The organism is Alkalibacterium kapii (genome assembly GCF_007988865.1).
GTDB lineage: Bacteria > Bacillota > Bacilli > Lactobacillales > Carnobacteriaceae_A > Alkalibacterium > Alkalibacterium kapii.
The window spans coordinates 57672-102124 of sequence record NZ_BJUY01000006.1 but is presented as its reverse complement, the minus strand read 5'-3'; the positions used below and the strand labels follow the sequence as shown (position 1 = coordinate 102124).

Genomic DNA, 44453 nt, shown 5'->3' with positions numbered 1-44453 from the left:
TTATGAAATAAAGGTGTTCCCAAACGCATATTGCGACACCTTTTAGAGGAATTCTAAAATAAACGTGTTCCCAACCGCGTATTGCGACACCTTTTTGGGAAATTCTAAAATAAACGTGTTCCCAAACACGTATTGGAACAACTTTCTGAGGAAATCTAATAAAAACTTGTTCCTAAACGTATATAGCGACACCTTTTTGAAAGGGAACCACCTTAAGTAGTCACAAATTAATGATAAAAAACTGAAACGGCTAAGCATTCTTAAGAAGTCACCTATCATCAGAAAAAGACGGTTGCAGTGAACTTTACATATACCCTTTGTCATGTTATTCGTAATTAGTCGATATCACATGATATACTGATAATTATAAAACAAAACAGTTCTTACCTTGAAATGGAGGAAATCACATGACTGAAAATACGACCACACAACTGATACAAGAGGTTGTTGATTACTTGATCGAAACAGATACGAATGAATTAGCAAGCTGGGGAGAAAAAAGAACGGAATGGTTAAAACAAGGAGGAGAACAGCTCAAAGGTATTGATAAAATCATCTCAGGAGATCTGCGGATAAAAAGAGATAACGGAGAGATTGCTACTTATCCCGCGTTTCGCGTGCAGCATAACAATGCCTGCGGGTACTACAAGGGTGGCATCCGCTTCAGCACAGGTGTGAACAAAGCAGAAGTGGAAACACTGGCGATGCTGATGACGCTGAAGAACGCCTTACACGACTTACCTTATGGCGGAGGTAAAGGTGGCGTGCATATCGATGTCAGAAAACACTCTGACCGTGAGTTAAAAGAGGTCAGTCAAGCATTTGTCAGGCTCGTCCAAAACGACATCGGTCCGTATCGTGATATCCCTGCACCGGATGTCGGCTCAGGTGCAAAGTTGATGGACTGGATGACTCAGGAGTATAAAAACCTCCATCCAAATCAGCCGTATATCAATACCTTTACAGGTAAAAGCTTGGAGAATGGCGGAACGAAAGGACGGTCTGAATCGACGGGCATCGGAACGTTTTTAAGTTATTATTATCTGGTGGATACCGTACTGGACGATACCTTAACAGTGGATGCCAACTATAGAGATGAAAGAGAAATGATCAAGTCGATTGGAGAAAAAGCAGAAGTGAAGGTCGCTATTCAAGGATTCGGTAATTTAAGCCGTGCTGCTGCAATTGAAGCGGAAAAAGCTGACAGAAAACACACAGTAATCGCTGTATCTGACAGCCGTGCAACGATTTATAATGAAGAAGGACTCGATGTAGAGGGATTAGCTGCATTCAAGGAAGAAACAGATCGGTTACCCAATGCAGACGAACTAAAGGAAATGAATAGTGGAGGTGACATTTTAGAACCGGAAGCCGTCTTGACGTTAGCTTGTGATGTGTTGATTCTAGGAGCGATCGAAGACCAGGTAACAGAAAAAAACCAAAAAGACATCAAAGCAGACATTCTTGTAGAAGGAGCAAACGGGCCTGTCACAAAAGAAGCGGATGAGTATCTGACCGCTCAAGGAAAAGTGATCATTCCAGATATTCTAGCAAATGCCGGGGGCGTAACGGTATCTTATTTTGAATGGATCCAGGGATTTACAAATGAGATAAAAGGAAAAGACGAGATTTTAAAAGATATGAGCAATCGCATGAAAAGTGTAAGCCAACGCATCTACAGGCAGCATTTTTCATCAGAACACAAAGAAAGTCTTCGCTTTTTATGTTTCAAACTGGCAGTTATCCGATTAGTGGACACAATGAAACGATCAGGTGACATCATCTAAAAAAGCGAATCATCTGTAGATTCTAACGCTAGTAAATGTTCTTTCATTAAGAGACCACCGCGAAAGCCTTTGGAAGCTGACGATTTCGGCACGACTCTATGACAAGGATAAACGATGAGCAAAGGATTAGCGCTCAAAGCAGATCCTACAGCCCGAGCGGCTTTGTCGGAATAACCAATAGAAACCGCCAGCTCACCATAAGTCGTCCGTTCACCGTATGGAATAGTTTTCAAGCTGTTCCATACTTTTTTCTGAAAATCTGTTCCGTTTAAAAAAAGAGTATCGAAAGTGAAAGTCTGTCTTTCCTTATTTAAATAAGAAATAAATTCTTTTCTAAAAGGCTCCAGCACCTGGTCGTCCTTAATGAGCTCGGCTTCTTTAAAGTAAAACGAGACCCAATCAGTCATTTCCTCCAGAGAAGCTGGACTGGAACCCACAAAGCAGAGGGCATTGTTTGTGCAAACAATATAAAAGGACCAGTGATCCTGTTTCACTAATGTATAGTATAAAATCTGACTCATTGTTTCCCGCTCCTTGATTGCACGTGTATGAAAAAAGCTTCTCGTTGATTTGAGAAGCTTTTAATCATTTAAACGTGTTGTTTTTGTTTCTCCAAGGCTTTTCTGACTTGTTCCATCACGAATGCTTCATCACCAGGGTTATCCAAGTTGACTTTATCGATATCGATCACTAGAGTCGGGCTCTTGTCGTATTCAGCAAACCAGCCGTCGTAGCGGCTATGCAGACTCTTATAATATTCAAGCAGCTCGGGATTTCCTTCGATCTGCTCAAACGGACGTCCACGTTTCTTGATACGCTCCAAGTGAGTATCCAAAGAACCTCTGAGATAAATCAGTAGATCGGGACCTTTTTTAGGCATTCCGTCAATTTCTTCCATCATATTCTCCAATAAGTCAGTATACAAAGTCATTTCTGCTTCGCTCATATTTCCCTGCTCGTAATTAATGCGTGTAAACAAAGCATCTTCATAAATCGAACGGTCCAGAACGTTATGTCTATGTACCAAGGCCTCTTTAATACTTCTAAAGCGCGTATTCAAGAAGAATATTTGTAAAGAAAACGCCCAGCGTTTTGGATCATCATAAAATTTTTCTAATATTGCGTTATCGTCGACATGTTCATAAAAAGCTTTACTGTTTAATTTATTTGATATCAGAGTAGTGTACGTACTTTTTCCGGCACCTATCATTCCTGCTAAAACAATCACAGACATTTTATCTCCTTCCAAATCACAAAAATTTGTATCTCTATTATCATACCATAACTGATTGAAAATAATAATCAAAAAAGTAAAGTTCACAAAAATATGATAGGATGGGGAGAGCAACAAGTTAGAGGAGAATGTCAGTATGCAGTGTAAAATTTGTCAGCATCAAACAAAAAAACTAGAGCATCCAAGTAACGGACACATCTTTCATGAATGCTTGAATTGTCATTTTATTGCCAAGGATCCAACGTTTTATTTGACTTCAGAAAAAGAACTCAAGCAATATGAACAGCATGAAAATTCAATTGACGATCCCAGATATGTTGCATTTTTCGAGAAGTTCCTGAATGCAGCAGTCCTTCCATTTGTCAATGAAGGAAAAAAAGCCTTTGATTACGGAAGTGGTCCCAGTCCAGTGTTAGCTCAGCTTTTGGAACGGGATTACGGTTATAACGTCGCCATCTATGATCTGTTTTATGCTCCAGAGCGCGTCTATCCTGGCCATACCTTTGATCTGATCACAACAACAGAAGTGGTAGAACATATTCCAGAACCATTGGATCTTTTTGCTGAACTTAAATCGCTGATGGATGAAAAAAGTATCCTGGCTGTGATGACACTCTTCCATCCAGAAGATGAGGGAAAATTTTGGGGCTGGCACTATATAAGAGACTTTACACATATCTCTTTTTTCACTCCCAGAACAATGGAAATCGTAGCGGAAAAAGTGGGCTTTGAAATGGTTTACTGTGATGATTATCGCTATACAACTTTTAAATTGAAATGATGCGGCTGATTAATTATAAATCTAAAGTGACAATGAAAAAAATTACTTTAGATTTCCTTGTTCTGTATTACTCTTCTTGTCAAGTGACAATTGTAAGTAATAAAAAAGCTCCACTTTGTGCAAAGATAGCCTCTTGATAGCCCAATTTGAGTAAATACTCTCTAAAGAAAATCAATAAATGTAAATAGGCCCAATATAAATATAAAAAAGAGTACATATCGTTTGAACCTGAGAACATTAATTTTACTATAGAGATAGTTTCCTAATAAAATAGCTGCAAAAACAGCGGGAAGCGACGATAGAAAATAAATACCTAATTCCCTTGTCCAGAAGCCACTTAGAAAATGGCTGAACACAATGAATAGACTTGAGAACAAAAAATGAGTCTGTAGTGTGTCTTTAAATTTGTTTGGAGACCAATTGCTTAGTGTAGCATAAAGAACGATTGGGATGCCATTCATATTATAGGCACTGCCAAGCATTCCTGAAAAGAAGCCAAAAGGGATTCCTAAAGATGTGTTCTGAAATTTTTTTGCAATTGACTTTTGATGACTTTTTGGGCCGATGAAAGAGTAAATCGAATAAAGAATAAGAAGTGTACCGAGGATAAGGCTGATCCATCTTCTTTCTACGGAGCGGACCAGAAGCAGGCCAAATGGTATTCCAGACAAAGTTGCCAGAGATAACTTGATAAGGATAATTTTATCGAAATGTTTATACCCTGAAAAAATCGAAAATAATGCGACCAAGCACCCGATGAGACCCACTAGCGAAACAGCAGTGGAAAAAGGAATCGGCAGTAACGCTAGAAGCGGCATGCTCACAACTGAATCGCCGAATCCTAAAGTAGAACGCATAAGTGATCCTAGAAATACTGCCACGATAATAAGTAAAAGAGTTGAATAGTCCATAATATTTCTCCTCGATAAAATACTTGATATAAATCAATCGCTGTCCATATATTCTATGGTATGATGAGTTTAACACAGAAATGATGAGTGTCTGAAAAGCAAGAATATCTTTTGAGAAAGGATAGATCATATGACTAACAAAAACCATGAACATAAAAGCTGTGTTTCTCTGGTACCCATATTCAATCATCTTGATGCGGAACAGATGAATGAGATAATGGAAACGGCAAGCTCGCAGTCATTTAAAAAAGGTGAGCTAGTTTATCATGCCGGAGAGACGTCAGATGTTTTAACTATTGTCAATAAAGGCAGTCTGCGTCTTTATCGATTATCCGAGTCTGGTAAAGAACAGCTAGTTCGTGTTTTAAGACCCGGGGAGTTTACAGGGGAACTGGCTTTATTTAATGAAAAAGTCCATGAAAACTATGCTGAAGCGATGGAGCCGACCTCTGTCTGCCAGATAACGCGTTCGGATCTCCAGGCTTTACTCATTAAATATCCGTCGATCTCACTTAAAATCCTGCAGGAACTATCCACACGTGTCGATCAAAGTGAAACACAAGCAACGCGTTTCACAACGGAGTCGACTGAACAGCGGCTGGCCTCTTATCTCGTTGATCTGCTTGGACCGGACAGTCAGACAAATATCGTTACCCTTCCTTTGGCAAAAAAGGATTTGGCTTCTTATATCGGAACGACCCCGGAAACTGTGAGCCGGAAATTAAAAGAACTGGAAGAAATGAACCTGATAAAACGCATCAGTTCATCTAAAATAAAAATACTTGATGAAGATAATCTGCTATTTTTATGAGTTTGTAAATGAATGAAAGCGAACAAAACGATCGAAGATCACAACGTTGGACTAAAAATCTGACAGGGTGGTCTTTTTTATTTTGAAAATTGATGCTGATCAATTTCAATATCCGCCAAGTGACATATACTATGACTGTAAGAGATAGGGAAAAGAAATAGCAACTACGGTCCAACAGAAAAAGATACACAAGAAATAGAATAGGAAAACTTGATCGCGGTCAATTCTATTTAATCGAACGTGTCGTATACTAGGATTGTAGGAGAAAGAGACAAGGCAAACGCCAATTATAAAAGGAGAGAGTATAAATGAAGAAAGCAATATTAAGATTAGAAACACTGTCATGTCCAAGCTGTTTACAGAAAATCGAGAACGCATTGAAAGGTCTTGACGGGGTTGACAAAGACACTGTTAAGGTACTCTTCAATTCAAGTAAAGCGAAGACAGCCTTTGATTCTGAGAAGATCTCAATAGAAGAGATTGAAAAAGCGATTGAAGATTTAGGTTATCCAGTAATTAAATCAACGGTTAAAGCAGCGTAATCAAAGATCAGATAAGAGAAAGAAGGAAAGAGAATGACTGAATTCAACACAGTTGTAAAGGAACATTTTCCAAAACTGGAGATTTACACCTTGCCTTTAACGCGGGCCCACGGAAAAAATCATCCGGAAGTCTACAGAGTACACGAATTGTTCAAAACTATGAATGCAAAAGTTAAAGATAATACGGTGGATAAGGTTGATTTAGATAAAGAATTTACTGAACTGCGGCAAGTGACGAACCACTATGCATTGCCAAGTGATGCATGCGAAACCTATGAAGCTGTCTACAGTATGTTATCTGAGTCAGATAGAGCGTATTACAATTAAGCAGGTACAATCAATCGAATAAAGAGTTGTTATCCCGGAGAGTATCGATTGCTTTCCGGGATCATTCTTTTTTTAAAAAGAAAATAAGCAAGACTTGACGGCTATCAAGTTAAAGGCTGGCAGAACCGGGTATACTTAATTTAACATCAAGGGAAGAGAAAAACAGGAGGAATAATCATGCAAAAAGTTATATTGAGTCAAAAGAAGCTGATCACGCTTTTAAGTGGTCTACTTATCATAACAGGTTTTTTCAGCCGCTTTGTTCTGGAAAACATGGCAGTCTTTGAAATCTCACTGATCATTGCATCAATTATTGGGATTGCGCCCATTGCAATACAAGCCTACCAGGCACTCAAGGTGAAGGTAGTCAGTATTGACGTCTTGGTTACGATTGCAGTCGCTGGGGCATTTCTAATACAGAACTTTGAAGAGTCAGCCATTGTGACTTTTCTGTTCCTTTTCGGTCATTTCTTGGAACAGCGAACTCTGAATCAGACCCGTTCAGCTATTAAAGAATTGACAGAGATGGCACCAGAGAGCGCCCTTGTTCAGACAGACAGCGGTGAATTTGAAGAAGTCGACGTGGATGAAGTAGACGAAGGGGATGTCCTACTAGTTAAAACAGGGGCAAAAGTTCCCGTAGACGGTACGGTTCTTAAAGGAGAAGGCTATATCAACGAAGCCAGTATCACAGGTGAATCCGTTCCAGTGACAAAGACTGAAGAATCAGAAGTTTACGCGGGAACAATATTAGAGAACGGTACCATTCAGATTCGTGCGGACCGTGTCGGAGAAGAAACGACTTTCGGAAAAATCATCGAACTGGTGGAAGAGGCACAAGATTCCAAGTCCGAAGCAGAACGCTTTATCGACAAGTTTTCAAAATACTACACACCTGCCGTTTTAGTTCTGTCGCTTGTTGTCTGGCTGATCAGTCAGAACATTGAACTGGCTATTACTATTTTAGTTCTGGGCTGTCCCGGTGCACTAGTTATAGGTGTTCCAGTGTCTAACGTTTCTGGCATAGGCAATGGTGCCCGTCATGGGGTACTTTTAAAAGGAAGTGAAGTGATCCATGACTTCAGCCGTGTGGATACGATCGTTTTTGATAAAACAGGAACTCTGACTGTCGGAAATCCAAGTTTAGCCAGGAAAGAAATGTATGGAGAGTATGCAGAAGAAGCCTTGAATTATCTGGCTAGCGTTGAAAAAGAATCGGATCATCCTCTGGCAAAAGCTGTGCTTGAAGAAATAAAGGCACCTAAACTTTATCCAGTATCTGAAACAGAAGTGGTCAAGGGAGGCGGAATCGTTGCGCAAGTTGACGGACATCGCGTCGTTGTAGGAAACGTCGCTTTAATGGATAAAGAAGGCATTGAATTAAGTACAAAAGCTAAACAGGATATCAAACAAGCGGAAAAAAACGGGAACTCTTTAGTGCTGACTGCTGTTGATGGTGTTCTTTATGTGTTGATGGGTATTAGGGACCAGGTCAGACAAGGTGTGAAACAAGACCTGTTGAAGTTGAAAGAATTAGGCGTGAAGAACCTTGTCGTTCTTTCTGGAGACAACCAGGGCACCGTTGACGTAGTCGCAGAAGAGCTTGGGTTAACTGAAGCACATGGACACATGCTGCCGGAAGATAAGTCGGCTTATATTGAAAAGCTTCAAACAGAAGGACAGATTGTGGCTTTCGTTGGTGATGGAGTGAACGACAGCCCATCCTTGGCATTGGCCGATATTGGAGTCGCTATGGGTAGCGGGACAGACGTCGCTATTGAAACATCAGATGTCGTTCTCATGAACTCTGATTTCAGTCGACTACCGCATGCTTTAGGATTAGTCAAAGCAACCGTCAGCAATATGGTTCAGAATATCGTGATTGCTGTTGGGGTCGTCCTTGTTCTCTTAGCGAGTGTCTTCTTCAGTGACTGGATGAACATGTCCATTGGTATGCTGGTCCATGAAGGAAGTATACTAGTCGTGATATTCAACGGTATGCGTCTGCTAAAGTATCGCCTGCATAGAACGGACACGCGCGAGCAAGCAGTAAGAGTCGAAACAACTTAAGATCAATAAGGAAAGCATCCTGCCTATCAGGATGCTTTTACTACTTCCAAACTAAACCCGGCACATGTATAACTTCTGTAATAGGTGTTTGACGTGACATGTCGAATTCAGGAGCAGCTGCCCGAGTGAGTCTGCACTTTTGAGAGCGAGATGTCGAACTCGTGAACAGTTACCTCAGTGAGTAAGCAGTTTTTGAATCGAGATGTCGAACTCGTGAGTAGGTACCTCAGTGAGTGTGCAGTTTTTAGAGTGGAATGTCGAACTCAGAAGCAGTTACCTCGGCGAGTATGCAGTTTTGAGAGTGAAATGTCGAACTCGTGAACAGGTACCTCAGTGAGTAAGCAGTTTTTAGGACGAAATGTCGAACTCAGGAGCAGGTACCTTGATGAGTATGCATTTTTGGTAGCGAAATGTCGAACTCACGTGCAGTTACCCCAGTGAGTAAGCAGTTTTTAGGACGAAATGTCGAACTCAGGAGCAGCTGCCCGAGTGAGTCTGCACTTTTGAGAGCGAGATGTCGAACTCAAAAAACCGGGACCATATGAGTGAGTATTTTAAATAAAACTAAAAAAAAGTATAAAATAACTATAAGTATGGGCTAGGGTAAGGAAGAAAGATGGCCATTTTTCTTTTCTGCTCGTTTTTTCTATAATAATGATACTTCTGCAATCGATTGCTTGACCGGCAGAGAATAAGATGCTATTATGTAGATGAGTTCACAAAAAGATTGAAAATTAAGTTTGTCACTTTAAAATTAAATATGAAAGCTTTGAATAAAGAATGATTTATTCATTGTGATCTGAACAGGCGGTGAACCTCTCACGTAGGGGAACATGCAGCCGGGCTGCACTTTGTTGCGGCAGCAGAGTATGTTTGTAAAGGGCATATCTGTGGGACAGTTAATTCTGTCCTACGGGTATGCCCTTTTTTATAGTGATAAACCAAAAAGGGGGAATAAAATAACGATTAAATCACTTTCAAAAAATAATAGTAAAAACAAAAATAAGAAAGAAGGGGTTAAAATGTTACACTATTTAATGGAGAACAAGCAAGGACAATTCTTGTCCATTGGCGTTATTTTAACAGCAATCGGCTTTGCCTTGACCGCAGTCGATAATCCTTACAGCACAGGATTGTTTTATGCAGCGATTTTCTTTTTAGGTTTTTTTGCAGCGAAGGATGCTATTACAGAAACGATCAAAGACAAATCACCAAATGTCGATCTACTCATGATTTTAGCAGCTGCGGGCGCTGTAATTATAAATTATGAATCCGAGGGGGCGGCGCTGCTTTTGATTTTTGCTACTGCTGAAGTGCTGGAAGACTATGCCAACAGCAAATCAACATCAGCCATTTCTGAACTGATGGCTCAAGTTCCAGAGACCGCTCAAGTCCTGAAAAAGAATGGTGAAGTCGTTACAGTCCCGACTGAGGAACTAGAAATAGGTGATATAGTAGTTGTGGCAAAAGGGGCGCAAATACCCATAGACGGGATCATTGACCGAAAGGCTGTCGTTAATGAAGCGGCACTGACCGGAGAAGCTGTTCCTGTCGAAAAAGAAAAAAATGATGAAGTTTTTGCCGGCACGATAAATGAAAATGATGCCTTTCATCTTGAAGTGAATAAAACAAATGATGAAACGGTTTTTTCAAATATCATTCGAATGGTCGAAGAAGCCCAAAGTAAACCTTCTCGTATCTCAAAATTCATTGATCGAATCGAAAGTAAATACGTTATTTCTGTGTTGATCATCGTTCCTATCTTTATTTTCGTACTATACGGCGTGATAGGTATTTCATTTCAAGAATCTTTTTATCGTGGTATGGTCTTTCTAACTGTAGCCAGTCCTTGTGCGCTTGTGGCTTCAGCAACACCGGCAACGCTGAGCGCAATTAGTAACGGTGCTAAAAATGGCATCCTATTTAAAGGCGGCGCGGCAATGGAAGCCTTGAGCACGATGGATACCTTGTATACAGATAAAACCGGGACATTGACGCACGGCGAATTTATAGTGAACGACTACAACATTCCAGAAGAAAGTTTAAAAGAAGTAGTTTATATGGAGCAGCAGTCCAGTCATCCTATTGCAAAAGCAATCGTTAATGCTTTCAAAGAGACCGATTTAACGACGGTTGATCAGGATGAACCTGTCAATGAAATAGCAGGCGCAGGCGTCAAAAAAGGCAAGCTTTTTATTGGAAAGCCTGAAGCCTTTAAAAATTACGATAAATACGACGAGTATAAAAAATACTTCCAGGAAGGGAACACGATCATTCTGGTAGCTAAAGAGGATGAAGTCGTGGGGTACTTTTCGCTCAGCGACCAGATCCGTACGCAATCTGCTGAAGCGGTAGCTAGCTTTCAAAAGGAAGGTATCTCAGTCACTCTTTTAACCGGAGACAATGAAGAAGTAACAACACACGTGGCAGAAACAGTTGGTGTTGATCATTATGAAGCGTCGATGCTGCCGGAAAACAAAATCGATTATGTTTTAAAGAGTCAGGATAAAGACGAGATCGTTGGGATGATCGGTGACGGAATCAATGATGCACCGGCTTTAGCAAATGCGGATATTGGCATTGCCATGGGTAGCGGGTCGTCCGTTGCGATGGAATCTTCAGATGTCGTCGTTGTTAAAAACGATCTGCTGAAACTCTTTTACAGCTATAAACTAAGTAAAAAGCTGAATAGAATCATTTTCCAAAACGTCGTGTTCTCAATCAGTGTGATCATTATACTGATCGTTTTGAACCTCTTTGGTGTACTCGGCTTGCCGCTGGCCGTTCTTTTCCACGAAGGTTCGACCATACTCGTCATATTGAATGGTCTGCGTCTGATTGGTTCCACACCCGCCAAGAAAGACCTTACTGAACAATATGACTCCGTAAGAGTTTAAAAAACAGCAGTGAAAGTACAGTAAAAATAAACAGAGAAAAACCCTGAGACATGTGCATCTCAGGGTTTTTTGATTAACTCCTCTGCTAGTTATTTATTCAGTATCCGCATAGCGTTCAATACGGCAAGCACAGTGACGCCAACGTCAGCAAATACGGCTTCCCATAGTGTTGCGATACCAAAGGCTCCGAGTATCAGAAAAACAGCCTTTATTCCAAGAGCTAAGATGATATTTTGCCAGACGATTCCTCGTGTGTTTTTAGCGACTTTTAAGGCACTGGCGATTTTAGGTATTTTATCATCCATAATGACGACATCGGCGGCTTCAATAGCTGCATCAGAACCGAGTCCCCCCATCGCGATGCCAATATCTGAGCGGGCGAGAACCGGCGTGTCATTGATCCCATCACCAACGAAAGCCACTCGTTCATTTTTCTCTTTCCTTGAAAGGATATCTTCCAGAGCATCTACTTTTTCGTGAGGCAGTAATTCAGTATAAACCTCAGTGATGCCGAGTTTTTCTGCAACATCTTCACCGATCTTTTTGGAATCACCTGTCAGCATAATGATATGCTCGATTCCTGATTTTTTAAGTTTTTTAATTCCTTCAGCGGAGTCCTCTTTGATTGTGTCAGAAATCAGTAAATGCCCCATGTATGTTTCATTTACTGCCACATAAACGAGCGTGCCACTGTCTTGTGCCTTAGTATAATCGATAGAGAATCTTTCCATCAATCGAGCATTTCCAGCTAAAACTCTTTCTCCAGAGATTTCAGCTTCGATTCCGTGACCTGGGATTTCATTAACAGCAGTGATCCTGTCTTTTTGAATCGTTTGATCGTACCGTTCTCTGATCGAATCAGCAATGGGATGGGTGGAATAGGCTTCTGCATAAGCAGCAGACTCAAGGAGCTGTGCTTCTTGAAATCCATTGGCTGGTTTTATTTCATTCAATTCAAACTTTCCCTTTGTCAGTGTTCCGGTTTTATCCACAACAATGTATTTGAGATCGTTCAACGCTTCAAGGAAATTACTTCCTTTTACAAGGATCCCTTTTCTGGAAGCCGAACCGATCCCGCCAAAGAATCCAACAGGAATAGAGATAACAAGCGCACAAGGACAGGAAATAACAAGGAAAATACTTGCTCTGTAAATCCATTCATTGAAAGTAGCGCCCGGTAAAAGTAAAGGCGGAATGACTGCAAGCATGACGGCAGCGATGACTACGATCGGAGTATAATAGCGCGCAAACTTTGTTATAAATTGTTCTGTAGGTGCTTTTCGTCCACTGGCATTTTGTACCAAGTCTAGAATTTTCTTTACAGTAGAGTCGGCAAAAGGTTTTTCTACAACAAGTTTCAGTAGAGCATTTTTATTGATATAACCGCTCAACACGGTATCGCCTGGTTTCACGCTTCTTGGAACAGATTCACCGGTCAAAACAGACGTATCCATCGATGAAGTTCCTTCAATGACTTCTCCATCCAAAGGAACTTTTTCGCCGGGACGGATCAGAATGGTATCACCAGCCTGTACTGTTTCAGGGGCCACTTTGTCTACCGTGTCACCTTTGACTAAATTGGCATAATCCGGTCGAATATCCATTAAGTCAGAAATCGAACGACGGGATTTTGTAACGGCAATATCCTGAAAGACTTCACCGATCTGATAGAAAACCATAACTGCGACAGCTTCAGGGTACTGTTGTATGTAAAAAGCACTGAATGTCGCAATCGTCATCAGGAAATTTTCATCAAACAACTGTCCGTGCAGGATGTTTTTGATCGCACGCCAGACCACATCATATCCTGCGGCTAGATAGGCGGCAATGAATAAAACGAGTGACAGACCTTCGTTTAAAGGGATAAACATACCTGAAAGCAGTAAAATTAGACTGAAAAACAAACGCACGAGTGTTGTTTTTGTTTTTGATTCAAGTCCTTTAAAGCGTGAAGAGCGGTCTGTGGATTTGGCTGTTTCAAGCGCATCTTCTTTAACAGCTGTATGGACAGTTGCATCATTATCCAGACTGACTTGTCTGCCACTGGCTTTCTCTAAAAGAGTGATATCCGGTTCCAGAGTCTGGACCTTATCTTTCACGTTTTTTAACACATCATGTTCATCTGCTGCAGTTACCCGAAAACTTAGGGTCGTGGTCATAAAGTTGACTTTACTGTCTGTGACACCAGGAACCAGAGCGACACCCCGTTCGACTTTATCGGCACAGTTGGCGCAGTCGAGACCTTCGAGCAGCCATTCATGCTGCGGATGACTAGTTGACATAAATACACCTTCTTATTAAATTTGATTGATCATTATTGATATACTGGTATTTCTTTCATTGTTTGAAAAGCATCAAGAACGTCCAAGACTGATGGGTTTAAAAGTGAATAGTAAACTGTTTTTCCTTCTTTTCGAGACGTGACGAGTCCATGTTTCTTTAAGAAACGCAAATGGTGTGACGCCAAAGCATTGCTTGATTCAAGAACCGCAGAAAGGTCGCAGACGCACATTTCATCACAAGCTTTCAATGCATAAAGGATTTTTATTCTTGAAGGATCATTGATGCATTTACTCAAGGTTAAAATATCAGAAAAGTCAGCACCATCAAGCGAAGCTTTTACGTCATCTACTTTTTCTTTATGTAAGATTGTACAGCTACACATCTCTTTAGTCATTATTATCTCCTATCATTCAAACGATCATTTGAATGTATCTTAGCAATTTCCTGGTTATTTGTCAAAGTTAAATTGAATCAATGGCTAGTTGATCTAAAAGGAGTATAAAAATTAAAATTAACACTCTATATAGTTTACGGACAGGAGCATAACAGATACAATGGAAATGAAACCACTAACTTGAATGATTTAAAAAAATAATGATACGTGCAAGCGAATAAATCATTAAAGGATTATTTAATGGAGGGAAATTCATGTTGAATATTGCTTATATCGGTGATGGGAAAAGTACGAACCGTTACCACATCCCTTTTTCAACGCAAGTCGAAGGGATAAACATCAAAATGATTCAAGCCCGTTCGGGTCACAATGAAGAATGGGAAAGAGTTCCTGGAGTTGATTACGTAAAAGATAAAACGGCTATTTATAATGATTCAGAAATAGACTTGGTCGTGATCTGCACGCCGCCAGAAAGCCATTATGAACTTGCAAAAGAGACACTTTTAAACAATAAACACGTTCTGGTCGAGAAACCTTTCGCGGAAACATCGGAGGAAGCGAAAGAGCTTTTTGATTTGGCTGAGGAAAAAGGGCTATTTATCCAGTGCTATCAGAACCGCCGTTTCGACTCAGATTTTTTAACAGTTCAGAAAGTGATCGAAAGTGGCGTAATAGGAGACATACTGGAAGTTGAAATGCATTTTGATTACTTCAGACCTGAAGTACCTGAAAACGCAGAAATGTTTGATAAATTAAACAGCTTTATGTACACACATGCCTGCCATACAGTGGATCAAGTGCTATCATACTTTGGCAATCCAGTGGACATCCACTATGATGTTCGCCAGCTTTTAGGCGACGGACGCATGAATGATTACTTTGATTTGGACTTCAATTATACGAACAATTTGAAAGTAAGCGTCAAATCAAGCTATTTCCGCTTGAAGGGCCGTCCAAGCTTTGCAATCTATGGAAAAAAAGGGGCGTTCATCAAAGAAACGAAAGACCGTCAGGAAGAACACTTGAAGCTGTTTTACATGCCGGTAAATAATGATTTTGGTGTCGATCTGCCAGAGCATTACGGGACGCTTTATTATATGGATGACAAAGGACACTACCATGAAGAGAAAGTCGTATCCGAAGTAGGCGACTACAGCCGGATTTACAAAGGGGTTTATGAATCGATTGTCAACGGCAAGGAAAAAATCGTGAAGGATGAAGAAACGATCCGTCAAATCGAAATCCTTGAAGAAGGTATCAGCGAAATGAAAAATTATTAAAAAAGTTTAGCACTTGCCTCGGGAGAAGTTCAATGAAAAAAATGATAATGAATGATAGAAGTCAAAAAGGAGGGAAATGATGTCTGAAAATGCGAATCTTTTTCATATCTTATCGTGGGTATGCTTATTTGCCGGATGGATGGGTTTAACTATCCTAGCTTTTCCATTGGGTATTTACTTAGCAGGTCAAGCAACAAAAGGCGGCGTCGATGCCACTTTGGCCCGTAAGTTAAATAACTGGTCACTGATCGCAGTAATCGTGTTATTCGTGCTTGGTGTCATAGGGTTCTTTACTTTATTTTCTGCCAGCTGGTAAGTTAATAAACGAATACATTTTTAGGAATAGTGGTGTTCTCACAAGCCTCTATTCCTTTTTATGATAGATCTAACAATGATACTGGAGGGAATTACTTGGATAAATTGATATTTCACGACATGACCTTGTACTGGTTAGATGGCGGCGTTGTTTCATTCGATGGGGGAGCCATTTTTGGCGTGGTACCGAAACCTTTATGGTATAAAAAATACCCTGCCAATGAAAAGAATCAAATTACGCATGCAACGGAGCCCATTCTTATTCAGTATCAGGGGAAAAATTATCTGATCGATACAGGCATCGGTAAAGGCAAGCTCACAGAAAAGCAGAAACGTAATTTTGGCGTCAAGGAAGAGTCTCATATAGATGAAAACTTAAATACGCTGGGACTAACTAAAAGTGATATCGATGGTGTCCTCATGACGCATATGCATTTTGATCATGCCTCAGGACTGACGCATGAAGAAGACGGCGTGTTTGTCTCTTCCTATCCTAAAGCGGTGATATATATGACTGAAACAGAGTGGGATGAAGTGAGGCATCCGAATATCCGATCAAAAAGCTCTTACTGGAAAAAGAACTGGGAAGCCATTCAAGGACAAGTCGAAACATTCAAAAAAGAGCGGGAAATCATTCCGGGGATCACGATGTATCATACCGGCGGCCACAGTAAGGGTCATGCGGTAGTGAAACTGGACCAGAACGGAGAAACGCTCATGCATATGGCTGATATTATGGCGTCGACTGCCCATCAGAATCCTTTATGGGTCATGGCGTATGATGATTACCCGATGGATTCTGTCTATGCCAAAGAGAAGTGGATGAAACATGCCTATAAAAATCATTATACATTCATTTTTTATCATGATGCCTACTACCGAATGGTGCAGTGGGATGAAAATGGGAAAGACATCGTCGATTTTATGAGACGATCCAAAAAGTCGAGCGGTTAGACGTGTTGTATTTTATCGACAATCTTTGAAAATCTGTTTTTTTAATAAAGAAATTATATAGTCATAATTTTTTTAAAAACAGAAAAACAACAGAAAAAATAAGCAGAAGCAACAATAAAATATTAACAAATGAGTGGAGTTGTGCTATACTGTTGAATGTTCCGGCTAGGTGGTGGAATGGTAGACACGCCAGACTCAGAATCTGGTGAGCGCAACGCTCGTGAGGGTTCAACTCCCTTCCTGGCCATATTTCAAAATCAAACGCATCGTTTTACAGAACCTTTTTATATGATAATAAAGAAGAAAAGCCCCGTCTACAGTCATTGCAGACGAGGTTTTTTTGTATGCATACTTAAGAAAAAGTAGATGCAGGAATTCAAATCTAATTATTCGGGTTTAAGATTCAGAAGCTTTTACACAGGCTTCAAGCGTTTTTTCAATACTGGCGTAGACGTCATCTTCTTCATAACCTAAGGGGTCCATTGAGATTTTAGGATCAATAGACAGATCACGACTATTCATATCCGCATTCATCACCATATGCATGCCATGCTCTTTGCCAGCTGCAGCTGATTTTTCATCGATTGCCTTGTAGCTAGGCAGCACGGTCTCCAGATCAACGACAGGCACCTGTGTTTTATCTTTTTGCCCTAACGCGTCGACCATCATATCAGCAAATTCTTTATGGGATAAATTGATCCCACCAAGTGGATAAGTCCCGCGATGCTCGCCTTTCTCCAAAGCGCCCACTGCAGCTTGAGCAACTTGTTTAACAGTTACGGCAGCAGTACTACCACCTAGGACAGGATAAACGTCTTTTCCTTTGATTTGATCTGTAAACATTTTCCAAAGTGGCGTACGGCCAGGCATGGTTCCAAATATATAAGGAAGACGGAGACTGCTTACACGCATTTTCCCTTCCCCTTCAGCAAAACCGATCTGCTCCTGCAGTAAACGTGTGGCAGGATAAGGTTCGCTCTTCAAGTCAACGTCAGTAAATCTTTCAGCAAATTCAGCAAAATAAGAACCGAAAATCACAAAGCTCTCGACACCTGCTTTTGCGGACAAACGAGCGAGTCGCTGAGTCGGCAGGACATTGGCTTCATAGAAAAATGAGAACGCCGGTGCGTCAGGAACAATGCGTTCATCCGCGCCGATCGCGTAAATAACACCATCGACATCGCTTAAGATATCAAGCACTTCTTCGTCACTCAATTCGTTGACATTCGCCAGCATGTTTTCAACATTAGTATCTGCGAATAAATTTTCATCTGGCATAGGAGGCAGAGAAAGCGCCTTGACCTTGTAGCCTTTACTTAACAGTTCTTTAGTCGTGTAATAACCTAAAAAACCAGTTCCACCTAAAACTAAAATTTTTTTCACATTAAAACCACCCTTCTGTCGCTTATTATAATACAAAAAAAAATAGTGTAAGTATTATCATAAATTACAAATACTAATAGGTTTGTTTTGTTTAAGAGCTTCCTGATAAAACATAATACATACCCTTTTCTTCGGGTAAAATAATACAAAACACCAAAGGGATCAAAATGCGTGCCCTTTCGGAGAGTGAGGCAGTGCAAAAGGTCAGGCAAAAGTAAAATGCATGCCTTTTTCAGGGGTAAAGACAATTAAAAGGTAACGCAAACTCAAAATGCGCGCCCTTTCGGAGAGTGAGGCAGTGCAAAAGGTAACGCAAAAGTAAAATACATGCCCTTTCTAAGGTAAAGCCGACTAAAAGGTAACATAAAAGCAAAATGCGTGCCCTTTCTAAGGATAAAGACGATCAAAAGGTCACATGAAAGTTAAAACAAAATCGAAAATTAAAGAGCAATTAAAATATTAAGAAAATAAAATTAGCATTCCAAAACAAGTAAGCGGTTTCCGTTGGTGTTAAAAGGTTATTAAATAAATTTATAAGTAGATAAAAAACACTAATTGGTATAAAACTAAGACTCTTGCTATGATTTAGTTGTTGGTAGAAAACGTTTACAAATAACAGGAGGTTTTGAGAAAATGGCAGAGAAATTAAGCAAGCTTAATTTTGACAAACTTGTAGAAGGTTACAAGGACAACTTCAAAATGTATCAGGTTTTGGATGAAAAGGGAAAAGTTGTCGATGAAAAAACAATGAAGGAATTTAGTGATGATGAATTAGTCGCTTTAATGGAAGACATCGTCTGGGGCAGAGCCTTGGATGAACGTACGATTATTTTAAACAGACAAGGGGCACTAGCGAACTACGCGACTGCCGGAGGACAAGAAGCAAGTCAGTTTGGTACATTAAAAGGACTAGAAGAAGGCGACTTCCTAGTACCGGGATATAGAGATATCGGCGTATCTATCAAGCACGGATTACCAATGCATCAAGCCTTTATGTGGTATAGAGGTCATGTAGGGGGTAATAAATATGACAAAGACTTCCCAATGATGGTTCCTCAAGTGGTCGTTGCAGGTGGAATCACCCATGCGATGGGAGTGGCCTTTGCCAAGAAACGCAAGAATGAAAAGAATGTCGTTTTAGCGTTTACCGGTGATTCTGCTACATCTGAAGGTGATTTCTACGAAGGTATCAACTTTGCAGGGGCATTTGGCGTGCCACTTATCGTCGTTGTTCAAAACAATGGTTATGGCATTTCAGTACCCGTTCATGAGCAGACTGCCGCAGAAACACTGGCACAAAAAGGTGTGGCAGCAGGAATTGCTTCCATTCAAGTTGATGGTATGGATCCAGTCGCAACCTATGCAGCAGCTCGAAAAGCAAGAGAATATGCTTTGAAAGAAAATAAACCTGTTTTGATTGAAACACTGACTTACCGTTTTGGACCGCATACGATGTCAGATGATCCTAAGAAATACCGTACAGATGAAGAATTAAATGAGTGGAAGAAAAAAGATCCAATCGTTCGCTTGAGAACTTATTTAGTAGAAAAAGGTTTATGGGAAGAAAGTCGAGAAGAAGAAATCAAAAAAGAGGTAACAAAAGAAGCACGACAAGCAATTGAAAAAATGAATCAGGAACCTGAAATGAAAATTGTTGACTTGCTTGAAAATATGTATGAAGTCAAACCTCAGAATATTAAAGAACAAATCGAAAAATACAAAGCAAAGGAGCAGGGATAAACATGGCTAATTTAACATTTGCAGGAGCTATTACGGATGCATTAAAAAATGCATTGAACAAATTTGATAACACAATGATTTTTGGACAAGATGTTGGGCCAAATGGCGGTGTATTTAGAATAACAGATGGTCTACAAGATGAATTCGGAAAAAGTCGTGTCTTTGATACGCCTTTAGCTGAATCTGGTATTTTAGGCATGACTTTAGGACTTGGACATGAAGGATTCCGAGCATTGCCTGAATTACAGTTCAGCGCATTCAGTACAGAAGCCATCAGTCCGATAATGGGACAAATTTCCAGATACCGATACCGTTATGGCGGAACAAGAAACTTACCTATTACTATCCGTACACCTTTTGGCGGCGGCGTAGGAACGCCTGAATTGCATTCGGACAGTATGGAGGGATTGTTTGGAGGCATACCGGGACTAAGAGTTGTTGTTCCCACAAATCCTTATGATGCTAAAGGGCTGTTATTGTCAGCAATTGAATCGAACGACCCTGTCATCTTTTTAGAACATCTAAAACTGTATCGTTCCGTTAAAGGTGAAGTGCCTGAAGAATATTACACAGTTCCGCTTGATAAAGCAGCTGTCGTTAGAGAAGGAACAGACGTCACCATTGTCACTTCCGGTTTCATGGTACATGAATCAATGAAAGCTGCCGATAAGCTTGAAAAAGAAGGCATCAGTGCAGAAGTGATTGATTTGAGAACCATTGCTCCTATCGATATGGAAACCATTAGAAAATCAGTCGGAAAAACACATCGTGCAGTAGTCGTTCAGGAATCTCAAAGAGTTGCTGGTGTCGGTGGTAATCTGATGTCAGAAATCGGCGAGCGCTGCTTTATGGAATTGGATGCACCGGTTTCTCGCGTGACTGCTCCAGATACTGTTTATCCATTTGTACAGATCGAGAACGAATGGATACCTGGTCCGGAAGCTATTGTTGAAAAAGTAAACGAAACTATCAAGTTCTAGGAGGTAATCAAATGTATGATGTAATTCTACCAGATGCTGGTGAAGGAACGGTTGAAAGTGAGATCGTCGCCTGGTTTTTTGAAGTTGGCGATGAAATTAAAGAAGATGATGTTTTACTGGAAATGCAAAGTGACAAAGCTGTTGTCGAATTGCCTAGTCCTAAAAGCGGTATTTTAAAAAAGAAACACTATGACGTAGGTGAACTCGCACAAGTTGGCGAACCAGTAGCCACGATCGAACTGGAAGGTTCAGACGGGGGTAGTACTGAAGAAAAAGAAGAGACTGCAGAAGTGTTGGTTGCTGAAGAAAAAACAGCTGAAGAAGAAACAGACGCTACTGTCGCATCTACTAAAAGCGCAGGAACAGGAAGTAAGAATAAAGAAGTTTCAGACGACTGGCGTACACTTGCCGTCCCACGTGTCCGTATTTACGCTCGAAATAATAATGTCGACTTAACACAGGTAGAAGGCACAGGAAATCACGGCAAAGTAACGATCGAGGATATCGACCGCTTTATGGAAAGTCCAGAAGCTCAAAAAACAGAAGCAGTTAAAGAAGAAAAAACAATGTCTCAAGACGAAGAGCGTTCTAATGTTTCCATGCCTAAATCTGACGTTAAACCGTATCAGCCTTCTGAATCTGAAGGAGCAAAAGCCGACCGAGTGGAGAAAATCACACCGATGAGACGTGCGATTTCACAAGCTATGGTCAATAGTAAAATGACTTCTCCGCATGTCACTGTGTTCGATAAAGTAGAAGTTTCAGCTCTTGTTGATCATCGTAATGAAATGAAGGTGATTGCAGGTAATAATGATATCCGCTTAACGTATACAGCTTATTTCGTCAAAGCATTAGTCGCTGTGTTAAAGCGTTTCCCTGAGTTGAATGCTTCAATGAATTTGGATAAAGGGGAAATTTACTATCACCAGTATTATAACGTTGGTGTCGCTGCAAATACCCCGCAAGGACTAGTTGTGCCAGTGATCAAAGATGCTGAACGACTAAGCTTATTTGAAATAGCAAGTAAAGTAGATGAGCTGGCAGCAAAAGCAAATGAAGGAAAATTGACACAAGATGAAATGAGTAACGGTTCGATGACGGTCACAAATGTAGGCGGTGCAGCTACTGGCGGAGTATGGTCTACACCTATTATAAACCAGCCTGAAGTGGCGATCGTCGGCATGGGTAGAATAGAAAATGAATTTTTACCGGATGAGGAAGGAAATCCTGTACTCAAACCTGTACTGAAAATTTCATTTGCCTTTGACCATAGAGTGGTCGACGGGGTTTATGCCCAGGAAGCAATTAACTTGTTGAAAGAATACTTGAATAATCCAAACTTGCTATTATCGGAAGGATGATGAAACACAATGGTTGTTGGAAGCTTTGTCGAAGAAGTTGACACAGTAGTGATTGGATCTGGCCCTGGCGGCTATGTCGCAGCGATCCACGCAGCGCAAAAAGGGCAAGACGTTGTTGTCGTAGAAAAAGACGAAATCGGCGGCGTCTGCCTTAATGTCGGGTGTATTCCTTCTAAAGCCCTTATATCTGTCGGAAAAGACACATATAAGTCTCAAAATGAGACCGCTTTTGGTTTGAAATATGAAGGTTCAACACTGGATTTTGAAAAAACACAACAGTGGAAAAACAAGGAAGTGGTGAACAAGCTCACTTCAGGAATTGAAGCGCTCCTTAAAAAATATAAAGTTAAAATAGTCAAAGGAACGGCCAATTTCAGTTCGAAAAACAGAATCTCTGTTGTAAATGGAGATGACTATTATGGCTATGAGTTTCAAAATGTCATTATTGCAACTGGAAGCAGACCCATTGAAATTCCAGGATTTGAATTCAATGAAGATATATTGGATTCAACGGGTTTACTGAATATAAAAGAACTCCCTGAATCTTTAGTGGTTGTAGGTGGTGGATATATTGGCATGGAACTGGCCTTCGCTTTTTCTGACTTAGGCAGCAAAGTGACCGTCATTGAAAGTCTGGACAGAGTCATGAATGGGTTCGAAAAGGATTTAATAAAACCAGTATTAAACGCTGCGAAAAAGAAAAATATAGAAATCATCACGGAAGCTAAAGCCACTTCTTATAAAAAAGATAAAGACAAGCTTGTTTTATCTTATGAAAAAGATGGCAAAACAAGTGAACTTGAAACAGAGAAAATTGCAGTAATGGTTGGAAGAAGACCAAATACAGAAGAACTGTCCTTGTCAATGGCAGGGGTAAAAACAACGACCACTGGCCATATCGAAATAAATGAGTTTGGCCAGACGACGACAGATCATATCTATGCTATTGGAGATGTAGTCCCAGGGCCTGCTTTAGCCCATAAAGCAAGTTATGAAGCGAAAATGGTCGTGGATAAAATAAGCGGCAATGAAGGAGCAGCCATTGATTATCTGGCCATTCCAGCCGTTTGCTACACGTCTCCTGAAGTCGCAACTGTCGGTTTAACTTTTGATCAGGCAAAAGAGCAAGGAATAAAAGCAGAAAAAGCAACGTATAACTTCAGAAACAACGGCAGAGCTCTGTCGATGGGCAAAACGGATGGTTTTATAAGAATGATCATGGATTCAGATTCAAAACGTATTGTAGGAGCTCAATTAGTAGGTGCTAATGTTGATGAGTTGGTCAATAACATTGCACTGGCCATTGAAAATCTGCTAACGGTTGAAGATGTTTCATTAACGATCCACAGTCATCCCTCATTATCAGAAGGTATTTTAGATGTAAGTGAAATATTACTAGGTGAACCAACTCATCAATAGACTCAAACGGAAAAATAAACCAACAATAGATAAAGGTTGTTGGTTTATCTTTCTTTAAAATAATTTAAGAGGGTGAATACATTGGAAAAAGATATGACTGCAAAAAAATTTATTATGAACGTTTTAAATGGTATCGCTTTAGGTACAGTTATTGCACTAATTTCAGGCGCATTGCTTGGAGAAATCGTTAAAGCATTGAGCGACAGTGCTCCCTGGCTAGCTTATCTCGGCACAGCATTATCTATGTCTAATTCTATGATAGGACTACTGAGTGGTATCTTGATAGGACAAAGTTTTAAATTTACGCCAATTCAATCGATGTCCATAGGATTAGCTACTTTGTTCGGTTCTGGTGCAGTTAAAATGATCGATGGAGCGATCGTGCTGGCAGGAACCGGAGATATCATCAATATGGGTGTCACAGCTTCTGCAGGAGTACTGATTGTGATGCTGTTAGGTAAAAGCTTGAAAGCCTATTCCATCATTGTTATCCCACCTGTTGTGTTGGCTGTAGCCGGTGGAATCGGGTACTTCACACTTCCATATATCGCAAAAATCACCGAAGTCATTGGTATAGGTATTGAACAGTTATTAACATTACAGCCAATTGTCTTGGCAGTATTACTTGGAATGATTTTCTCTCTACTTATTGTTTCACCAATTACATCCGTGGGTATAGCCGTTGCTATTTCTTTGGCTGGAGTAGGTTCAGGAGCAGCCAACTTAGGAATAACAGCGACAGGTTTTGGACTGGCGATCATGGGATGGTCTGTCAATGATATTGGTACAAACCTTGCACACTTTATTGGTTCGCCTAAAATACAGATGCCGAACGTCGTTAAAAAGCCATTGATAATGGTTCCCATCTTAGCGAGCGCTGCGTTGACTGCATTACTGGCTGTAATATTCAACATTCAAGGAACACCAATGAGTGCAGGATTTGGATTCAGTGGACTAGTAGGACCAATCAATCACTTGAATCTAACTGAAAGTGGCTGGACTGTTACAAATATTCTAATTACGATTCTAGTTTTTGTCGTCGCACCGATTACTTTTGGATTTATATCAAAATATGTCTTTATGAAAGTATGGCCGATCGTATCTCCTGAGGATTATCGACTGGATATTAAATAAACAGAAATTATATAAGAAAGCAGGGATGAAATATGGGATTGGTTACAAACCTTCAGTCAATTCGTCAATCAGTTGATTCCAAGAAATTAAAGATCGCTGTGGTGAAAGCAGCTAACGAAGATGTTTTGAAATCGATTAAAAGAGGAATAGAAGAAGATATTATAGAACCTGTACTTATCGATGATGAAGGCAAACTAACAGGATTATTGAAACAACTATCCATTGATTTGGAAAAAGTGGAAATTATCGACCAGGCAGATGATAAAAAGGCAGCTGAAAAAGGGGTAGAACTTGCCCGAGATAAAAAAGTGGATGCTTTGATGAAGGGGTTTATTGGAACGGGAGACATTTTACGTCCGGTTGTCAATAAAGAAACAGGAATTCGCTCAAGTACTCTATTATCGCACGTCGCTGTTATCTTTGTACCAAAATTAAACCGTTTTGTCGCTATCACAGATGGTGGAATGGTTGTCGAGCCAAATAAAGAGCAACTTAAAACAATCATCGAACATGGTGTAGAAGTGATGAAGAGTATTGATGTAAAAGAACCAAAGGCAGCTATTCTTTCAGCTTCGGAAAATGTCATGTCAAAAAATAATGCCTCGGTATGGGCAAGTGAATTGACAGAAGAGATGAGAAGTGACGATTACGTAGTAGAAGGACCCATTTCTCTGGATTTGTCCTTGATACCAGATATTGCCGAAGAAAAGAATTATAGAGGGAAAATTCAAGGTGACGCAGATATAATTGTTACCCCAGATATAGTATCTGGAAACTCACTGTCAAAATCACTCACACTATTTGGTGGCGCTGAAATGGCAGGACTGATCATAGGAGCGACTGTGCCGATCATATTAACGTCCCGTGCGTCATCAAGTGACGAAAAATATGCGTCAATTTTGTTAGCACAACATGTCATGAATCAAAAAGAAAATGGATAAGTGAGGGAATCATATGGGGAAAATAATCGTTATCAATCCGGGCGCAACGTCAACAAAGTTTGGTTACTTTGTTGACGCTCAAGAAGAATGGACAAAAGAAATCAAATATAATGGTGATGAAATAAAAAAATACAATGTACTTTTTGATCAGTTTGAATTCCGTTTAAATGATATCCTGTCAGTGTTAGAGGAAAAAAACATAGAAAAATTAGATGCAGTGGTCTCACGCGGAGGATTGGTTGGGCCTGTGAAATCAGGAGCATATATTATTGACCAGGCACTTCTTGACAAACTGGAATTCGATCCCGTGCTTGAACATGCCTCTAACTTAGGTGCTAAAATCGCCTACAACGTATTGAAAAAATATGGAACCGAGAAAGCACAAGCTTATATTTATGACCCCGTAACAGTTGACGAGATGATCGATATTGCACGGATTACAGGCTTAAAAGAAGTGCAAAGAAAAAGTATAGGCCATCATTTAAATATGCGTGCCGTCGCAATTAAAGTCGCTGAAGATCATGATACCACCTATGAACGAAGCAATATTGTGGTTGCCCATCTTGGAGGCGGAAGTACGGCAAGTGCCCATAGAAAAGGGAAAATAGTCGACTTCGTATCCGATGACGAGATCATGTTTTCCGCTGAACGTTCTGGCGGCCTACCTTTAAAAGAGCTTCTTCCTTTAATGAAAGAAACATCAGTTAAAGATATGTCAAGAAGATTGAGAAGCGAAGCGGGCTTACAATCCTTACTGGGTACAAAAGATTTAATGGAAATAGAAGAACGTATTGAAGCCGGCGATCATTATGCTGAACAAGTTATTTCTGCCTTGTCTTTACAAATAGCTAAAACAATCGCAACACTGTCGACTACTTTAAAAGGAGACGTTGATTATATCTGCTTGACAGGTGGGATGGCACACAGTGACCGCGTCTTCAATCAAGTAAAATCTTATATAAATTATGTTGCACCAGTTAAGCGGTATCCTGGTGAATTCGAATTGATCGCTTTAGCTAAAGGCGGAGAACGAGTAATAAACAATAAGGAAACAGCAAATAACTTTCAAAGTTAATTTTTCTTTATCGCTTCGATAAACTGATGATAGGTATCCGTAACAATCATATCTTTACGTCTGGCAATGCCGATAGGATAGTAATTGCTTCTGTCCTCAAGCGGGACCCAGGATAAGTTGGGTGTATCATCATATTCTTTAAATTCTGAAGGCAGAAGAACAACAGCATTGAAATTTTCCAGGCTGTGTAAAAGGACTTTCCAGTCATCTTCTATAAAAACGATCTGATCATTAAAGCCGAATTTAAAACTTTGTTCTTCGGTTAAATTACCAAGCATATAATCATTGCTCAATGAAATAAATGTTTCATTTTTCAAATCTTTGAACGAAACAGAGTCTCGGTCAGAAAGATGATTTGAAGACGGCATAACGACTGAAACGTTATACCCTTCAATATTGGTATTTTTTAAAGGAAGCAATTCAATGGAAGGCTCGACTAAAGGAAACGAAAGGATACCGAAATCGATTTCACCATCAGCAAGCATTTTCTGCAATTTATGTGAGCCATTTTGAATGAGCCGGACTTCGACATTCTGATTATTTGCGATAAATTGTGAAATCTGCTTCATAAATTGCATGGCAGAGAGTACAGTCAACCCAATGCGAATTGATTCTTTGGTGTGTTGTTTTTGACTGTGCATATGATTTACGAGATAATCGAAATTACGAACGATTTCAATGCCATTTTCGTAAAGGAACATGCCAGAATCTGTTAATTGTAAACCGTTTGGAGACTGATCGAATAGTTTGATATCGAATTCCTTTTCAAGTTTCTGCATGGAAAGAGTGAGTGTGGGTTGTGTAACAAAAAGACTTTCTGCTGCTCTTGAATAACTCTTAGCTTCAACAATAGCGATGAAATATTTAAGTTGGCGCATTTCCATGTAAATCTACTCCTTACTTGATTTTTGCAGCCTATGGTACATTTTTATATATGGAAAGAAAATAAAGAAGTGTTCTCTCTGTTACATTATACAGAGTATTTAAACTAAAGTATGTGAATGAAAGATGACAATATGTTTTAAAGAGTAACGATTGTTTATATTGTCGTAATTTGAAATCAGTTCGTACGAGTCTCTACAGAAATAATGTATGATCATAGAAAGGCAAGGTGTATAATGACTAAAATTATTGCTTATCACGTTCGAGATGAAGAATTAGACATAATACAGAAGTGGGAAAAGGAACATGGTGTAGAAGTTAAGACCGTCGAAAATCAATTGTCCGCAGATAATATTCATTTAGCTGAAGGATTTGATGGTCTAACAACGAGTCAAAACAAACCTCTTCCTGATGGAGTCTATGAGACATTGCGCTCACTCGGTATCAGACAAATTGCCCAAAGAAGTGCGGGTTATGACGTCTATGATCTAGAGGAAGCGACTAAAAACAATATTATAGTGAGTAATGTCGCGGTATACTCACCCGAATCGATTGCTGAATTTACTTTGACTCAAGCATTGATGCTAGTTAGAAAAGTAAGACGGATCGAAGAAAGAAAAGAAGAAAGAGATTTCAGCTGGCAGCCAGAAATCCAAGGACGTTTACTTGGAGAAATGACAGTAGGTATTATCGGCACGGGACATATTGGCCGTACGGCAGCGAAACTCTTTAATGCGATGGGTGCTGAAGTATTGGGGTATGATATATACCCTAACGATGAAGCTAAAGAATTTCTGGAATACAAAGAAAGCATTGAAGAGGTTATCAAGCAGGCTGATGTCGTGAGTCTGCACATGCCTGCAACAGATGATAACCATCACCAGTTTAACTACGACATGTTTAAACAATTCAAGCCTACAGCTTATTTAATAAATAATGCTCGCGGCTCGATTGTAGATACTGAAGGATTGATCAAAGCATTGGACGATGGATTACTTGCTGGTGCTGCTTTGGATACCTATGAAAATGAAAGCTCCTATGTTCCTCGGGATAATCGGGAAACAGGAATCAATGATGAGGTATTCAATGCTGTTTTAGACCATGATAAAATAATGTATACCCCGCATATTGCTTATTATACGAATGTTTCTGTTAGAAATATTATGACGATAGGATTGGACTCGACACTGGAAGTCATCCAAACCGGAGATACTAAGAACCGGGTAAATGATATTTAAATAAGCTGAAGGTAAAAGATATAAATAAAAAACTCCGATGTTTTTGGAGTTTTTTATTTTATCTTATTTTGAATACCTTTGATTATATTAAAGGCATAAGGAAAAAACGCATAAAACTATGCGTTTTTTATTTTGAGATTTAAATTTGAATGTCTTTAAAAGAAAAAGAATAAATATCAGTATATAAAACTCATTGCGTGCCCTTTCTCAAGGTGAAAATGGATAAAGGGCACAAAAGATCTTCGATAAAGCAATACTAAATCTTAAAAGGTAACAATCGCACGGCGATTGTTTTCCACTTTGATTACAATAAGCACTTATTTTGATATACTAAAGCTACTAGAAAGACATAGGAGGAAGACGATGCGGATATTACATACAGCAGACTGGCACATTGGAAAAATCGTCAATGAATTTTCGATGTTTGAGGATCAGGAAATAGTTTTAAACGCTTTAGTTGATAAAGTGAAAGAACTAGATGTTGATATTCTGATTATGGCAGGAGACTTATACGACCGGGCAATTCCTCCAAAAGAAGCCGTAAGTTTGGCAAACAATATCTTCAATCGGCTGATCAAAGAAGCGGGGGTTTCAGTATTAACGATTGCAGGAAATCATGATAGTAATGAAAGGCTGGAATACGGTTCTGAACTTCTTGCGGGCAGTCAACTTTATATTGAAGGAACCGTAAAAAAAGACGTACGAAAAGTAACGATCGATAACGTAAACTTTTACCTGCTTCCATTTGCCGACCACATAACGATCAGACAAATCCTTGAAGACGAAACTATCAAAGACTTACAGGATGCGACACGTGCACAAATCGAATCAATAAAAGCGGAAATGGATCCCGATGAGGTCAACATTCTGATTGCTCACGGTTATATCGTGAATGGGGTCAAGGAATCAGTGGAGGCATCTGATTCAGAACGACCATTAAGTATAGGTACGGCGGAATATGTAGATGTGAATCTGTTCGATGATTTTGACTATGTGGCTTTAGGCCATCTCCACAAAGCACAAAAAGTGAAATCCCAACGTGTACGCTATAGCGGTTCGCCGTTGAAGTACTCAAAATCAGAAACCCGGCACAAGAAACAACATGTGCTTTTAGATATAAATAAAGACACTTTCAAGGTTGAAATGATTGAGGTCAAGCCGGAAAGAGACATGAGAGTTTTGAAGGGGACTTTTGAGGACTTGATGCAGGGGGAATCCAGAGACTACATCTTTTTTGAGCTGGAAGACAAAAATTATGTCATGGATGCGATGAATCAACTGCGCCGACGCTATCCTTATGCAATGGGACTTGAATACACTGCACAAAAAACACGTCAGGAATGGATTCAAAACACAAAACAGGAAGCACTTGGGAAAAGAAGTTTACTGGATCTGTTTGGCGATTTCTATTTTGAATATAAGCAGGAACCACTGGATGACAATCAATCTGAAGCGATCCAGAAAACCTGGAATCAAGCACTGAAAGGAGAGAAGTAAATGCGTCCGCTAAAATTAATCATGAATGCCTTTGGTCCATATAAGGATACAGTGACCATCGACTTTACTGAATTCAATCAGTCTTCTCTCTTTCTGATCAGTGGGCCTACGGGTGCAGGAAAAACAACGATTTTTGATGCGATCGCTTATGCACTGTTTGACTCGGCAAGTGGCGATACACGCGGAAAAGATTCGTTCAAATCCGACCACGCCACAGATTTAGACTTGTGTTACGTAGAGCTGGAGTTTGAACTGGGTAAAAACACCTATAAAGTTCGACGCGAGCCCGAACAGACAGGTCCGGGAACACGTACAAAGACCAAACAAGTCAAATCCAGTGTAGAATTTCACCAGGGAAAGAGCGTCACGACAAAAATTGCAGAAGCGAACCAGAAAATACAAGAGTTGATCGGTTTAACCTATGATCAGTTTCGCCAAATCGTCATGCTTCCTCAAGGTGCCTTCAAAAAAATGCTGGAGTCCAACAGCCGCCAGAAAGAAGAGATTTTCCGGAATATATTCGAAACAGATATCTATGAACGTTTCCAGGAAGAATTGAAGAAGAAAGCAAAAGACCTTTCGGATCAACGAAAAGGATACGAATTGGCGCTGCAGGAAACTTTCAAACGCATCGATTCAGAAGAAAATGATGCCTTGGAAAAAGCCATTGAACAGTTTGATGTAAAAACGGTTCTAAATGAACTTGAACAGCTTTTAAATAACGAGAATGAAAAACTGAAAACAGCTAAAGCAAAAGTGATGCAGCTTCAAGAAGAAAAAATCAGGCAGACGAAATTGCTTGAAATGCTTGAGAAAAAAGAGAAGCTCAGCGAAGAAAAAGCAAGGCTTGACGAAAAAGAAAAGACAGTAGCTCAGTATAAAACGCAACTGGATCAGCACAAAAAAGCTGAAGCGTTAGCTCAGGCGCAGAGTAATGTAAAAGAAACGCATGAAGAAAAAGAAACGAATCAAATACGGGTTTTAGAACTGACTGAAAAAATCAAGCAGATAAAAATCGATCTGGCAAATGTAGAGGAACGCTATCAGACTGCTTCAAAAGACTATGCCAAGCTTGATGAAGTGAGAAAGGAAATCCAACGTCTCAAGGACGAACTGAAGCATTACGAAACCATTAAAGAAAAAAAGGTACGTCTGTCTGCATTGGAAAAAGAGGAAAAAGAAATGCAGACTCAAACTGAGTCGCTGACTGAACATCAAAAAGAATTAAAGGGAAACCTTGAAAAAGTGAAAGAAAAATTAACCCAGATTACCAAAATACGCGAAGAACTGACGGACGATTATAAAGCATTGGGCATAAAAAAAGAAGAGCAGTCTCAACTGAACCAGCGCTTCGGTGCACTCAAAGAAATCTGTCAGTGGCGCGAACAGGGTGTGAAATTAAAGAAAGATTTCCAGCAAGCTAAACGCAGACTAAAAGAAATAAGAGAAAACTGGCAGTCAGCGCAATCGGCTTACTTTAGTCAACTTTCCGTAGTTCTGGCCGGAGAACTTGAAGAAGGCGAGCCCTGTCCGGTGTGTGGTTCCGTTGATCATCCTGAAAAAGCGCATGCTCAGCCAGAAGATGTGACTAAAGAACAGGTCGCTGAGCTGAAAAAGGAGAAGGAAGCTGCAGAGTCACTGTTCAACCGATTGGTGACCCAGTCAGAACATCTCGCTGATCAGGTAAATAAACGCAGCGAAGCCTTGGGTCTCGCACCCACCGATGCAGAAGCTGAAAAAGAAGCCATCAAGGAACAGACTGAAGCCTTAGCTCAAACAATCACTGCTTTGCAGACGGAAAATGAGAAGAAAGAAAAAGATGTCAAACAGGAAGCGATGTATACTGAGCAGTTGAGTGACTTGGAAAAACAGGAGCGGGAAATGGCAGAAGCCTTGTCCAAAAATAAGGCAACAATAGAAAATACAAGAACGCGCATGGAAGAAATTATTCGTGAAATTACTGAACTTGAAGAGAAATTGACTTTCGAATCCAAAGAACAGGTTTCAGACCTCATTAAGACAAAAGAAAAAAGAATCAGAGAAGTAGAGAAACTAGAAAAGAACATTCGCGAAGAACAAAATGTACTGAAAAACACTTTAGCTGCTTTTGAAACAGAATGGAACTTGACTGGAAAACGCATCAAAGAACTGAATGAAAAAGAAGAGAAATTGACCGGGATTTTCCAAGAACAATTGAAAGCAAGTGAACTTGGTGAAAAGTATCAAGAGTTATTACTAGAAGAAGAACGCGTTAAAAAAATGCAGGAAGCGATTCAGGTATACGGAGAAGCGCGTGCAGTTCATAACAGCGCATCAAAAGAAGTCACTGATTTTCTCGAAAAAGCTCAAGATATTCAAACTAAAGAAGAACATGAAAATCATTTATCTGAAATTGCAGCAGGGATACCTGAGTGGGAACAAACACGCGATGCCTATCTCAAAATAGCCAGTCAGAATCAGGCGGCAAAAGAGACCATTAAAAAGTACCAAGAACAAAGTGAACACATCGAAGCAGACTATCAGTTATACGGCGAACTGTCCCGCATGGCAAATGGCGCGAAAGAAACCGATTATGTTTCGTTTGAACGGTATGTTTTAGGGATTTATTTTGAAGAGATTCTGGAAGCCGCCAATATCCGTCTAGCACTGATGACCAACAACCGTTATGAAATGCACAAAAAAAATGAAAAAGCTAAAGGAGCCGGGCCTCAGGGACTGGATATCGATGTCTTTGATCACCATACCGGAAAATCCCGGGGTGTCAGTACTTTGTCTGGTGGCGAAACGTTCAAAGCTTCACTGGCTTTAGCGCTGGGACTCAGCGATGTGATCCAAAGTCAAAATGGCGGTGTCAGCGTCGATACCCTCTTTGTGGACGAAGGATTCGGTACACTGGATTCTGACTCTTTGGATAACGCCATTCAAACCCTCCTTGACCTTCACGAGCGTGGACGTCTGGTGGGCATCATCTCACACGTAGAGGAACTTAAAACACGTATCCAGTCACACATCATTGTTGAAAAGAACGCATCAGGAAGCCAGGCTTACGTACAGGCTTAAATAAAATAAATAATTTAAAATAAAAGGAGACATCATTATGACAGAAAAGGAAAAACGCATTGTGCAATCTGATAAAGCCCCTGCAGCTATTGGACCGTATTCTCAGGCGGTTAAATTTGGAAACACTGTTCATCTTTCAGGCCAGCTTCCAATCGATGCAGAAGCTGGAAAGATCACAGAAACCACTGCAGCAGGACAGACCAGACAGTCACTAAAAAACGTTGAATACATCTTAGCTGAAGAAGGACTCGACCTATCAGACGTATTGAAAGTAACGGTTTTGTTAAGTGACATCAATAATTTCAAAGAGATGAACGATGTCTATTCAGAATTCTTCAAAGAACCTTACCCCGCACGCATCGCCTATGAAGTCGCTGCATTACCAGCGGGCGCACTCGTTGAAATAGCTGTCATTGCAGGAGAAGCAGAGGCATAAAAAAATTATATAAAACCAAGAACGATTCTCTTCAAACAGCGGTAAAAACTGTGAGAAGAGGATCGTTTTATTTTGTATATAACACTATTACGAAAGATTATTATAATAAGCCTTATTATCAATGGCTGAACAATGATATTCTTTGCGAGGTTTTCTTTTTACTAATAGGTACGACATAACACCAAATTTTAATTCTCATTTAATAAATTTGATATACAACGTAGCTATTCAAAAAAACAATAGAATTTCAATTTGTTTAAAGATAAGCTGTGTCGTTTAGCCATTAGTTCAAGAATTTCCAATTATAAAAATGCGGATTAAAAATATTTTCAAAAATTAGCCCTTGACGAAAATATTTTCAAAGTTTACAATGAACATGAAAATACTTTTGGAGGAGATAAAATGAGTAAATATTTTGAAAAGGCACAGCAGTTTGGTAAATCGTTTATGCTACCAATTGCGATACTACCAGCTGCAGGTTTGTTACTGGGAATCGGAGGGGCCCTTTCTAATCCCAATACTGTAAACGCTTATCCAATACTTGATATTGCCTGGTTACAAGCTGTCTTTACGATAATGGCTGGTGCAGGATCCATTGTTTTTGCCAACTTGCCGATAATTTTTGCAATCGGTGTAGCAGTGGGGTTGGCTAAATCAGACAGAGGCACGGCTGGACTGGCAGCTTTGATCGGTTATTTTGTCATGCATGCGACGATTCAGTCGATTTTAACCATTACCGGTGAACTTGCGGCAGATAATCTAGCTGCAGTGGGACAAGGAATGACAGTTGGTATTCAGTCACTCGAAATGGGCGTGTTTGGCGGAATTATCATCGGTATCGTCGCCGCGTGGCTGCTTAATCGGTACAACAAGATCGAGTTACCTCAGTTTCTTGGGTTTTTTGGAGGCTCACGTTTTATACCGATCGTTACGTCAATAGCAGCTATTGTTGTAGGAGCAATTATGTACTTTGTCTGGCCATTCTTCCAAGGATTTATCTCTAATCTCGGAGAACTAGTCAATGCAACGGGTTATATTGGAACATTTATATATGGCTTTATTTTACGTATGCTTGGACCTTTGGGATTACATCATATTTTCTATTTACCTTTCTGGCAGACGGCTCTAGGCGGAACAATGGAAATTGCCGGAGATGTCGTTCAAGGAACGCAAAATATATTCTTTGCTCAACTAGCTGAACCTGCAACTCAAGAGTTCTTTATTGGAACATCACGTTTCATGTCTGGCCGATTTATAACTATGATGTTCGGTCTGATTGGTGCGGCACTAGCAATATACCGTACAGCAAAACCTGAAAATAAAAAGATCGTCGGAGGCTTAATGCTTTCTGCCGCTTTAACATCATTCTTGACGGGTATCACTGAACCGATTGAATTTTCCTTCTTATTTATAGCGCCTGCTTTGTATGTTGTTCATGCAGTATTTGACGGATTAGCATTTATGCTGGCTCATATTTTTGAAATTACTATCGGTCAAACTTTCTCAGGTGGATTTATTGATTTCATGTTGTTTGGTGTTTTGCAAGGAAATGAACGTACCAACTGGATCATTGTCGTTTTGATTGGGATTGCCTGGTTCTTCCTTTACTACTTCACTTTTACTTTTTTAATTAAAAAATTCAATTTCAAAACACCCGGAAGAGAAGAGAAAATGGAAGCTGTCGCTGCAAATCAAGGTTCAGAACGCGCTAAATCAATAATAGCTGCGTTAGGCGGGACTGGAAATCTTGTAGATGTAGACAATTGTGCAACACGTTTAAGAGTAACAGTAAGCGATTCGGAACAAGTGAATGAATCTGAACTTAAAAAGACGGGTAGTAAAGGCCTTGTCAAAAAAGGGAATGGCGTCCAAGTTATATACGGACCACAAGTATCTGTCATTAAAAATGAAATTGAAGAAGTGTTAGGAGAATAGAAATGTTAAATAAAATAAAATCAGGACTTGTCGTATCGTGTCAAGCTCTTGAGGACGAACCGCTGCACAGCTCCTTCATAATGGGACGAATGGCAGCAGCAGCAGATCAGGCTGGGGCATCGGGGATTAGAGCTAATTCCAAGGAAGATATTTTAGCTATTAAACAAACCACTGATTTACCTGTGATAGGTATTGTGAAAAGAGATTACGATGATTCAGAAGTATTCATTACAGCAACAATGAAAGAAATAGATGAACTAGCTGAATCTGGCTGCGATATGATTGCACTGGATGCTACAGATCGTATGCGTCCACATGGGGTATCACTGGAAGCATTTGTTCAGCAAATCAGAGAGGAGTATCCATCGATACCACTAATGGCAGATGCATCCACTGTTGAAGAAGTGCTATCAGCTGAAAAAATTGGATTTGACTGTGTATCAACAACGCTTATGGGCTACACTGAAGAATCCGCAGGTTATAACATAGCAGATAATGATTTCGAGCGTTTAAAAGAAATCGTGGCAAAAGTATCTGTGCCGGTGATTGCTGAAGGAAAAATAGATACACCCGAAAAAGCGAAACGATGCTTTGAAATTGGTGTCCACTCAGTTGTCGTTGGTAGTGCCATTACACGACCACAACTTATAGCTAAAAAATTTATTGATTCCATTAAACGAGTGAACAACTAATTTCTGACAACTGATATAAAGTAAGAGTATTTTCCTTGTAGTGTCTAACTGCTGTGGAAGGTACTCTTTTTATAGATAAGTAAAAATAAAATATCTATCTAGAAAAAAATAAATAGGTAATGTTATAATGAACATTAAATTGAGAAAGATGACTGAGGAGAAAAGAGAGTATAAACGTTTTACTTTGACACTCAATTATGGCAGGAGAGATGAAATGAATGATTTTGTTTTTGTAAATAGATTGATGCAAAGTGAAGAATTGCTGTCTACCACAGAAAAAAAAATAGCAGATTTTATTAAAAATCATAAAACTGATATCGATAAAATGGGGATAAGTGATATTTCCGAGAAAACTGAGTCGTCCAACGCATCAGTTTCGCGATTAATTAATAAATTAGGTTATAGCAGCTTTGGAGAGTTCAAGGCAATGATATCCCGTGAAGATATCACTGATACTATAAATAATGAAAGTACTGTTACAGATATAATAGCCAACTACTATAGTCAGTTAACAAAATCCGCTTCGGAACTGCTTGATTTAAAAGATGTTTCAGCAGTCGTTAAAGGGATAAAAAAAGCCAGACAAGTATTAATTTGTGGTATCGGAAATTCTGGTCTTACAGCACTTGAGTTCAAGTATCGATTGACACGAATGGGAATCACCGCAGATGCCTTAACAGATCCACATATGATGTTGATGCGAACGTCTCTGCTCCATGAAGATGATGTTCTTATAGTCCTTTCAAATTCAGGGAAAACACCGGCTATTTTGAAGACAAGTGAATTAGCCAATAGTTTAAATATTTCAGTTTATGCTATAACGAATCATAACTATACACCATTGATACAATACGCCGATGTTGTATTGTTTACATCACAGAAATCAATAATTCAAAATGAAAAATTTGTAAACAGTCAGTTCGCTACACATTTTATAATGGACATAATGACGTATGTTTTATTAAATGACGCTGAGTATTTAGAAAAACGGATCAAAACGTTGAGGCTTTTAGATTAATACTAACACCTCTTGCTATAGTTAGCAGGAGGTGTTTTATTTTGAGCTTTATTAGCTATTAGTCACAATTAACTACAATTAAGAAAAATCTCCATAAAAAATAAAATCAAGGTAAAAATATGTAATTCAAAAATAAAAAAATGTGCAATATTTCACTTTTACTATTGACTCTTTAAGAGTATCGGAATATACTATGAATTATTAGGAGCTACTGATGGTATCGCCTAAACTTTTAAAAGTATTTTTCCTAAGAGCTCAGGACAAATAACTTATAGAAAGGATCTTAATGTGGAAAGTTTAGTAAACGTTTTAAAGAAATTGAAATTTACAGAATATGAATCTAAAGTGTATATAGCTTTGCTGCAAAATGGTTCTTGCACCGGTTATAAACTCAGCAAAGTTTCTGGTGTCCCGCGTTCTAAAATCTATCGCATTTTAGAAACACTTGTCTCACAAGGAGTTGTCGAACAAAGCACAGCTGAAAATTCTTCTTTATATCAGGCGATTTCTCCTGAACAACTATCTGCCCTCTTAGAAAGTTCGTTCAAAGAGACGTTGTCCACATTTAAAGAGGAAAGTGCTTTAATTTCTATGGAAAAAAGTAATCATACAATATGGGAATTAGAGGAATGGCGAAGCATACTCTCTAAAATAAAAATGCATGTATCGGAAGCTAAGTCTAGTTTACTAATTCAGATATGGGTAGATGAATTGGACGACGAGCTAACTACTCTGATTAAACAAAAACAACAAGAATTGGACGATGTTATCATTATTATTTATGATCGTCACAAAGAATACAAAACGTCATTGTCAAATTATTATGCTCATGGCTTTGAACAAGATAAATTAAACGAGATTGGTCATAGATGGATTACAATCGTATCCGATAAGACAGATGTTTTATATGCGACCGTTCCATTCAAGGGGAAACCTAAAGCGATTCATACAAAAAACCCGATTCTATCTTTTTTTGCGAGTGAGTATGTCATCCACGATGCTTACTGTCTGCGTTTAATAGACAACTTTCCTGAACAGATAAAAAATCAATACGGTGAGGACATGAAGGGTCTTCGCAACTTATTTTCAATGTAGAATATAATTTATATATAAATTGGAGGAATAAATATGTTATTAACTGTCATTCTTACACTTATTGTTTTAGTAAATGGTTCTTTTATACTTCAAATTGTGAAAGATTTCACTCGGAATAGAAGTGAATTAGTAAATGAACCCGGTAATCCTATCCTTATGGCACTATCGCAATTTTTTATCTTTTTTCTTTCAACTTTTGGGATTTCGGATTTTGCTATCGGGGCTTCTTTATATCCTAAGGCTAATTGGGTGGGAGACAAGAAGTTACCTGGTACTTTAAACACGGCTTGTGTTGTACCGGTTGCAGCTATGGCGCTTGCGTACATCTCTTCTATAGAAGTGGGGATCGCTACTCTACTTATACCTATCGTAGCACAAGTAGTCGGCGCTTATATCAGTCCGCGTTTCGTAGTGAAATTACCTAAGAACACCATCAAGAAGTTTGTTATTGCCGGCTTGATCGTCGCGGGAGGACTTATTTTAGCTGGTAAATTAGGCGTCTATCCTTCTGGCGGGACCAAAACGTCTCTTCAAGGATTCAGCTTGGTCATGCTAGGTGTTTTATCAATGATTTACGGTGCTTTGAATAACATCGGTATTGGTTCTTATGCACTGACAATGGCAACTGTGTATGCATTTGGCTTAAACCCGGCTGTAGCTTTCCCAATCATGATGGGTGCTTGCACGTTCTCCGTACCAGTAGGAAGTATTCAATTCGTGAAACTGAATTCTTATTCCCGTAAAATCACACTTTTCTCTGCAACTTTTGGTGTTATCGGTGTTTTAGTGGCTGCATTTTTGGTAAAAGGATTGAACACAAACATCTTACAGTGGGTCGTTTTAGGCGTTATTTTATATAGTGTTATTTCGATGATCCATGATTTGCGTAAAGAAAAAGCAGCTAATTTGAAAGACGCTTAAAAATTTTAATGAGTTCATAAAAGGAAGGGAATTAAATTATGGAAATGAGAGTTTTAAAAGAAAAAGAAATGAAACAAGTATTTGAAATGAAAGAAGCTATTCAAGCAGATAAAGATGCACTTTCTCTTTATTCCGCAGAAGAAGTTGATATTCCTTTACGTATCAATCTAGATGTTCCAGAAGAAGAGGGCAGAAGTCTCTACATGCCTGGATATGCAGCAAAAGCTCATGCTTTGGGTGTTAAAATAGTCAGCGTCTACCCTAAAAATATTGAAAAAGGGTTGACAAGTGTCCCGGCAACGATGGTTTTGGTTGACACTGAAACAGGTCAAGTCTGTTCGATAATGGATGGGACATATTTAACTCGACTGCGTACAGGAGCTGTAGCTGGTGCTGCGACTGACTTACTAGCACGTGAAGATAGTTCTGTCTTTACATTAGTGGGTACTGGAGGACAAGCTGAGACACAACTTGAGGCTGTACTAGCGGTACGTCCAATTAAAACTGTATATGTTTTCGATATTGATTTTGAACGCGCTGAAGCATTTGCCAAGACAATGACTTCTCTTTATGGTGAAAAATATGGCACGACGATCGAGGCTGTGTCTGATATTGAAAAAGCAATTCGTAAATCTGATGTCATTACATCAGTGACGACTTCACCAGTCAAAACATTTGAGAACGAATGGGTGAAATCCGGTGCTCATATAAACGGCGTAGGATCCTTCACTCCTGAAATGGCCGAGATCGATGCGGCGATTTTACAAAATGCAGGTAAAGTATACTGTGACACAAAAGATGCCCTTGTGGAAAGTGGTAATTTCACTCAAGCTGTTGAAAAGGGAATGTTTAATTTAGAAGACGTTACGGGTGAACTGGGTGACTTAATTAATAAAGAAGCCCCAGGGAGAGAATCAGAAAAGGAAATTACATTCTTTAACACAACCGGAAATGCCGTTTTGGATATAGTAACAGCACAACGCATATACGAAGCGGCTGTTAAAAATAATATAGGAACATTACTTGAGTTTTAACTTATTTTAAACAGAATACAAGCAAAAGGAGCAACCTAAGCCGGAAGCTCCTTTTTTTATTTAGACAATGTCTTTGGATATTGATAATAAAGAGTTTAATAATGATATTAGTGATTCACTTTTTAATGGATTGTAACAATTTATTACATTAAATGAACAAATGAAACTAACTGAATAGGATTGAATAGGATTAATCTATAATTAGTGATAAAATAAAAAGACATACAGATTAAACTTTCAACTATTTAATGGAGGCACTAGAGTTAATGAAAAAGTTTTTTGCTTATATCAGTATTGTCATCGGGGGATTAGCTGCCTTAATTATTGTAGGGGCTTTCGTTGTAATGCTGTTTCAGACACGTTTGGAAACATCCAATGAACGCTTGGCATTGCGGGAAGAGGAGCGCTCTTCGATTGAAGACAAATGGCTCGCTGCCCATGAAAATGAAGAAAACATTACACTTGTCATTGAAGATGTCGCAATCAATCAAGATAGTGGCACACTGAAATGGTCGGATTCTCAGGAAAGAAAGGGATTGGTTTATTTTTCAGTCGAATCGGATGACTCGATTTCTTTCGCAGAAGCTGAAAGTAACTTTCCAAAAAATATGCCCAGTTATCCAAAATATTTTCGCGAAGCGATCTCAGAAAAGATTCGAAATTAAGAACACGAGACTAAAAAGATTCAATTTTTTAGAATAACTGTGTAATTGAATTAAATTGTACTATAATTAGTAGAGTAAGAAGAATGAAGGAGAAGATGGCTAATGATTCAAAGGATTTATGATAAAGAAATATTTGAAACGATCGAGAAGGAAAAAAAGCGTCAGGAAGAAAACATTGAACTGATCGCTTCGGAAAACTTTGTTTCACAAGGTGTTATGGATGCACAAGGCAGTATTTTGACAAATAAATATGCAGAAGGATACCCGGGAAAACGATATTACGGTGGATGTGAATTCGTTGATGTGATCGAAAACTTGGCCATCGATCGTGTGAAAGAATTATTCGGCGCCGAGTATGCAAATGTTCAGCCGCATTCAGGCTCACAAGCCAATGCCGCTGTTTTCCAGGCTTTTCTCGAACCGGGAGATACCTATATGGGGATGGACTTGACTCATGGCGGGCATTTGACCCACGGCTCTCCGGTAAACTTTAGTGGTAAATTATACAATGTTATCCCATACGGCGTTGACAAAGAAACAGAAACAATTGATTTTGACCAGGTCAGGGAGTTGGCTTTAAAACATCAGCCTAAAATGATTATTACCGGTTACAGCGCCTATCCAAGACCAATCGACTTCGCTAAATTCCGCGAAATCGCAGATGAAGTCGGTGCGTTACTGATGGTCGATATGGCGCATATCGCAGGGCTTATCGCGACAGGCGAACATCCCGATCCTGTCCCATATGCTGATGTGATCACAAGTACGACGCATAAAACCCTGCGTGGTCCTCGCGGCGGACTGATACTGGCTAAAGAAAAATACGCTAAGAAATTGAACAGTGCTATTTTTCCAGGAACTCAAGGCGGCCCGCTTGAACATGTGATCGCCGCAAAAGCGGTCGCATTTAAAGAAGCTCTTCAACCGGAGTTTAAAAGCTATACAAAACAAATCAAGGCAAACACGAAAGCAATGGCCGAAGTATTCCGTGATTCCAAAGGACGCCTCATCAGCGGGGGAACCGACAATCATCTGCTGCTGATCGAAGTCACAGACTTTGGGATGAATGGAAAACAGGCAGAAACCTTGCTGGACAAAGTTGGCATAACGGTAAATAAAAATACGATTCCATTTGAAACACTCAGTCCATTCAAAACCAGTGGTATTCGAGTAGGCACACCTGCGATCACTACGCGCGGGTTTAAAGAGGAACAAAGCAAACAAGTCGCCAAACTGATCATCGATACGCTGGAAAATAAAGACGACGATGAAAGATTGGCTGAAATTAAAAAAGCTGTGCGTGAGTTAACCAAACGCATTCCTTTATATAAGTAAACACGAAAGCTCCCAAACCACTAAAGCGGTTTGGGTGCTTTATTATTAAAAGACTTTATCTGGGTTCAATCGGTTGTCCGGATCAAAGACACGTTTTATTTTTCTCATATAATCGAGGTTGATAGTTTGAGTCATTCGGCCCATGTATTCCTTTTTAACGATACCGATACCATGTTCGGCAGAAGGCAGTCCACCCAATTCATCCACTTTCTGATAAAGATCTTTGAGCAGGGCAGCCCGTTTTTCCGTCCATTCTTCCTCTGTCAAATCATCTTTCATAAGAAGCGTATGAACATTTCCGTCCCCGGCATGGCCGAAATTCAGTACATTCAATCCATGTTTTTCCTGCATTGCTTTCGTTGATTCAATGAGTTCCGCAAATTTATTGATCGGCACCACTTCATCTAAAAGTTCAAACTCGGTAAATTTAGTTAAACCAAGCAGGATATTATCGCGCAGTGCCCAGTTTTTCTCCGCTTCCTCAGCATTCAATGCATGACTCTCCAGCGTCAGGTCGCTCGTTACAGACTGCACAATATCAATGCGTCCGTCTAGTTCTTTTTGATCGTTTCCGTCCAGGCTGATCATGAGATACGCCTGACCGACTTGTGATTTTAAAGGGTAACCTAGATTTTCTTCAGCATAATGCAGTGCAGACCGTTCAAAAAGTTCGATGCCTGAAGGATCCACGCCACTTTTTAAAATCTCCAGAGTCGCTTCGGTTGCCTTTTGCGCTGTTTCGAAGGCTTGAAGGATCGTGACATTGGCTTTAGGCAGAGGAATAAGTTTCAAACGAATACGGGTCGTGATACCTAAAGTTCCTTCAGAACCAATAAACAAATCTTTCAAATCATAACCTGAACTGCTCTTAATGTTCAAGCTTCCTAAGGTCATTTCCTCGCCGTCAGGTAGGACGACAGTCATTTCTCTTACATAATCCCGGGTCGTACCGTATTTAACTGCACGAAGGCCCCCGGCATTGGTTGCCACATTCCCACCGATCGTTGAATGCTTAGAAGCAGGATCAGGCGGGTAGAAATAGCCTTTATTTTCAACATAATCATGAAGGTCACCGATCAGCACACCTGGTTCGACGGTCAGAGTTAAAGTGTCTTCGTCCAATTCAACAATCTTGTCCATCAAGTGGACATCGATGATCAATTCGTTGCCCTGGATCGGCACTTGAGAACCAGCGACGCCCGTCCCGGCCCCCCGAGCGATGATCACCAAATCTTTCTCATTGGCAAAGCGGACGAGTTCTTGGACTTCTTTATGTGTTTTTGGTAAAGCAACGGCATACACCGGTTTGATATTTTTCACATACGTATCCTGATAGTATTGATCTGGGACAGCATCGCCCACGAACAGGCGGGACGCATCCTGGATAATTTCTTTTAACTGCAGCATAAGATTCCTCCTGAGAATAGAAAGTCTTTTATTTGTAATCTTATTTTAGCTTAATCAAACTATGGATGTCTAATAAATAAAGGCTGTTCAGTCATTCAGGTACAAATAATCATGAAGTGAAACTTTTGGAGATGGAAATCTTCTATAAGAAAATGATTCATACTCTGAAACAAACTGGGAGCCAGAACGAATTGCTTTAAAAAATAAGCGTAAAAATAAAGAACCCCTTACTATAGTTGTTAACAGTAAGGGGTCTCTTGTATATAACTGTGGGGAAAAACGGATAGTGATACAAAATCAAAGGGCTTTTAGATCCAGTTCTTCTAAAGTTGCATCAATAAATTCACGACGCATTTTGAAGTCACTACCGTATTGCTTGACTGCCGCAATCTCACCTTGATTGGAATAAAAACCAGCGTATTTCTCAGGTTGCCTGACGGCTTTGATTACAGATTGGCTGCCTTCTTCTACACTGACGAAAAAAGGATCCAAGAGAGCGAAAATAGCATCAGCAACTTTTCTACTTACATTGTCTTTGCCTAAATTTGTGGAAACAGCCCCAGGATGAACAGCCGTTGTTCGCAGACCTTTTCTTGAATAAAACTCATGCAATTCCTGA

38 protein-coding genes, 1 tRNA gene and 1 riboswitch (1 of these 40 only partly in view) are annotated in these 44453 nt (G+C 39.7%); of the genes, 30 read left to right on the top strand and 9 right to left on the bottom strand.

The window, feature by feature from the left end; genetic code table 11:
* The first annotated feature begins 407 nt into the window (after positions 1-407).
* Complete coding sequence (locus AKA01nite_RS03835; RefSeq protein WP_146923978.1) at positions 408-1787, top strand: Glu/Leu/Phe/Val family dehydrogenase; 1380 nt, start codon at positions 408-410, stop codon at positions 1785-1787.
* Here the strand turns inward: AKA01nite_RS03835 and AKA01nite_RS03830 are convergent.
* Positions 1784-2308 (bottom strand): methylated-DNA--[protein]-cysteine S-methyltransferase, encoded by a 525-nt coding sequence (locus tag AKA01nite_RS03830; protein WP_146923976.1) that lies wholly within the window; start codon positions 2306-2308, stop codon positions 1784-1786. The two genes, AKA01nite_RS03835 and AKA01nite_RS03830, sit on opposite strands and share 4 nt — an antisense overlap.
* Positions 2309-2376: 68 nt before the next feature.
* Entirely contained in the window at positions 2377-3021 is a 645-nt protein-coding gene (locus tag AKA01nite_RS03825) for a deoxynucleoside kinase (protein WP_186805080.1), read from the bottom strand.
* A gap of 136 nt (positions 3022-3157) precedes the next feature.
* Between AKA01nite_RS03825 and AKA01nite_RS03820 the strand changes: the two genes are divergently transcribed.
* The gene (locus AKA01nite_RS03820) at positions 3158-3802 is read left to right on the top strand and encodes a class I SAM-dependent methyltransferase (protein ID WP_146923972.1); all 645 of its coding nucleotides are present in this window, start codon (positions 3158-3160) and stop codon (positions 3800-3802) included.
* A gap of 161 nt (positions 3803-3963) precedes the next feature.
* Here AKA01nite_RS03820 and AKA01nite_RS03815 read toward each other — a convergent pair whose 3' ends face one another.
* Entirely contained in the window at positions 3964-4713 is a 750-nt protein-coding gene (locus AKA01nite_RS03815; RefSeq protein ID WP_146923970.1) for a sulfite exporter TauE/SafE family protein, read from the bottom strand.
* Between the two features lie 130 nt (positions 4714-4843).
* Here AKA01nite_RS03815 and AKA01nite_RS03810 point away from each other — a divergent pair, with 130 nt between their 5' ends.
* The 5 genes from AKA01nite_RS03810 to AKA01nite_RS03790 all read left to right on the top strand — a co-directional run bounded on the left by AKA01nite_RS03810 (position 4844) and on the right by AKA01nite_RS03790 (position 11360).
* Complete coding sequence (locus AKA01nite_RS03810) at positions 4844-5524, top strand: Crp/Fnr family transcriptional regulator (protein WP_146923968.1); 681 nt, start codon at positions 4844-4846, stop codon at positions 5522-5524.
* Positions 5525-5832: 308 nt separating this feature from the next.
* Positions 5833-6066, top strand: coding sequence for a heavy-metal-associated domain-containing protein (locus AKA01nite_RS03805; protein ID WP_146923966.1), 234 nt, complete (start codon positions 5833-5835; stop codon positions 6064-6066).
* 33 nt (positions 6067-6099) lie between these two features.
* The gene (locus tag AKA01nite_RS03800) at positions 6100-6393 is read left to right on the top strand and encodes an iron-sulfur cluster repair di-iron protein, ric (RefSeq protein ID WP_146923964.1); all 294 of its coding nucleotides are present in this window, start codon (positions 6100-6102) and stop codon (positions 6391-6393) included.
* Between the two features lie 177 nt (positions 6394-6570).
* A complete protein-coding gene (locus AKA01nite_RS03795) occupies positions 6571-8463 on the top strand; it encodes a heavy metal translocating P-type ATPase (RefSeq protein ID WP_146923962.1) in 1893 nt (630 codons plus the stop codon).
* Positions 8464-9252: 789 nt separating this feature from the next.
* Positions 9253-9364: riboswitch (NiCo riboswitch) on the top strand.
* Between the two features lie 121 nt (positions 9365-9485).
* Positions 9486-11360: a heavy metal translocating P-type ATPase gene (locus AKA01nite_RS03790; RefSeq protein WP_146923960.1), complete on the top strand. Its 1875-nt coding sequence runs from the start codon at positions 9486-9488 to the stop codon at positions 11358-11360.
* Between the two features lie 89 nt (positions 11361-11449).
* Here AKA01nite_RS03790 and AKA01nite_RS03785 read toward each other — a convergent pair whose 3' ends face one another.
* A complete protein-coding gene (locus AKA01nite_RS03785; RefSeq protein WP_146923958.1) occupies positions 11450-13642 on the bottom strand; it encodes a heavy metal translocating P-type ATPase in 2193 nt (730 codons plus the stop codon).
* A gap of 32 nt (positions 13643-13674) precedes the next feature.
* Entirely contained in the window at positions 13675-14037 is a 363-nt protein-coding gene (locus AKA01nite_RS03780; protein WP_146923957.1) for an ArsR/SmtB family transcription factor, read from the bottom strand.
* A gap of 254 nt (positions 14038-14291) precedes the next feature.
* On the opposite strand from AKA01nite_RS03780, the gene AKA01nite_RS03775 reads away from it, so the two are divergent.
* From AKA01nite_RS03775 to AKA01nite_RS03760, 4 genes are all read left to right on the top strand, one after another.
* A complete protein-coding gene (locus AKA01nite_RS03775) occupies positions 14292-15317 on the top strand; it encodes a Gfo/Idh/MocA family oxidoreductase (RefSeq protein WP_146923955.1) in 1026 nt (341 codons plus the stop codon).
* Positions 15318-15396: 79 nt separating this feature from the next.
* Complete coding sequence (locus tag AKA01nite_RS03770; protein ID WP_146923953.1) at positions 15397-15633, top strand: hypothetical protein; 237 nt, start codon at positions 15397-15399, stop codon at positions 15631-15633.
* A 95-nt stretch (positions 15634-15728) separates the two neighbouring features.
* The gene (locus AKA01nite_RS03765; RefSeq protein ID WP_146923951.1) at positions 15729-16586 is read left to right on the top strand and encodes a YtnP family quorum-quenching lactonase; all 858 of its coding nucleotides are present in this window, start codon (positions 15729-15731) and stop codon (positions 16584-16586) included.
* A 163-nt stretch (positions 16587-16749) separates the two neighbouring features.
* Positions 16750-16833, top strand: a tRNA-Leu gene (locus AKA01nite_RS03760).
* Positions 16834-16982: 149 nt separating this feature from the next.
* Here AKA01nite_RS03760 and AKA01nite_RS03755 read toward each other — a convergent pair.
* Positions 16983-17969, bottom strand: a complete 987-nt coding sequence (locus tag AKA01nite_RS03755; RefSeq protein WP_146923950.1) for an NAD-dependent epimerase/dehydratase family protein — start codon at positions 17967-17969, stop codon at positions 16983-16985.
* Between the two features lie 633 nt (positions 17970-18602).
* Here AKA01nite_RS03755 and pdhA point away from each other — a divergent pair.
* The 7 genes from pdhA (at position 18603) to buk (ending at position 26619) form a co-directional block, all read left to right on the top strand.
* The gene (gene pdhA / locus AKA01nite_RS03750) at positions 18603-19709 is read left to right on the top strand and encodes a pyruvate dehydrogenase (acetyl-transferring) E1 component subunit alpha (RefSeq protein WP_146923948.1); all 1107 of its coding nucleotides are present in this window, start codon (positions 18603-18605) and stop codon (positions 19707-19709) included.
* A gap of 2 nt (positions 19710-19711) precedes the next feature.
* On the top strand, positions 19712-20689 hold the full coding sequence (locus tag AKA01nite_RS03745) for an alpha-ketoacid dehydrogenase subunit beta (RefSeq protein ID WP_146923946.1): 978 nt from the start codon (positions 19712-19714) through the stop codon (positions 20687-20689).
* An 11-nt stretch (positions 20690-20700) separates the two neighbouring features.
* Positions 20701-22050 (top strand): dihydrolipoamide acetyltransferase family protein, encoded by a 1350-nt coding sequence (locus tag AKA01nite_RS03740; RefSeq protein WP_146923944.1) that lies wholly within the window; start codon positions 20701-20703, stop codon positions 22048-22050.
* A 9-nt stretch (positions 22051-22059) separates the two neighbouring features.
* Entirely contained in the window at positions 22060-23469 is a 1410-nt protein-coding gene (gene lpdA, locus AKA01nite_RS03735) for a dihydrolipoyl dehydrogenase (protein ID WP_146923943.1), read from the top strand.
* A gap of 72 nt (positions 23470-23541) precedes the next feature.
* Entirely contained in the window at positions 23542-24603 is a 1062-nt protein-coding gene (locus AKA01nite_RS03730) for a PTS sugar transporter subunit IIC (RefSeq protein ID WP_186805079.1), read from the top strand.
* Between the two features lie 32 nt (positions 24604-24635).
* Positions 24636-25544 (top strand): phosphate acyltransferase, encoded by a 909-nt coding sequence (locus tag AKA01nite_RS03725; RefSeq protein WP_146923941.1) that lies wholly within the window; start codon positions 24636-24638, stop codon positions 25542-25544.
* A gap of 13 nt (positions 25545-25557) precedes the next feature.
* On the top strand, positions 25558-26619 hold the full coding sequence (gene buk, locus AKA01nite_RS03720; protein ID WP_146923939.1) for a butyrate kinase: 1062 nt from the start codon (positions 25558-25560) through the stop codon (positions 26617-26619).
* On the opposite strand, the gene AKA01nite_RS03715 is transcribed toward buk, so the two are convergent.
* Positions 26616-27503, bottom strand: coding sequence for a LysR family transcriptional regulator (locus AKA01nite_RS03715; RefSeq protein ID WP_146923937.1), 888 nt, complete (start codon positions 27501-27503; stop codon positions 26616-26618). The two genes, buk and AKA01nite_RS03715, sit on opposite strands and share 4 nt — an antisense overlap.
* Positions 27504-27737: 234 nt before the next feature.
* Here AKA01nite_RS03715 and AKA01nite_RS03710 point away from each other — a divergent pair, with 234 nt between their 5' ends.
* The 12 genes from AKA01nite_RS03710 (at position 27738) to glyA (ending at position 42427) form a co-directional block, all read left to right on the top strand.
* Positions 27738-28739: a D-2-hydroxyacid dehydrogenase gene (locus tag AKA01nite_RS03710; protein ID WP_146923935.1), complete on the top strand. Its 1002-nt coding sequence runs from the start codon at positions 27738-27740 to the stop codon at positions 28737-28739.
* Positions 28740-29102: 363 nt separating this feature from the next.
* Positions 29103-30236 (top strand): exonuclease SbcCD subunit D, encoded by a 1134-nt coding sequence (locus tag AKA01nite_RS03705; RefSeq protein WP_146923933.1) that lies wholly within the window; start codon positions 29103-29105, stop codon positions 30234-30236.
* A complete protein-coding gene (locus AKA01nite_RS03700; protein WP_146923931.1) occupies positions 30237-33296 on the top strand; it encodes an AAA family ATPase in 3060 nt (1019 codons plus the stop codon).
* A 37-nt stretch (positions 33297-33333) separates the two neighbouring features.
* Complete coding sequence (locus AKA01nite_RS03695; protein ID WP_146923929.1) at positions 33334-33732, top strand: RidA family protein; 399 nt, start codon at positions 33334-33336, stop codon at positions 33730-33732.
* A gap of 402 nt (positions 33733-34134) precedes the next feature.
* Positions 34135-35667 (top strand): glucose-specific PTS transporter subunit IIBC, encoded by a 1533-nt coding sequence (gene ptsG, locus AKA01nite_RS03690; protein WP_146923927.1) that lies wholly within the window; start codon positions 34135-34137, stop codon positions 35665-35667.
* A 2-nt stretch (positions 35668-35669) separates the two neighbouring features.
* Positions 35670-36359: an N-acetylmannosamine-6-phosphate 2-epimerase gene (locus AKA01nite_RS03685; RefSeq protein WP_146923925.1), complete on the top strand. Its 690-nt coding sequence runs from the start codon at positions 35670-35672 to the stop codon at positions 36357-36359.
* A 127-nt stretch (positions 36360-36486) separates the two neighbouring features.
* A complete protein-coding gene (locus AKA01nite_RS03680) occupies positions 36487-37377 on the top strand; it encodes a MurR/RpiR family transcriptional regulator (protein ID WP_146923923.1) in 891 nt (296 codons plus the stop codon).
* A 288-nt stretch (positions 37378-37665) separates the two neighbouring features.
* Positions 37666-38472 carry a TrmB family transcriptional regulator gene (locus AKA01nite_RS03675; protein ID WP_186805078.1) on the top strand — a complete coding sequence of 269 codons (807 nt, stop codon included), beginning with the start codon at positions 37666-37668 and terminating at the stop codon, positions 38470-38472.
* Between the two features lie 33 nt (positions 38473-38505).
* A complete protein-coding gene (locus AKA01nite_RS03670) occupies positions 38506-39393 on the top strand; it encodes a sulfite exporter TauE/SafE family protein (protein WP_146923919.1) in 888 nt (295 codons plus the stop codon).
* Between the two features lie 44 nt (positions 39394-39437).
* A complete protein-coding gene (locus AKA01nite_RS03665) occupies positions 39438-40427 on the top strand; it encodes an ornithine cyclodeaminase family protein (protein ID WP_186805081.1) in 990 nt (329 codons plus the stop codon).
* Positions 40428-40693: 266 nt separating this feature from the next.
* The gene (locus tag AKA01nite_RS03660) at positions 40694-41092 is read left to right on the top strand and encodes a hypothetical protein (protein ID WP_146923915.1); all 399 of its coding nucleotides are present in this window, start codon (positions 40694-40696) and stop codon (positions 41090-41092) included.
* Positions 41093-41194: 102 nt separating this feature from the next.
* Positions 41195-42427, top strand: coding sequence for a serine hydroxymethyltransferase (gene glyA / locus AKA01nite_RS03655; RefSeq protein ID WP_146923913.1), 1233 nt, complete (start codon positions 41195-41197; stop codon positions 42425-42427).
* Positions 42428-42472: 45 nt separating this feature from the next.
* On the opposite strand, the gene AKA01nite_RS03650 is transcribed toward glyA, so the two are convergent.
* Both AKA01nite_RS03650 and AKA01nite_RS03645 read right to left on the bottom strand, forming a co-directional pair.
* Complete coding sequence (locus AKA01nite_RS03650; protein WP_246116980.1) at positions 42473-43834, bottom strand: FAD-binding oxidoreductase; 1362 nt, start codon at positions 43832-43834, stop codon at positions 42473-42475.
* Positions 43835-44131: 297 nt separating this feature from the next.
* Positions 44132-44453 carry the 3' end of an SDR family NAD(P)-dependent oxidoreductase gene (locus tag AKA01nite_RS03645; RefSeq protein ID WP_146923911.1) on the bottom strand. The gene runs 521 nt beyond the window's last position, so 322 of the gene's 843 nt are visible here — the last part of the coding sequence; its start codon lies beyond the right edge, outside the window; its stop codon occupies positions 44132-44134.

Bases quoted from the DNA above. Each gene is read 5' to 3' on its own strand.
- AKA01nite_RS03835 (WP_146923978.1), top strand. From the start codon at position 408: ATGACTGAAAATACGACCACACAACTGATACAAGAGGTTGTTGATTAC.
- AKA01nite_RS03830 (WP_146923976.1), bottom strand. From the start codon at position 2,308: ATGAGTCAGATTTTATACTATACATTAGTGAAACAGGATCACTGGTCC.
- AKA01nite_RS03825 (WP_186805080.1), bottom strand. From the start codon at position 3,021: ATGTCTGTGATTGTTTTAGCAGGAATGATAGGTGCCGGAAAAAGTACG.
- AKA01nite_RS03820 (WP_146923972.1), top strand. From the start codon at position 3,158: ATGCAGTGTAAAATTTGTCAGCATCAAACAAAAAAACTAGAGCATCCA.
- AKA01nite_RS03815 (WP_146923970.1), bottom strand. From the start codon at position 4,713: ATGGACTATTCAACTCTTTTACTTATTATCGTGGCAGTATTTCTAGGA.
- AKA01nite_RS03810 (WP_146923968.1), top strand. From the start codon at position 4,844: ATGACTAACAAAAACCATGAACATAAAAGCTGTGTTTCTCTGGTACCC.
- AKA01nite_RS03805 (WP_146923966.1), top strand. From the start codon at position 5,833: ATGAAGAAAGCAATATTAAGATTAGAAACACTGTCATGTCCAAGCTGT.
- AKA01nite_RS03800 (WP_146923964.1), top strand. From the start codon at position 6,100: ATGACTGAATTCAACACAGTTGTAAAGGAACATTTTCCAAAACTGGAG.
- AKA01nite_RS03795 (WP_146923962.1), top strand. From the start codon at position 6,571: ATGCAAAAAGTTATATTGAGTCAAAAGAAGCTGATCACGCTTTTAAGT.
- AKA01nite_RS03790 (WP_146923960.1), top strand. From the start codon at position 9,486: ATGTTACACTATTTAATGGAGAACAAGCAAGGACAATTCTTGTCCATT.
- AKA01nite_RS03785 (WP_146923958.1), bottom strand. From the start codon at position 13,642: ATGTCAACTAGTCATCCGCAGCATGAATGGCTGCTCGAAGGTCTCGAC.
- AKA01nite_RS03780 (WP_146923957.1), bottom strand. From the start codon at position 14,037: ATGACTAAAGAGATGTGTAGCTGTACAATCTTACATAAAGAAAAAGTA.
- AKA01nite_RS03775 (WP_146923955.1), top strand. From the start codon at position 14,292: ATGTTGAATATTGCTTATATCGGTGATGGGAAAAGTACGAACCGTTAC.
- AKA01nite_RS03770 (WP_146923953.1), top strand. From the start codon at position 15,397: ATGTCTGAAAATGCGAATCTTTTTCATATCTTATCGTGGGTATGCTTA.
- pdhA (WP_146923948.1), top strand. From the start codon at position 18,603: ATGGCAGAGAAATTAAGCAAGCTTAATTTTGACAAACTTGTAGAAGGT.
- AKA01nite_RS03745 (WP_146923946.1), top strand. From the start codon at position 19,712: ATGGCTAATTTAACATTTGCAGGAGCTATTACGGATGCATTAAAAAAT.
- AKA01nite_RS03740 (WP_146923944.1), top strand. From the start codon at position 20,701: ATGTATGATGTAATTCTACCAGATGCTGGTGAAGGAACGGTTGAAAGT.
- lpdA (WP_146923943.1), top strand. From the start codon at position 22,060: ATGGTTGTTGGAAGCTTTGTCGAAGAAGTTGACACAGTAGTGATTGGA.
- AKA01nite_RS03725 (WP_146923941.1), top strand. From the start codon at position 24,636: ATGGGATTGGTTACAAACCTTCAGTCAATTCGTCAATCAGTTGATTCC.
- buk (WP_146923939.1), top strand. From the start codon at position 25,558: ATGGGGAAAATAATCGTTATCAATCCGGGCGCAACGTCAACAAAGTTT.
- AKA01nite_RS03715 (WP_146923937.1), bottom strand. From the start codon at position 27,503: ATGGAAATGCGCCAACTTAAATATTTCATCGCTATTGTTGAAGCTAAG.
- AKA01nite_RS03710 (WP_146923935.1), top strand. From the start codon at position 27,738: ATGACTAAAATTATTGCTTATCACGTTCGAGATGAAGAATTAGACATA.
- AKA01nite_RS03705 (WP_146923933.1), top strand. From the start codon at position 29,103: ATGCGGATATTACATACAGCAGACTGGCACATTGGAAAAATCGTCAAT.
- AKA01nite_RS03700 (WP_146923931.1), top strand. From the start codon at position 30,237: ATGCGTCCGCTAAAATTAATCATGAATGCCTTTGGTCCATATAAGGAT.
- AKA01nite_RS03695 (WP_146923929.1), top strand. From the start codon at position 33,334: ATGACAGAAAAGGAAAAACGCATTGTGCAATCTGATAAAGCCCCTGCA.
- ptsG (WP_146923927.1), top strand. From the start codon at position 34,135: ATGAGTAAATATTTTGAAAAGGCACAGCAGTTTGGTAAATCGTTTATG.
- AKA01nite_RS03685 (WP_146923925.1), top strand. From the start codon at position 35,670: ATGTTAAATAAAATAAAATCAGGACTTGTCGTATCGTGTCAAGCTCTT.
- AKA01nite_RS03680 (WP_146923923.1), top strand. From the start codon at position 36,487: ATGAACATTAAATTGAGAAAGATGACTGAGGAGAAAAGAGAGTATAAA.
- AKA01nite_RS03670 (WP_146923919.1), top strand. From the start codon at position 38,506: ATGTTATTAACTGTCATTCTTACACTTATTGTTTTAGTAAATGGTTCT.
- AKA01nite_RS03665 (WP_186805081.1), top strand. From the start codon at position 39,438: ATGAGAGTTTTAAAAGAAAAAGAAATGAAACAAGTATTTGAAATGAAA.
- AKA01nite_RS03660 (WP_146923915.1), top strand. From the start codon at position 40,694: ATGAAAAAGTTTTTTGCTTATATCAGTATTGTCATCGGGGGATTAGCT.
- glyA (WP_146923913.1), top strand. From the start codon at position 41,195: ATGATTCAAAGGATTTATGATAAAGAAATATTTGAAACGATCGAGAAG.
- AKA01nite_RS03650 (WP_246116980.1), bottom strand. From the start codon at position 43,834: ATGCTGCAGTTAAAAGAAATTATCCAGGATGCGTCCCGCCTGTTCGTG.